At 67.3% G+C, this 57,671-nt stretch carries 43 protein-coding genes, 3 pseudogenes and 1 riboswitch (1 of these 47 running past the window's edge); of the genes and pseudogenes, 25 read left to right on the top strand and 21 right to left on the bottom strand.

Annotated features, from left to right (window positions below):
• Together BST15_RS10035 and BST15_RS10040 are read left to right on the top strand one after the other, a co-directional pair.
• On the top strand, positions 1–407 hold a 407-nt coding region (locus BST15_RS10035), incomplete at its 5' end, for a heavy metal-responsive transcriptional regulator (RefSeq protein WP_083070919.1).
• On the top strand, positions 404–1,195 hold the full coding sequence (locus tag BST15_RS10040) for a DUF2182 domain-containing protein (protein ID WP_046189029.1): 792 nt from the start codon (positions 404–406) through the stop codon (positions 1,193–1,195). The genes BST15_RS10035 and BST15_RS10040, both read left to right, overlap by 4 nt.
• Positions 1,196–1,304: 109 nt before the next feature.
• Here the strand turns inward: BST15_RS10040 and arsB are convergent.
• Positions 1,305–2,827: pseudogene (arsB, locus tag BST15_RS10050) on the bottom strand (ACR3 family arsenite efflux transporter).
• Positions 2,824–3,615: an arsenite methyltransferase gene (gene arsM / locus BST15_RS10055; RefSeq protein ID WP_046189027.1), complete on the bottom strand. Its 792-nt coding sequence runs from the start codon at positions 3,613–3,615 to the stop codon at positions 2,824–2,826. Before arsM ends, arsB begins: the two are co-directional and overlap by 4 nt.
• A gap of 89 nt (positions 3,616–3,704) precedes the next feature.
• On the opposite strand from arsM, the gene BST15_RS10060 reads away from it, so the two are divergent.
• A complete protein-coding gene (locus BST15_RS10060) occupies positions 3,705–4,079 on the top strand; it encodes an ArsR/SmtB family transcription factor (RefSeq protein ID WP_046189046.1) in 375 nt (124 codons plus the stop codon).
• 97 nt (positions 4,080–4,176) lie between these two features.
• On the opposite strand, the gene BST15_RS10065 is transcribed toward BST15_RS10060, so the two are convergent.
• Positions 4,177–5,445 (bottom strand): MFS transporter, encoded by a 1,269-nt coding sequence (locus tag BST15_RS10065; protein WP_234708281.1) that lies wholly within the window; start codon positions 5,443–5,445, stop codon positions 4,177–4,179.
• Between the two features lie 941 nt (positions 5,446–6,386).
• Here BST15_RS10065 and BST15_RS22640 point away from each other — a divergent pair.
• Positions 6,387–7,437: pseudogene (locus BST15_RS22640) on the top strand (IS3 family transposase); the annotation flags it as partial.
• Here BST15_RS22640 and BST15_RS21305 read toward each other — a convergent pair.
• Positions 7,436–7,999: pseudogene (locus BST15_RS21305) on the bottom strand (IS3 family transposase); the annotation flags it as partial. The pseudogenes BST15_RS22640 and BST15_RS21305 overlap by 2 nt on opposite strands.
• Before the next feature lie 178 nt (positions 8,000–8,177).
• Between BST15_RS21305 and BST15_RS10090 the strand changes: the two are divergent.
• The 3 genes from BST15_RS10090 to BST15_RS10100 all read left to right on the top strand — a co-directional run bounded on the left by BST15_RS10090 (position 8,178) and on the right by BST15_RS10100 (position 9,830).
• Positions 8,178–8,411, top strand: a complete 234-nt coding sequence (locus BST15_RS10090) for a type II toxin-antitoxin system Phd/YefM family antitoxin (protein WP_024443058.1) — start codon at positions 8,178–8,180, stop codon at positions 8,409–8,411.
• A complete protein-coding gene (locus BST15_RS10095; protein WP_024443059.1) occupies positions 8,408–8,797 on the top strand; it encodes a type II toxin-antitoxin system VapC family toxin in 390 nt (129 codons plus the stop codon). The genes BST15_RS10090 and BST15_RS10095 overlap by 4 nt, the downstream gene beginning before the upstream one ends.
• A 142-nt stretch (positions 8,798–8,939) precedes the next feature.
• The gene (locus BST15_RS10100) at positions 8,940–9,830 is read left to right on the top strand and encodes an alpha/beta fold hydrolase (protein WP_046189044.1); all 891 of its coding nucleotides are present in this window, start codon (positions 8,940–8,942) and stop codon (positions 9,828–9,830) included.
• Positions 9,831–9,855: 25 nt separating this feature from the next.
• Here the strand turns inward: BST15_RS10100 and BST15_RS10105 are convergent, their stop codons facing one another.
• The 4 genes from BST15_RS10105 to BST15_RS10120 form a co-directional block, all read right to left on the bottom strand.
• Entirely contained in the window at positions 9,856–10,884 is a 1,029-nt protein-coding gene (locus BST15_RS10105; RefSeq protein WP_046189024.1) for a CobW family GTP-binding protein, read from the bottom strand.
• 59 nt (positions 10,885–10,943) lie between these two features.
• Positions 10,944–12,461 carry a serine hydrolase domain-containing protein gene (locus BST15_RS10110; protein ID WP_234708280.1) on the bottom strand — a complete coding sequence of 506 codons (1,518 nt, stop codon included), beginning with the start codon at positions 12,459–12,461 and terminating at the stop codon, positions 10,944–10,946.
• Positions 12,462–12,504: 43 nt separating this feature from the next.
• Positions 12,505–13,485 (bottom strand): PE-PPE domain-containing protein, encoded by a 981-nt coding sequence (locus BST15_RS10115; protein WP_046189023.1) that lies wholly within the window; start codon positions 13,483–13,485, stop codon positions 12,505–12,507.
• 117 nt (positions 13,486–13,602) lie between these two features.
• Entirely contained in the window at positions 13,603–14,295 is a 693-nt protein-coding gene (locus BST15_RS10120) for a TetR/AcrR family transcriptional regulator (protein ID WP_046189022.1), read from the bottom strand.
• A 111-nt stretch (positions 14,296–14,406) separates the two neighbouring features.
• Here BST15_RS10120 and BST15_RS10125 point away from each other — a divergent pair, with 111 nt between their 5' ends.
• From BST15_RS10125 to BST15_RS10155, 7 genes are all read left to right on the top strand, one after another.
• The gene (locus BST15_RS10125) at positions 14,407–15,549 is read left to right on the top strand and encodes a VOC family protein (RefSeq protein ID WP_046189021.1); all 1,143 of its coding nucleotides are present in this window, start codon (positions 14,407–14,409) and stop codon (positions 15,547–15,549) included.
• Positions 15,546–16,484 carry a fumarylacetoacetate hydrolase family protein gene (locus tag BST15_RS10130; protein WP_024443066.1) on the top strand — a complete coding sequence of 313 codons (939 nt, stop codon included), beginning with the start codon at positions 15,546–15,548 and terminating at the stop codon, positions 16,482–16,484. The genes BST15_RS10125 and BST15_RS10130 overlap by 4 nt, the downstream gene beginning before the upstream one ends.
• 13 nt (positions 16,485–16,497) lie before the next feature.
• On the top strand, positions 16,498–18,054 hold the full coding sequence (mhpA, locus tag BST15_RS10135) for a bifunctional 3-(3-hydroxy-phenyl)propionate/3-hydroxycinnamic acid hydroxylase MhpA (protein ID WP_046189020.1): 1,557 nt from the start codon (positions 16,498–16,500) through the stop codon (positions 18,052–18,054).
• 10 nt (positions 18,055–18,064) lie between these two features.
• Entirely contained in the window at positions 18,065–19,255 is a 1,191-nt protein-coding gene (locus BST15_RS10140; RefSeq protein WP_024443068.1) for a cytochrome P450, read from the top strand.
• Between the two features lie 121 nt (positions 19,256–19,376).
• Entirely contained in the window at positions 19,377–20,360 is a 984-nt protein-coding gene (locus tag BST15_RS10145; protein ID WP_046189019.1) for a PE-PPE domain-containing protein, read from the top strand.
• A gap of 63 nt (positions 20,361–20,423) precedes the next feature.
• Positions 20,424–20,756, top strand: coding sequence for an ArsR/SmtB family transcription factor (locus tag BST15_RS10150; protein ID WP_036458234.1), 333 nt, complete (start codon positions 20,424–20,426; stop codon positions 20,754–20,756).
• Positions 20,757–20,768: 12 nt separating this feature from the next.
• Positions 20,769–21,260, top strand: a complete 492-nt coding sequence (locus tag BST15_RS10155; protein ID WP_046189018.1) for an SRPBCC family protein — start codon at positions 20,769–20,771, stop codon at positions 21,258–21,260.
• Positions 21,261–21,276: 16 nt separating this feature from the next.
• Here the strand turns inward: BST15_RS10155 and BST15_RS10160 are convergent, their stop codons facing one another.
• The 3 genes from BST15_RS10160 to BST15_RS10170 are packed head-to-tail and all read right to left on the bottom strand — an operon-like array spanning position 21,277 to position 24,321.
• On the bottom strand, positions 21,277–22,812 hold the full coding sequence (locus BST15_RS10160; protein ID WP_083070923.1) for a bifunctional phosphatase PAP2/diacylglycerol kinase family protein: 1,536 nt from the start codon (positions 22,810–22,812) through the stop codon (positions 21,277–21,279).
• Positions 22,813–22,856: 44 nt separating this feature from the next.
• Positions 22,857–23,417: a TetR/AcrR family transcriptional regulator gene (locus BST15_RS10165; RefSeq protein WP_046189017.1), complete on the bottom strand. Its 561-nt coding sequence runs from the start codon at positions 23,415–23,417 to the stop codon at positions 22,857–22,859.
• A 10-nt stretch (positions 23,418–23,427) separates the two neighbouring features.
• Positions 23,428–24,321 carry a lysophospholipid acyltransferase family protein gene (locus BST15_RS10170; protein ID WP_046189016.1) on the bottom strand — a complete coding sequence of 298 codons (894 nt, stop codon included), beginning with the start codon at positions 24,319–24,321 and terminating at the stop codon, positions 23,428–23,430.
• Positions 24,322–24,575: 254 nt separating this feature from the next.
• Here BST15_RS10170 and BST15_RS10175 point away from each other — a divergent pair, with 254 nt between their 5' ends.
• The 3 genes from BST15_RS10175 (at position 24,576) to BST15_RS10185 (ending at position 40,303) form a co-directional block, all read left to right on the top strand.
• Positions 24,576–26,228 (top strand): PfaD family polyunsaturated fatty acid/polyketide biosynthesis protein, encoded by a 1,653-nt coding sequence (locus BST15_RS10175; RefSeq protein ID WP_234708279.1) that lies wholly within the window; start codon positions 24,576–24,578, stop codon positions 26,226–26,228.
• 260 nt (positions 26,229–26,488) lie between these two features.
• Positions 26,489–32,986, top strand: coding sequence for a type I polyketide synthase (locus tag BST15_RS10180; RefSeq protein WP_083070925.1), 6,498 nt, complete (start codon positions 26,489–26,491; stop codon positions 32,984–32,986).
• A 21-nt stretch (positions 32,987–33,007) separates the two neighbouring features.
• Positions 33,008–40,303, top strand: a complete 7,296-nt coding sequence (locus tag BST15_RS10185) for a beta-ketoacyl synthase N-terminal-like domain-containing protein (RefSeq protein WP_052751413.1) — start codon at positions 33,008–33,010, stop codon at positions 40,301–40,303.
• Between the two features lie 255 nt (positions 40,304–40,558).
• Here the strand turns inward: BST15_RS10185 and BST15_RS10190 are convergent, their stop codons facing one another.
• Entirely contained in the window at positions 40,559–41,353 is a 795-nt protein-coding gene (locus tag BST15_RS10190; protein WP_046188851.1) for a DUF1906 domain-containing protein, read from the bottom strand.
• Positions 41,354–41,446: 93 nt separating this feature from the next.
• Between BST15_RS10190 and BST15_RS10195 the strand changes: the two genes are divergently transcribed.
• Complete coding sequence (locus BST15_RS10195) at positions 41,447–42,364, top strand: carotenoid biosynthesis protein (RefSeq protein WP_157861724.1); 918 nt, start codon at positions 41,447–41,449, stop codon at positions 42,362–42,364.
• On the opposite strand, the gene BST15_RS10200 is transcribed toward BST15_RS10195, so the two are convergent.
• Together BST15_RS10200 and BST15_RS10205 are read right to left on the bottom strand one after the other, a co-directional pair.
• Positions 42,361–43,569: a PPE family protein gene (locus BST15_RS10200; protein ID WP_046188853.1), complete on the bottom strand. Its 1,209-nt coding sequence runs from the start codon at positions 43,567–43,569 to the stop codon at positions 42,361–42,363. The two genes, BST15_RS10195 and BST15_RS10200, sit on opposite strands and share 4 nt — an antisense overlap.
• A gap of 14 nt (positions 43,570–43,583) precedes the next feature.
• Positions 43,584–43,883: a PE family protein gene (locus BST15_RS10205; protein ID WP_046188854.1), complete on the bottom strand. Its 300-nt coding sequence runs from the start codon at positions 43,881–43,883 to the stop codon at positions 43,584–43,586.
• A gap of 289 nt (positions 43,884–44,172) precedes the next feature.
• Positions 44,173–44,344: riboswitch (M-box (ykoK) riboswitch) on the bottom strand.
• A 458-nt stretch (positions 44,345–44,802) separates the two neighbouring features.
• Between BST15_RS10205 and BST15_RS10210 the strand changes: the two genes are divergently transcribed.
• Genes BST15_RS10210 through BST15_RS10220 form a run of 3 tightly spaced genes read left to right on the top strand, consistent with a single transcriptional unit; the run spans position 44,803 to position 47,336 of the window.
• Positions 44,803–45,768 carry an acyl-CoA thioesterase gene (locus BST15_RS10210; protein WP_234708248.1) on the top strand — a complete coding sequence of 322 codons (966 nt, stop codon included), beginning with the start codon at positions 44,803–44,805 and terminating at the stop codon, positions 45,766–45,768.
• A gap of 42 nt (positions 45,769–45,810) precedes the next feature.
• The gene (locus tag BST15_RS10215; protein WP_083070927.1) at positions 45,811–46,611 is read left to right on the top strand and encodes a DUF1906 domain-containing protein; all 801 of its coding nucleotides are present in this window, start codon (positions 45,811–45,813) and stop codon (positions 46,609–46,611) included.
• A complete protein-coding gene (locus BST15_RS10220) occupies positions 46,608–47,336 on the top strand; it encodes a hypothetical protein (protein WP_198528291.1) in 729 nt (242 codons plus the stop codon). Before BST15_RS10215 ends, BST15_RS10220 begins: the two co-directional genes overlap by 4 nt.
• Here the strand turns inward: BST15_RS10220 and BST15_RS10225 are convergent.
• A complete protein-coding gene (locus BST15_RS10225) occupies positions 47,289–47,903 on the bottom strand; it encodes a TetR/AcrR family transcriptional regulator (RefSeq protein WP_046188856.1) in 615 nt (204 codons plus the stop codon). The genes BST15_RS10220 and BST15_RS10225 overlap by 48 nt on opposite strands.
• The gene (locus BST15_RS10230; protein WP_411431640.1) at positions 47,884–48,672 is read right to left on the bottom strand and encodes an SDR family NAD(P)-dependent oxidoreductase; all 789 of its coding nucleotides are present in this window, start codon (positions 48,670–48,672) and stop codon (positions 47,884–47,886) included. Before BST15_RS10230 ends, BST15_RS10225 begins: the two co-directional genes overlap by 20 nt.
• 173 nt (positions 48,673–48,845) lie before the next feature.
• Here BST15_RS10230 and BST15_RS10235 point away from each other — a divergent pair, with 173 nt between their 5' ends.
• The 4 genes from BST15_RS10235 to BST15_RS10250 all read left to right on the top strand — a co-directional run bounded on the left by BST15_RS10235 (position 48,846) and on the right by BST15_RS10250 (position 52,662).
• Complete coding sequence (locus BST15_RS10235) at positions 48,846–49,712, top strand: LLM class F420-dependent oxidoreductase (protein ID WP_046188890.1); 867 nt, start codon at positions 48,846–48,848, stop codon at positions 49,710–49,712.
• A complete protein-coding gene (locus BST15_RS10240; RefSeq protein WP_046188858.1) occupies positions 49,709–50,224 on the top strand; it encodes a nuclear transport factor 2 family protein in 516 nt (171 codons plus the stop codon). Before BST15_RS10235 ends, BST15_RS10240 begins: the two co-directional genes overlap by 4 nt.
• An 81-nt stretch (positions 50,225–50,305) precedes the next feature.
• On the top strand, positions 50,306–51,538 hold the full coding sequence (locus BST15_RS10245) for an acyl-CoA dehydrogenase family protein (protein WP_046188859.1): 1,233 nt from the start codon (positions 50,306–50,308) through the stop codon (positions 51,536–51,538).
• The gene (locus BST15_RS10250; RefSeq protein WP_046188860.1) at positions 51,538–52,662 is read left to right on the top strand and encodes an acyl-CoA dehydrogenase family protein; all 1,125 of its coding nucleotides are present in this window, start codon (positions 51,538–51,540) and stop codon (positions 52,660–52,662) included. The genes BST15_RS10245 and BST15_RS10250 overlap by 1 nt, the downstream gene beginning before the upstream one ends.
• A gap of 9 nt (positions 52,663–52,671) precedes the next feature.
• Here BST15_RS10250 and BST15_RS10255 read toward each other — a convergent pair whose 3' ends face one another.
• The 5 genes from BST15_RS10255 to BST15_RS10275 all read right to left on the bottom strand — a co-directional run.
• Positions 52,672–53,004, bottom strand: coding sequence for a DUF732 domain-containing protein (locus BST15_RS10255; protein ID WP_234808416.1), 333 nt, complete (start codon positions 53,002–53,004; stop codon positions 52,672–52,674).
• 51 nt (positions 53,005–53,055) lie between these two features.
• Positions 53,056–54,228 (bottom strand): sodium-dependent bicarbonate transport family permease, encoded by a 1,173-nt coding sequence (locus tag BST15_RS10260; protein WP_046188861.1) that lies wholly within the window; start codon positions 54,226–54,228, stop codon positions 53,056–53,058.
• A gap of 55 nt (positions 54,229–54,283) precedes the next feature.
• Complete coding sequence (locus tag BST15_RS10265; protein ID WP_046188862.1) at positions 54,284–55,603, bottom strand: PPE family protein; 1,320 nt, start codon at positions 55,601–55,603, stop codon at positions 54,284–54,286.
• A 68-nt stretch (positions 55,604–55,671) separates the two neighbouring features.
• Positions 55,672–56,943 carry a PPE family protein gene (locus BST15_RS10270; protein ID WP_046188863.1) on the bottom strand — a complete coding sequence of 424 codons (1,272 nt, stop codon included), beginning with the start codon at positions 56,941–56,943 and terminating at the stop codon, positions 55,672–55,674.
• Between the two features lie 491 nt (positions 56,944–57,434).
• Positions 57,435–57,671 carry the final stretch of a fused (3R)-hydroxyacyl-ACP dehydratase subunits HadA/HadB gene (locus tag BST15_RS10275; RefSeq protein WP_046188864.1) on the bottom strand. It continues 792 nt past the right edge of the window, so only the last 237 of its 1,029 coding nucleotides appear in the window; the start codon falls outside the window, past its right edge; the stop codon is at positions 57,435–57,437.

The raw sequence follows: 57,671 nt of genomic DNA on the forward strand, positions 1-57,671 counted from the left end.
TTCGTTTCTACGAGGACTCGGGGCTACTACCGCCGCCGGCACGCACCCCGTCCGGGTACCGCGACTATGGACCGGAGGTCGTGGAGCGAATCCGGTTCATCCATCGGGGTCAAGCCGCCGGGCTGACCTTGCAGAAAGTGCGCCAGATCCTGGCGATCCACGACCGCGGCGAGGCACCGTGCGGGCACGTGCGACAGGTCCTGGGCACCCGCCTCGACCAAGTCCGCGCCCAGATCGCCGAACTGGTCGCCCTCGAAGGCCACCTGCAGACGCTTGTCGACCACGCATCGCACGCCGCGCCCACCGAACACGACCATTCCACGGTGTGCTGGATTTTAGAAGAAAACGACCTGGACGCCGAGGCCTCCGCCGAACTCAGCCACCCCGCGACTAGGACGAGACGATGAGCGATAGCGAAGTGCGTGGACGGTCATGGACTGATACCTGGTTGCCGGCAGCCCTGCTGGGTGTGGCGGGTGTGAGTTGGTGGTGGACAGTGGTCAGCGCCAGCGACATGGGCATGGGCATGGGCGGCGACGCGATGTCCATGGATACCCAGCCGGAAATGCCCATGGGCACCATGGCGCCGATGTCCTTTGCGGCGTTCCTCCTCGCGTGGGCGGCCATGATGGCCGCGATGATGCTTCCCCCGGTCCTACCCGTTGTGCGCCGCTATACCCGCGCCGCCGGCGGCGGCGCCGCGCCAGGGGTTATCTTCGTGGCCGCATACCTGGCCCTGTGGAGTGTTGCGGGAATCCCCGCGTTTCTGGCGTGGAGCCGCCTCAATGAACCACTGGCACACGCCGATCCGTGGGCCGGCAGGCTTGCCGGCGCCGTGGCGGTGGCCGCCGGGCTGTATCAGCTCACGCCGTTAAAAGCGACATGCCTGCGGCACTGTCACGCGCCGACTTCCTTATCTCTGCCGCAGGGGACGCATCGCGACGGTCTGGCCCGGGCGTTTGGTGCCGGTGGCCGCTACGGCACGTTTTGCCTCGGCTCCTGCTGGATGCTGTTCGTATTGCTGATCGCCCTGGGCACCATGCAACTGGCGTGGATGCTGGCGCTCTCGGTGCTGATCTGGCTGGAGAAAGTAACCCCTTTCGGTGATCGGCTCACCCGAGTGACAGCGGCCATGCTGATCGTCCTTGGTCTCGTGTTGCTGGCGCACCCCGCACTTGTCACCCACCTCGTCTAATTCAGACACGCCGTGGCGACGACGCAACAGCGAACCCGCGCGCTACCCCGTGGGGGGCCGCCATGCGTTCCGTGCGGTCTGCCCGGTTGTGGCAAGAGTTGCGGCGTCGTTACCTACCCGACCGACCGTTGCCTGTGGTGGGCAGGAGTTCGGCGATCAAGGCTTGGACGCGGTTGGCGATGTCGTCGCGGATGGAGCGGACGGTGTCGAGGGGTTGGCTGGCGGGGTCGAGCAGTTGCCAGTCGCGGTAGGCGACTCCCGGGAAGTAGGGGCAGGTGTCGCCGCAGCCCATGGTGATCACGACGTCGCTGGTCTGCACTTGATTGCCGGTGAGCACCTTGGGGGTGGCGGCGGTAATGTCGATGCCCAGCTCGGCCATCGCCGCCACGGCCACTGCGTTGAGCTGATCGGCGGGTTCGGTACCGGCGGAGCGGACCTCGATGCGGTCACCAGCCAGGTGGGTCAGCAGCGCGGCCGCCATTTGGGAGCGTCCAGCGTTATGAACGCAGACAAACAGCACGCTGGGTTTGTCGGCCATCAGCGGGCACCGCTTGGTTGCGACTCAGATCGGAAGAGGCGGGTGCGTAGCGCCAAGGAGACGTAAACCAGCCCGACCAGCACGGGTACTTCGATGAGCGGTCCGACAACCCCGGCAAGGGCCTGCCCGGATGTCACGCCGTAGGTGGCGATCGCCACCGCGATCGCCAGTTCGAAGTTGTTGCCGGCGGCGGTGAACGCCAACGTGGTGGTGCGCTCGTAGCCCATGTTCAGCACAACCCCGAGCAGGTAGCCGGCGGCCCACATGATCGCGAAGTACGCCAGCAGCGGCACTGCGATGCGGGCCACATCCCCTGGCCGGGAGGTGATTTGGTGCCCTTGTAGGGCGAACAGGATGACGATGGTGAACAGCAACCCATACAGTGCCCACGGGCCGATGCGCGGCAGGAACCGCGACTCATACCAATCGCGGCTCTTGGCGCGTTCGCCGAAGCGGCGCGACAGGTATCCGGCCAGCAAGGGGATACCCAGGAAGATCAGGACGGATTTGGCGATCTGCCACACCGAGACGTCGATTCCGCTCTGCGACAGGCCAAGCCAGCCAGGCAGCACCGACAGGTAGAACCAGCCCAGCGCGGCGAACATGACGACCTGGAAGGTCGAGTTTAAGGCGACCAGCACGGCGGCGGCTTCGCGGTCCCCGCACGCCAGGTCATTCCAGATGATGACCATGGCGATGCAGCGGGCCAACCCGACGATGATCAGGCCGGTGCGGTATTCGGGCAGATCGGGTAGCAGCGTCCACGCCAGTGCGAACATCAGCGCCGGCCCGATCAGCCAGTTCAGCAGCAGTGAGGACACCAGCAGTTTGCGGTCGGCGGTGACCTCGCCGAGTCGGTCGTAGCGGACCTTGGCCAACGGTGGGTACATCATCACCAGCAGACCAAGGGTGATCGGCAGCGAAATGCCATCGACCTCAATGGCACTGATCCCGGCTCCCAGGCCAGGTATCAGACGCCCAAAAAGCAGGCCGGCGGCCATCGCCACACCGATCCACACCGGCAAAAACCGGTCCAGTGTCGACATTTTGGCGGCCACTGCGGATGCAGCAGTCGTTACGGCGGTGTCGCTCATCCGCAGCACCCTGCGTCGGCTTTGGTGGCGCGAATGATCGCGCCGTGCATTCCTTCGGCGATTTCGTGGGTGAACTCGACGGTGGCGTCGGTGAATCCGACCGCGGCCAGTCCGTCGAGGTACTCCTGGCGTGACAGTGCCCCGGCGATGCAGCCGACGTAGGAGCCTCGCTCGGCGCGCTCGGCCACGCTGAGGTGGTCTTCGGCCACGACGTCGGAGATCCCGATCCGTCCACCGGGGACCAGGACGCGAAACATCTCGGCGAGCACGGCCGGTTTGTCGGCCGACAGGTTGATCACGCAGTTGGAGATCACCACGTCGACGGCGCAGTCCGGCAGCGGGATGTCCTCGATGGTGCCCTTGCGGAACTCGACGTTGGTGGCGCCGGCCTTGGCTTTGTTCTCCTCGGCCAAGGCGAGCATTTCGTCGGTCATGTCGACGCCGTACGCGTACCCCTGCGGGCCGACCCGCCGTGCCGAGAGAAGCACGTCGATACCGCCACCGGACCCCAGGTCGAGTACTCGTTCGCCCGGGCGCAGGTCGGCGACCGCGGTCGGGTTGCCGCAGCCCAGGCTGGCTTCAACGGCCATGATGGGCAGCTCGGAGTGCTCGTCGGAACCGTAGAGGCCGGCGCCGAAGATGACGCCGACATCGGCTGAATCGCTGGACCCGCAGCAGCTCGCTGCGCTCAGCACGTCGCTGTTGGTGTCGCCAGTGCGCACCGCGTCGGCGGCGGCACCGTAGCTCGCCTTGACCTGGTCACGCAGTGCGTCGTGTTCGGTGGTCATTCGTCTCACTTCCATTCATCGACAGCTGTCTATGCGTGCAGTCTGCACGACCCATCGATGACTGTCAATGCGGATGGCATACTGTGGTCATGTCCGTCATAAGCGCGTCCGCTACCGGTTCGCTGCTTGCGGCCGACGTGGCAGCGTGTTGCAGCCCGCTCACCGACGGCGTGCTGGACGTGGCGACCGCCGAGCGGCTGGCGGGCGTGCTCAAGGCGGTAGCTGAGCCGACCCGGCTGCGGCTGGTATCGCTGATCGCGGGCTATGAGGGTGCCGAGGCCTGCGTGTGCGACCTGACCGCACCGGTGGGACTGACCCAACCGACAGTGTCACACCACCTCAAAATTCTGGTCGAAGCTGGCTTGCTGGAACGAACACAACGCGGCAAATGGGCCTATTACCGGCTGGTGCCCGCCGCCCTGGAGGCGCTGGCTGGGGTATTCGCCCGCGCTGGTCGTCACTGACATACGGACCCGGCGCCGCAGACAGGTCCGTGCGGTAGTGTTGATCGTCCGCAGCAGGTTTGAAGCCCGTGCGTGGCGCACCCTGAACAACCGGCAGTCAGTGGGTCGGCTGTGAGGTGGCGGGCTTGGCGGCCCAGGCGAGACCGGCCAGTGCGGTGGCCATGCACGCGGCGACATAGCCGAACGCAACTGTCGGCGAAGCAACGGTGTAGAGCAGACCGGCGACGGCGCTGGCGAGCAGATTCCCGGCGGCCTGCACGGTGGCCAGCAGCCCGAACGCCGACCCGCGCACCTGCTCGGGTGCGAGCGCAGCCACCGCGGCGTGCTCGGCGGTTTCCGCGCAGCCGATGCCGATCCCGGCGGCGATGAACGCCACCGCCAGTACCACGATCACCGGGCCGGTGATTGCAAACAGCAGGTAGGCCACCAGGAACGCCACCACACCGCCGCCAACGACCAGCAGCGGACCCCGGGTGCCCAGCCGATCGACGAGGTGGCCGGCGGGAAAGGACACCACGGTGGCGGCGATGTTGTAGGCGGTGTACAGCGCAAGCGCAATCTGGGTGCCCGCTTGCGTGCCATGGTCAGGGGTCAGGAGGTCGATCGCGCGCAAGATGAGCAGGGTCGCGGCGAGGTTGCCGCACTCGAATAGAGCGAACGCCCCCAGTAGTCGCCCGAGCTGTCCGCGCAACACAGGCCGAATCTGCACGCGAAGCTTGCGGCGTTCCCGCACGGCGGGAAGCTTGGCCTGGCGAATCGCGTACACGATGGCAGCCGCAGCGAACAGGCCGGGGATCACCGAGAGCAGGATTGCGGTCCGTACCGAGAACATCGCCACCAGGCCCAGCGCGAGCAGCGGCCCCAAGATCGCGCCGAGGTTGTCCATCATGCGCTCAAACCCGTAGGCGCGCCCATAGGCGGCGGCCGGGACGACATCGGCGAGCAGCGCGTTGCGCGCTGGAACCCGCAGACCCCGGGCGGCCCAGGCCCCACCGCGCAGCAAGCCAGCGGTGACCACGCTGCCGGCCGTCCCGATCAGCGACGAGAGCACCGCGGTGGCGGTATAGCCACCGACCGCCACCCGGCGGCGACGGCCGACGTCATCGGCCAGCGGGCCACCCAGGAATCGGCCGGCCCCGGCGAGCCCATCGGAAATCCCCTCAATTAGCCCCAGCGCGGACGCGGGCGCACCGAGGGTGCCGGTGACCAGGCTGGCCATCAGCGCGGTCGGTACCTCATGTCCGACATCGGCCAGCAGACTCGCCATGCCGATCCCGCCGACCCCGCGCGTCATCCAGACCGGCCGCGACCCCGCGGTGTTCTGCATGGTCTGGATCGGATCGGGGTCCCCACCCTGTTGTGTCACCCGCTGCGCTCCTCTGATCACCGAATCCCTGCAGACAACAGGGCCAACTCGCCGAGCTCGCGAGAACCCCAGCCCCGCACGGCGTGCAGCGAGAATCCTCGCGAGCGTAACCCTCGGGCTGACGGCCGTTGGGGTCGACAACCACCCGGCATCGACGGTCCCCACCGACTAAATTCTGCTGATTTGAGCGTCGGTCCCTGTGGCCAGGCTGCGGCGATCTACGGGCAGTGCCCCAGATAGATTGTCAAAGACACGCCGATACCTCAGATTCCGTGACAATGCCCTACGTCAGATGTCAACGGACAGCTTCAACCCGACCACCTTGGTTGAGGCACCTAATTGATGGTTGCCACGCACACCGTCACTGTGACGAAAGCGGCCATACGGTCCATCCGTCGATGTTGTATCGGCGCGCATCCTTTCGTCGCCGCACCTAGGAAATGCAGAGGTTCGTGAGACAAAATTTGGTGCAGCCGTCGTGAGACACAACGGAAATACACAGGTCAGCGGGATGTACCGATGCACTCCAATTTGAGAACCTACACTACCAATTGTAGGGTCTCACGCCGCGTGTCATATTCTCAGCGGCGGTGTCATGTCCTTGTCATGTGTCTCACGAACGTGTCATGCGCGAGGACGCATGCTTCGGAGTGATTGCTGGGATGCCGTTGACGGCGCGGCGTCGAGGGTTGCTACCGGCTCGTCGCCGTGTTCTGGGAGCTGACCGCCGTTAATGTCGGCCGCTCTAGTTTTGTGGTGATGAGCTGTGCGATGAATCGACCGGTGCGCGGACCGTTAGCGGTCAAGCGGCGGTGCATCCAGCATCTGCACTGAGGTTCCATCGCAGTGGTAGCGAACGGTAGTCACCACCCCATCGCTACAGGCGCTACTGAATCCCCCCGGCGTGTCCGGAGACTCTGTTTCTTGGAAAGGATGGAGTCATGTCAGGGAGTACGTCGAAGAGGTACCCGGCCGAGTTGCGTGAGCGGGCGGTCCGGATGGTCGGCGAGATTAGAGCCGATCACGAGTCGGAGTGGGCGGCGATGTGCAAGGTCGCCGAGCTGCTCGGGATCGGGACGCCGGAGACCGTTCGCAAGTGGTGCCGGCAGGCCGAGGTCGACGCAGGCCAGCGGGCCGGTGTGACCACTGAGGAATCGGCGGAACTGAAGCTCCTCAAGCGCGAGAACGCCGAGCTTAAGCGGGCCAACGCGATCCTCAAGAGTGCGTCGGCTTTCTTCGCGGCCGAACTCGACCGGCCACTGCGCTGATCGTGCGCTACATCGACGAGCACGTCGGTGCCCGCCACGACGATGCCGACGGGCCAGGTCTGCGGTGGGGTGTCGAGTCGATCTGCGTCCAGCTCACCGAGCTGGGAGCCAAGATCGCCCCCGCGACCTACTACGAACACCGTGGGCGCAGCCCCAGCAAGCAGGAGGTTCGAGACGCCGAATTGAAGCCGAAGATCGCTGCCGCTCACGAGGCGAACTACGGCGTCTACGGTGCCCGGAAAGTATGGCTGACGCTGAACCGTGAACGGCCCAAAAAGGCCCCGCCGATCGCGCGCTGCACCGTGGAACGACTCATGGGCGAACTCGGACTGGCCGGCGCAGTTCGCGGCAAGATCAAGCGGACAACGATCAGTGACCCGCGCTCGGCGAAGCCGAATGACTTGGTAAACCGTAACTTTCGGCCGTTAGCACCAGATCTGCTGTGGGTTTCCACTTCACTTACGTCTCGACCTGGTCGGGCTGGTGCTACACCGCGTTCGTGATCGATGCGTATGCCCGGCGGATCCTGGGCTGGTCAGTGGCGACCACGATGACCAGCCAACTCGTCGTCGACGCCGTCGAGCAGGCTATCTGGACCCGCAAGCGGGCCGGCAAGGACTTGACCGGCTTGGTCGCCCATCACGATCACGGGGTCCAGTACCTGTCGGTGGCCTACTCTGAGCGACTCGCTGAGGCGGGGATCAAGCCCTCGACCGGGGCCGTCGCTCCTGGGAGCACAACCGCGCCACGCGGTTCTCTCCGGCGACGATCCCGCGGCCGGGCAACTCATCGGCGATAAATCGGTATCCGAAAGCCGGGTCATCGGCATGGATGTCGCGAGCAGCGTTGATCAGGTGAGCATCATCCCAATCACGCTGGGTTAGTGGTTCTTTGCGCCACTTGTAGAACGCTTGGGTGGAACCCCAGGACCCGGCAGGTCACCGTGACGGGAATCCCGTCGCCGGCAAGGTCAAGGACCAGCAGGTACATCATTCTGGGTTGGCGTCCCGCGACAGGTAGCCCACCGCACGGCGCATCATCTCGGCTTCCTGCTCAAGGAGCTTGATCCGCTTGTGCGCCTCGCGCAGCTGCACCGACAGATCCTTGTCGGCAGATGCATATCCTGGTCGGTCGACACCCTCGTCTCGGTCGGCGATCTTGAGCCAGCGATGCAGGCAGGCCTCGGAGATCCCGAAGTCCTTCGCGATCTGGCGCAACGGCGCCTCGCCCTTGCGGGCCACTGCGATCACGTCAGCACGGAACTCGGCAGGAAACGGCTTCGGCACGAGATTGATCCTTCCAGCAAGGACGAATCCTCACAGATCAGGAGTCAACCAAACCGGGGGCAGTCCCCCCACGGTCGGTTGTCAGCTTCAACCGATGTCCTACGGGCGAGGGTATGCGGAGGCGCAATCCCGCTAGTGACGCTAGCGCGACGCGCCTAACGCAGATACGATGCCTCCGATGGAGGCCATCAGTAGCACGGACGCGAAGAACCAGCTCAACCGGCTTTTGAATGACGTCAAAGCCGGCGCGTCGTTCACCATCACCAGCCACGGCCAACCCGTCGCGCGGCTCGTACCTATCAGCGCTGTACCGCGCAGATTTGGCCAGTTACCCAGCCTGGTTGTATCAAGCGACTTCGATGACGCACTACCGGAAGCGGAGCTCGCGGCCTGGGAAGATGCCGAGGCGTGAACGTCCTGCTCGATACCCATACTCTGCTGTGGCTGGTCAGCAAGCCTTCGAACGTAGACGCCGACACGCTCGCGATTTTGAGCGATCCGGGAACGTCGGTGTGGGTCAGCGCTGCCTCGGCATGGGAGATCGCGACCAAGACCAGGCTGGGCCGCCTCGACGGTGGAGCTCTGCTGTCGACCTGGACCGACGTCATAGCCGACATGAGCAGCACGGAACTAGCGATTGACTCCGCTGACGCGATCCTCGCCGGGCGACTTCCTTGGGAACACCGCGACCCGTTCGACCGCATCATCGTCGCCCAGGCGTTACGCCGCAATCTGACCATCGCCACCCGCGATATCAAGATCATCGATGCGGCGATCACACCAACCCTCAAGGCCTGAACCAGAACCAGCTCGATGGTGGCTCCAGGCCGCATCATCTCGCTAACCTCGATATGTGCCGGAGCCGCCGAACACCCCGCCCGCGCGAGAGGTCCTTCGCCCAGATCGAACCAGTTCCGACGGCGACGGTTCTCCCAGCCCGATCGTTCTCGACGTGGAGGGCTCCGGTGTCCAACCGCCGGTCACCCCTCGGGTGCGGAGGCTGTTCTGGCTACTGGAGCGATTCGCGCCCGCCATCGGGTCGCGCTGGGCGGTTGAACTGTGGTGCACTCCACCGGTCCTTGAGTCCAGCCTGCGCATGCCGCCCGGCGTCCCTCCTGGTCAACCGCTGGAAGCGCACTGGGACGGGCACCGGGTCGCGGGCGAATCCTGGGGCGAGGGGCCGCCGGTCTACCTTGTGCACGGCTGGGGCGGGCGGCGTCCGCACCTCGGCATGTTCATCAAACCCCTGGTCGAATCCGGGCACCGCGTTATCGCCTTCGACCTGCCCAGCCACAACGAGTCAGACCCGGGCGTACTGGCGCCCGGTCGCACCACAGCCATCGAGTGCGCCGAAGCGGTGGCAGCCATGATCCGGACACATGGGCCGGCCCGCGCGGTAGTCGCCCACTCCCTCGGGTGTAACGCGACCGCATTCGCGGCGTCGTGGGGCGCGACGGTCGGGAGGTTGGTGTTTCTCGCGCCGATGGGCGAGTTCCCGATCTACCTGGATCTGTTCGCCGCGCGCCACAACTTCGGCCGGCGGATACGCGCCGGTCTACATCGACGCCTGGAACGCCGTATCGGCATGCCGCTTGAGGACACCAATATGGTCCGGATCGCCGAGAACACCGATTACCCGCCGCTGCTGCTCATCCACGACCCCGATGACCCCGACACCCCCTATGTGACGAGCGAGAAGGTCGTCGCGTCCTGGCCAGGCGCACGCCTGATGACGACGGCGGGCCTCGGCCGGCTGGCACATTTCCGAATCTTGCGGCACCGACCGGCGATTCGCGCAGGAATCGAATTCATCGGTCCCGCATCGGAGTGAACAGCGCCTGACAGTAAGGCCACCCCTAGATGCTGTAGCGCCGCAACCGCTGCAACCGCCGCATGCCCGCGGCGGCCACTTTCTCGCCGGCGGGCCGCAGCGCTTCCTCGAGCCGCCCCCGAACCTCCGAGGTGTCCAGGTGCGTGCCAATCGCGACGAGGTGGCTGGCCCCGGAACTGGCAGGCGCGGTCACCACGTGCACCGACGTGCCGACGACGTTGACCAGGTAATGACGTTTGCCGATCGCGACGGTGCCCTTGATCCGGTAGACGCCCTGCGGCGGCTGCTCGAGCAGGTCGATGAGTGGCCCCGGGTCAACGGCGCCGTCGCCGACGACGGTGACCGAAGCGGCATGCACGTGGGCGTGGTGCTCGCCGGGAGCGTCGGCAGGCTCGTCGAGGAGCAACTCCCGAAACGACATCTGCCCGGACTCGCCGCCGTCGCTGATGTCATAGAGCAACCGGGGATCCACGCGTCCGGCCATCGCACCCACCACGTGAGCGTGGGGATTGAGTTCGCGCACACGGGCTTCAACCCGAGCAAGGGCCTCTTCGCGGGCGTCTTCGGCGATCCGATCCAGCTTGTTGACCACGACCAGGGAGGCCACGCCGTAGCGCTGCGGCGGGGCCGACTCGGTATCGACTGTGTCGAAGTGTTCCGCTGCGTCGATGACGTCGACAACACCGCCGTGGCGTACCCGCTCCACCCCGCTGAACCGAATCACCCGCGAGACGTCCGCCGGCTCGGCCACCCCGCTCGCCTCGATGATGATCGCATCGAGCGACAGCTTCGGGTCGGCGAGCTTCTCCAGCGCCTCGTCCAGCCCGCCCTCATCCGGCAGATGGCAGATGCACCCACCGGCGATCGACACCGGCTCGTCAACCTGGCCCGTCACCAGGCCGGCATCCACGTTCAGTTCGCCGAAGTCGTTGATAATGACTCCGATTCGTGCGCCCGGCGCCCGCAGCACGTGGTTGAGCAGCGTGGTCTTGCCCGCCCCGAGGTACCCCGTCAGCGCGATGACGGGGATAGCGGGAGCGTTGCGATCGGCCACCCGGCCATTATTGCCAGGTGCACGCGGCCGGGTGTGACCACTGGGTAGAAGTTGGCCCGTCAGCTGCCGTACAGCTGCAGCGCCCGGCCGGTCACGGTGGCCACGTCGCCGCTGAGCCCCGCGATGGGCGGACCGCCGCGCTGATGGATCACGTTGGCGAGCACGATCACGTAGGTGTCCGAACCCGGGTCGATCCACAGCGTCACTCCGGTGAAGCCGGTGTGCCCGAAGCTGCCGATCGGAAAAATCATCCCGCGCGGCCGGGAGTGCGGCGTATCGATATCCCAGCCGAGACCGCGAAGATCCTGTCCGTCGATCGCCGGATAGTTCACGGCGAGCAGCGGATCGGCCCGGTTGGGTGTCGCTGCATTCGTCTGTTGTGCGGCGGCGTTCGCGGCCACCAGCTGGGTGGCGTTGTGGCCGGGTTGCTGGGGCGTGGTCATCAATTCCAGGGTGGATTGCCGCAACGGAAACGGGCTCGGGCGCCCGGCGAGCCGATCAAGCAGGGCCTGGGCGTACCTGCCGATATCGGAGGCGGTCGAGAACACTCCGGCGCTGCCGGCCACCCCTCCCATGCGGCGTGCGGTCGGGTCGTTCACCGTGCCGCGCAGCAGTTGATCGAAGTCGGGGTTGAGCCCGGGGGTGTCTTCGTCATGCGCCGTCGGCGCGATGCGGGCCAGCAGGTCGGTGCGCCAGCTGCCCACCGGGCACTCGTCGTCCCGGGATGCGTTCGGGTCCAATGCAATGGCGGTACCGCGGATCTGGTGTGGGCCACAGGCTTTGGCGGCGGGCAGGTAGCGAGTGTCGGTCATGCCCAGCGGCGCAAAGACGTTGTTCTGCACGTAGGCGTCCAACGGTTGGCCGGTCATCGTCTCGACCAGCACACCCAGGATGATGAAGCCGATGTCCGAGTAGTGGAATAGCTCGCCGGGGCCGAACTCCAGCGGTGCGGTCAGTGCCCGATGAACACCGCCGGCCTTGTCGGCCTCGGTCAGGCCCCACGGGCCCTGGTGGCTCAGATCGCCCCCGATGCCCGAGGTGTGGGTGAGCAACATGCGCAACGTCACCTGGGCGCGTCGCGGGTCGTTGGTCTCGTTGAACTCCGGCAGGTAGGTCTGGATGGGTTCGTCGATTCCGACCCGGCCCTGCTCGTACAACTGCAGGACTGCGACGGTCGTCGCGAGGCACTTCGTCAACGACGCGATGTCGAAGATGGTGTCCTCGGTCATCGGCTCGGCCGGCGCGGGCAAGCCGTCGAGAGCGGGTTCGTCTGCGAGCCTGCGCGCGCCGAACGCCTGGCTGAAGGCGATCGTGCCGGCGTGCCCGATCCGGACTACCGCACCCGGCAGCCGGGGAACCGCGATCGCGTCGTTCAGCAGCGCAGAGATCGGCGCGACCAGCTCCCCGCGGGGCAGGTAGGGCGCATCGTCACGAGGTAGGGCAGGTGCCGCGGTGGAGGGGGTGCCGGCCGGCGGCGGCGGAGGCAGCGGGTGGCCGCACGACGGCGCGGCCGCAAGCACGAGCGCGACGCTTCCCACGGTGCAGGCCCGGGTGATGCGCGTTCGCGACAGTGGCACAGCATCGACGGTAACCAGCTGCCACGAGGGCGACGAGGGCCGGTTAGACCTCCGTCGGGAACCAGTAGTCGAGGGTCTGCTCCACTCCGCCCCAGTCGATACCCAGCCAGTCACCGAAGAAGTCCTCGATGTTGCCGAAGGCGCTGTAGAACGACGCCACCAGCGAGTAGAAGATGCCCTCCCACCAGCCGCTGTCCACCAGCCCGTGCGCCCAGGCGTTGAGCCAGGCGCCGAACTGATCGAAGTCTCCGGAGATGTCGATGTTGGTGATCAAGCCGTCGGTGCTGGCCACGTGGTTGCCCACCTGGTCGGGCGTGAGACCCAGGTACATCATGTGTTCGTACAGAAGCCCCAGCCCGGATGTCGAGGTGGGGTCGGTGACCGGGTCGCCGGGGATCGTGTAGTCGGTTACTGCGAACGCGTTGTTCGGGGTCTGAACGCCGGACAGCAGCGAGGTGTCGAAGAAGTCGGGGGACGACATCCCGCCCCCTCCCGGCGACGCGGTGTCGGCGCCCACCGGGTTGCCGATGAACACGAAGTGCAGCGCGTCGGGATCGACGCCGTCGTGGGCCAGCTGGGCCATCGCGATGGAACCGGCCGTGGCGCCCTGTGACCAGCCGAAAATCCAGAGCGGGTTGTCGGCGTCGTAGGCATCCGGATTGGCATCGAGTTCGGCGTGTACCGCCCGAACGATCTCGGCGGCACCGACGAAACTGCTGTGGCCCTGCTGGATCAGCGCCGGGGTGGACAAGACGCGCAGCGGCGCGTCACACACGCCGGTGCCGACCACACACGAGTCCAAGTCGTCGCCGCCGTCGAAACCCAGCGGCTGCAGGAACAAGTCGGCGGCGGTTTGGGCGAAGCTCGGCGAGGGCGTCGACAGCGTGGTGGGGCCGATGAAGAACGCGGTGCCCGCCAGCAGGTCCACATCGATATGCGCGGCGCGGGTCACCGGAGCGGCGAGCACGCCGCCCGCCACGGTGCTGGCGATCGCGATCGGGGCGAAGACCTTGGTCAATATCACTTGGCGTCCTTCCGCAACGGGCCACCCCGTAGCTAAAAATCACACGAGTAATTCCAAAGGCGAACCTGAGGGCCATCATCGCAGGGGCTGCCAGCCCCAGTCAATGGACGTGCGGTGTCAGCGCGGCGCACTGGATCCCGGCGAATCGCGCAGCGGTGACATATCGGGCAGCGGCCTGCTGCAGATCTGGTGGGCTTCCTCGGGGCTCATGCCGAAGGTGGTCAACAGGTGTTCGGTGGCCGCATCGACGGTGGCTTCGGGATCGCGGTCGGGCCGTTGGCTCAGCAGCGTCCCCAGTCCGACGAACACGCCCCCGGCCAGGGCCAGTCCCAATTCGGGGTCCGACAGCGTGAACCGGCCCTGCTCGATCGCCGCGGTGATATCGCGCAACGCCCGCGGCGACAGGCCGCGGTCGGACAGGATCATCGTGGAGCTGTTGGCCAGCAGCAGCGCGGCCTCCTGGGGGCGCAGCCGAAACAGTCGGCCGCTGAGGCGGTAGTTGGCGGCGAAGGCCTCGGCCGGGTCTGCGATATCGGAGGTGAAGGTGTCGAGCAGGGCCCCGATGCTGTCGAGCGCGTCGGTCACCGCGGCCGCGAACAGCTCTTCTTTGCTGTCGAAATGGTTGTAAAAGGAGCCCATGCCGACGTCGGCGGCCTGGGTGATCTCCAGGACGGGCACGGCGAGCCTGCCGTCTGCGATAAAGCCTTGAGCTGCGCGGATCAACGCGGTACGGGTCCGCAGTTTGCGTCGTTCGAGCCGGTTGGCCGGACCAGCCTCGGGCTGGTCACCGTTGCGCTCGGCCACATCCATGCCTGCAGATTATCAGCCAACTCAGTTCTGAGGAATTCGTCAAAACATTTGACTGAAGCTTTGGTCGTATGTGACGATTTCGTCAGTTGATCCGGAAGGCGGTGGCGCGACGTGCCGAAGACGGGCGAGCCGTGGGCCGACGGCCATAAAGATCTGCACAGCGAGCAGGGCTCGGTTCGCGGCGAGCATCCCGGTCGCGCCCGCGACCCGCTCATCCGGGTGGTCGACATCGCCTGGCTGGAATTCGACAAGCCGGACCTGGCCCGCGCCGAGGCGTTCGCCCGGGCCTTCGGGTTCGGCATCGCCCACCGCGACCCCGCACAGGTGCAGCTGCGCGGCACCAGTCCCGGCGCGCCCTGCGTATTCGTGCGCCGCGGGCCGCACACGCGCTTCGCCGGGTATGCACTGCGCGCCGCCGACGAAGCCGACGTCGCGCGGCTGGCTGACAAGACCGGTGCTCCGCTGCGGCAGCTGCCGGAATCCATCGGTGGCGTCGCGGTACAGCTGACCGACCCCAGCGGCACCGCCGTCAAGGTGGTGGCCGGCATGCACGTCCTCCCGGCTCAGCCCAGCCAAGATCCGCCGCTCGCCAACATCGGGAGCACCCAGAGGCGGATCAACGCCGGAGTGCGTCCGCTGCGTGTTCCTGCCCGGGTGCAGCGCCTGGGCCACATCGTCTTGCAGTCCACTACCTATCTGCGGACGCTGAACTGGTACCTGGAGACGCTGGGCATGATCGTCAGTGACTTCCAGTTCTTCCCGGGGCAGCGTGAGCGCGGGCCGGCCATGAGCTTCATCCGCTGCGACCGCGGCACCATCCCCGCCGACCACCACACCCTGGCCCTGGCGCTGGGTCCGGAGAATCGATACGTGCACTCGGCCTATGAAGTCGCCGACCTGGACGCGCTGGCCGCCGGCGGCGAATACCTGCGTGAGCGAGGCTATTTCCGGTCCTGGGGGATCGGCCGCCACATCCAGGGCAGCCAGATCTTCGACTACTGGCGCGACCCCGACGGGTTTCTGGTCGAGCACTACGCCGACGGCGACGTCTTCGACAACACCGTGGAACCGGGCTGGGCGCCCTTCACCGCATCCGGACTTGCCCAATGGGGGCCACCGGCCACCAAAGACTTTCTCGATGCGAGTCCCCGGGCGGCAGGCCGCCAGGCGACCGCCATGCTCACCGCCCTACGGCACGACAACGAATTCGACCTCAACCGCCTCATCGGCCTGCTGAAAGTAGCTGTCTCATGACCATTTCCGTCCTGCGTACCTCCGAGGCCTGGTGGGTGCAGACCCCTACGGGTGCTGCCAAGATCGCCACCACGGCCACAACCACCGCCGAGCTGCTCGCCGACCGGCCCGCCATCGACGCGGCCGCAGCATCCGGCGGCACCGTCGCGGTCGACGAACTGCAGCTGCTGGCGCCGGTGACGGCACCGTGCCGTGTGGTGGCCCAGATGACCAACTTCGAGTCGCACGTCACCGATGCGGGCATGGACCCCAAGACGGTGCCACTGACGTTCTTCCGGAAATCCTCTGCCTCACTGACCGATCCCTACGGTGAGATCGTGCGTCCGTCGCACGTGACACTGCTGGACTACGAGGTCGAGATCGGTCTGGTGATCGGCCGCGACATCCCAGTCGGAATCCAGATCACCGATGCCAACCTGGCCGACTACGTGGCCGGGCTGGTCATCACCAACGACGTCTCCGCGCGCGACATCCAGCTGCCGCAGACCCAGTTCTACGAAGCCAAGTCGTACCCGACCTTCACACCCGTGGGGCCGGCACTGGTCCTCGTCGACGCCGCCGAGCTGGCGCGCTTCGGTGACCTGCGCCTGCGGTTGAGCGTTAACGGTGACCAGCGCCAGAACGGATTGGTCGAAGGCGACATGCTGTACCGCCCCCTGCAGGCCCTGCAGTCGCTGACGCGCTTCCAAGACCTGGCCACCGGAGACCTCATCTTGACCGGCACCCCGGTGGGCACCGCGCTCAGTGCACCCCCCAAGCCGATCGAGATCATCGGCAACCTGCTGCCCCCGGCGGTCAAGTGGAAGGCCTTCTTCGCCCGGCAGGCCAAGAACCCCAAGTACCTGCAGCACGGTGATGTCGTCGAGGCCACCATCGCCACCGACGACGGCGCCATCGACCTGGGGGCGCAGCGTCTGACGGTGCGGCACACATGATCTGCGGGTTGCGATGACGCCTGGAGAACACGTGTCGGTCGCGGTTGTGGGCGGCGGGCCCACCGGGATCAGCGCTGCCACCCTGCTGGCGCAGTACGGCATAGATACCCTGGTGCTCGACCGATGGCCACAGGTCTACCCCCAGCCCCGGGCCGTACACCTTGACGACGAGGTCTACCGCATCCTGGCGCGGCTCGGCGTCGCTGACGCCTTCGCCGCCATCACCCGCCCGGCCATGGGCTTGCGACTCGTCGATCGCCACCAGTCGGTGCTGGCCGAGTTCCGCCGCGATACCACGCCGACTTGCAACGGCTTTCCGGCCGCCAACATGTTCGACCAGCCCGCGCTGGAAGAGCTGTTGCGGGACAACCTCACTCGCCTGCCGAAGGTGCGGTTGCGCGGCGAAACCGACGTATTTGCCGTCACCGGGGGCGCCGACGGCGTCGAACTGAGCGTCCGCGACCGGGTGACGGGCGGCGAGTCGCGGATCACCGCCGATTACGTGTTGGGCTGCGACGGCGCCAACAGCACCGTGCGCTCGGCCATCGGGACGACCATGCGCAGCCTGCGGTTCGCTCAACGGTGGCTGGTGATCGACGTCGGTTGCACGCGGGACCTGCGCCAGTGGGAAGGGGTGCACCAGGTCTGCGACAGCCGGCGTGCCGGCACCTACATGCGGATCGGCCCGAACCGGTATCGCTGGGAATTCGCGCTGGCCGAACAGGAATCGGTGGACGACTACGCCACGCTGGCGGCGCTGCGGCCGTTGATCGCGCCGTGGACGCGCGACATCGCCGACGCCGACCTGCAATTGCTGCGGGTCGCTGAATACACCTTTCGTGCCCAGATCGCCGACCGGTGGAGATTGGGGAGGGTGTTCTTGCTCGGCGACGCCGCGCATCTGACCCCACCGTTCATCGGTCAGGGGATGGGTGCTGGCCTGCGCGACGCCCTGAATCTGGCCTGGAAGATCGCAGGGCACCACCGTGCAGGTCTGCCGGCGAGCGTGTTGGACAGCTACGAAGCCGAACGCTCCCGCCACACAAGGCAGATGATCTCGCTGGCGCTCAACGTCGGACGCGCCATGACCGCCGGCGGCGAACTCGGAACCCTGGTGCGGCGACTGGTGGTGCCGAGGGTGCATCTGCTGCCCGGGCTGCGTGAGAAGATCACCGACTCCCAGACCCCGCCGCTGCCAGCTTCGGCGATGGTGCGACGGACCGTGCGCACCCGCCGCCTCGCCGGTCGGCTGTGCCCCAATCCGGTGCTTGCCACCGGGCGGCGCCTCGATGAGGAGCTGGGGCGGGGATTCGGTGTGCTGACCACCCAGCCGCTGGACCCGGATCAGCAGGGCATTGTCGACGGCCGGGGCGCGCGGGCGGTGCTCGCCGCGCCGGGCACGGAGCTGGCCTGCTGGCTGGGCCACCACCGCGTAACCGCCGCGTTGGTGCGTCCCGACGGCACCGTCATGATGGCCGGCCGCGATCTGTCAGCGCTGTGCCGGGCACTGCCGTGGTTCGTCTTCGACTCGCCGGCTCAGACTCCGGCGAATGCGGAGTGCCATGAGTAGGAACCGGACTGTGTTCGCTCGACCCACCGAGGTTCCGGTGTACCCGCGCAGCATCTACAGTCGGTCGGCGATCTTGGAGCCGTACAAGCATTACCGGGCGCTGCGCGATCTCGGCCCGGTGGTCTGGCTGGCGTGTCACCGGCTCTATGCCGTACCTCGGTATGTCCAGTGCAAGGCCGTCCTGCGCAACGACACCCTCTACCTGTCGGGCCACGGCGTCGCCGCCAACGCTCCCACCAACCGCTTCTCCAGGGGCACCACCCTTAACAGCGACGGCGCCGAGCATGACCGGCGCCGCAAACTCGTCGCCCACCAGATGATGCCCCGCGCCTTGCGTGCTCTCAGTGACAGCGTCGATCAGCGGGCGCAGAGGCTCGTCGAGGACGCGGTGAGACGCGGCAGTATCGACGCGGTCACCGATCTGGCCACCGCCCTGCCGCTCGCGTTGGTTCCCGATCTGGTGGGCTGGCCCACCGACCAACGCGAACATCTGCTCGATTGGGCCGCAGCTACCTTCGATGTGCTCGGGCCGCTTAACTGGCAAGGCGCCAAGGCGATTCCACGCAGCCTGCAGATGCTGCGCTTCGCACGCCGCATCGCTCGCAGCCGTGACGTGCTGCCGGGCAGCATGGCCGCCCACCTGCTCAGCGCGGTAGATGACGGTATCCTGAGCTTTGACGAGGTGCCGCCACTGCTCGTCGACTACATCGCACCGTCGCTGGACACCACAATCAGCGCCATCTCCAGTGCGGTCCACCTCCTGGCTACCCATCCTGACCAGTGGGCGCTGCTCAAAGCGGACCCGTCGTTGATCCCCCATGCGCTCAACGAGATAGTGCGCTTCGAATCACCGTTGCGGGCCTTCACCCGGAAAGTAGCCAGAAGTCACGAGATCGCCGACGTGACGATCCCGGCAGGTGCCCGGGTACTGGTGATGTACGCGTCGGCCAACCGCGATGAACGCGAATGGCGAAGCCCTGACGTCTTTGACATTCGGAACGACGCGGGCCGGCACGTCGGGTTCGGCAATGGCGCGCATGCGTGTGCCGGCCAAGGCCTTGCCCGGATGGAGGCCACGGCCCTGCTCAAGGCCCTGATCGACCAGGTCGACCGCATCGAGGCGACCGGCGAGCCGACTTGGGCGGTCAACAACATCATTCGTCGTCATCAGCATCTGCCGGTACGGCTCCTGCCGGCCTGAGGTGCCTCGCCTACCCGGTTCGCGCGCTGCGCGTTGACGGCCAGGCGCGATGCTGCCATGATCGCCGCGGCTGTCTTTCATGTTTTTATGAGGATTTACCTAGGTGTCTCAGGGAGCGCGGATGGACCCCAAGAAAGCTCTGGCGCCGCTTGCTGCCGCAAGCGTGATCGCGGCCGGTGTCGTCGGAACCCCGGTCGTCCAAACGGCGCACGCGCGCCAAGTAGCCCTGCTGGCGGACACCGCGATCTTCGTGGGCGGGACCATGTTGACCACGCCGTCGGCGCAGTTCGCCCACACCGCGGCCGATCTGTTCCTGCGGCCGCTGGGCTTCGACGCCGGCGACGACGCGAGCGTGTGCGTGATCGGCTCCGCCGGCTGCGATTCTGCGCTTCAGGTGCTGACCACCCCGCAACTCATCCTGCAGGGGCACAGCAGTTTCGCCGGGGCGGCACTGATCGTCCAGGCCGTGGAGGCCGAATTTGCCGCCAACCCCGGCGCCTACGACGAAGAGCACCCGCTGTGGGTCTTCGGCTACTCGCAGGGCGCCACCGCCGGCTCGATCGCGATGGCCCAATTGGCCCATAACGATGTCATCCCGTCGGGGGCGTTGCACTTCGTTTTCATCGGTGATCCGTCCAGTACGACCGGCGTGTGGTCGGATCCCTCCGGCGCCACCAACACCTCCGACCTGTACCCACTGCTGAACGGCTTCCATACCCCCAACGACGCCTTCACCACCACGATCTACGAGTTCCCCGGTGACCCCGTTGCCGACTACGCGTCGAACTCCATGCTCGGCTTGCTCTGGGAGCACGTCATGTACTTGGGCCTAACGCCGGAAGAGGTCGCCAACCACACCTTCAGCACCGACGGGTTGATCACCAACATCGACCTCTCCGGTGATATCGACGAGTTCAGCACCTGGATCAGTGCGCTGACAAGCGGCGGCTTGATCGAAAGTGGTGTGTTCGTAGGACTGTTCAACTCGATCGTGGAGATGATCTACAACGCTTTCGGCAAGATCGAGGAGTTCTTCACCGACTGGATGGGCATCGACTGGGGAGGTGTCGAGGAGACTCTCGACTACTGGTTCCCGTTGGTCTGATCCGATCCCGGCTTCGCTGGCTCCCCTTGACAATCTACAACCAATCGGTTGTACGATTATCGGGTGATCACGCTCGACGACGACCGGGTGGACGCCCTGTTCCACGCACTTGCCGACCGCACTCGGCGTGACATCATGCGCCGGGTGCTGGCCGGAGAGCACTCGGTCTCCGACCTCGCGGTGAAGTACCAGATGAGTTTCGCCGCGGTGCAGAAGCACGTCGCCGTGTTGGAGAAGTCCGGCCTGCTCACCAAGCGCCGCAGCGGCCGCGAGCAGTTGGCCCGCGGTGACGTCGCCGCGGTGCGGTCGGTGGCGGCCATGCTCACCGAGTTGGAACAGGTTTGGCGTGGTCGCATCGCCCGTATCGACGAACTCATCTCGTCCGAGGAGACCTAGGAGGTCCGCACCATGCCTGTGATCGACGTGCAACACGACATCAACGCCTTGACCTTGACCATCACCGCCGACTTCGCCGCGCCGGTGCAACGAATCTGGCAGATCTACGCCGACCCACGCCAGCTGGAAAAGGTCTGGGGTCCACCGACATTCCCCGCGACCGTGGTCGACCACGACCTCACCCCCGGCGGACGCACGAACTACTTCATGACCGGTCCCGACGGTGAGAAGTACGCCGGCTACTGGCAGATCATCGCCGTCGACGAGCCGCGGAGCTTCACCTTCGACGACGGCTTCGCCGATCTGGACTTCAACCCGGATCCCGGGCTGCCGACCTCCAGGAACGTCTACACCTTCACCGAACACGATGGCGGAACGCGTGCGACGTACTCAAGCGCCTTTGCCTCCGCCGAGGATCTCCAGAAGGTAGTGGACATGGGCGTCATCGAGGGTTCGACCTCGGCGCTGAACCAGATCGACAGCCTGGTTGCCTCGGTGAATTGACGCGGTACCGCCAGCCTTAGCGCAGCGGCCGAAACACCTGCAGCGCGCGGTAACACGCAGTGAATTCGGCTTCCGCGCAAGGGGAGTCAACTTCACCGTCGTGGGCGATGGGAATCGGTCCGTCGACGGCGCAGAACCGGAACTGCGGGACGCGCAGCTCGTGGTAGAGGCGGCTGCGCTGCAACCGGCCGGTCAGCAGGGCCGCCACGATCCGCAGCGTGGACCACGGCCGACCGGTCTGCAGGATCCGAACGTCCAACAGGCCATCGTCCATCCGGTGCCGCACTGCCGGCGCGAAACCGTCGGGCTGGTAGGCCGAGTTGCCCAAGAAGAACAGCGACGTCTGCAGGGTTTTGTTGTCGTAGACGATGCGCACCGGCTGCTCCCGGCGCAGCGTCATCACCATGGCGTAGGCGCTGGCCACCGGCTTGCCGAGCTTGCCCTGCAACCGCTCTCGGCGGCGCACAAAAGTCGGGTAGGCGCCGATGCTTGCCGTGTTGATCACCGTCGTCTCGTCGTTGAACCGCACCACGTCCACCCGCGACAGGGTGCCCTCGGCCAGCGCGCGGATGGCTTTGGCGGTCGTGTCGCAGCCGATGTCCTTGGCGAAGTGGTTCAACGTGCCGCCGGGAAACACCGCCAGCGGCAGATCGCGTTCCACCGCGACGTGCGCCGCCATCGCCACCGACCCGTCACCACCGGAGATCGCCAGTACCTCGGCGGAATCCGCGGCGCGGCGCAACGACTCGGCCAGATCATCGTCGGGGCCTAGTTCAATAACGGTGATGGCCGGCAGCGCCCTGCGCACCTGCGCCGCGACGTCGCCGGCGCGACCGTTGCCCGATGCGGGGTTGACCACCAGGGCCACGCCCGCGCCGTCGGGTCGGGCGGGGGTGGCAACGCGCAGCATCTCGGCGCGCTGTGGCGGCGGGGCTGGGATCGGTGGCACCAGTTTGGCTCCCAGCACCGCGATGGACGTTCCGATGCCCAGCCCGGCCAGCACATCCCCGGGGTAGTGCGCGCCGGTGGCGACCCGAGACAGCCCGACCAGGCCGGCCAGACCGGCCACCGGCAGACCCAGCAGCGGGCTTTCCAATCCGACGCCGGTGGCGAACGCCGCCGCACTGGCCGAGTGCCCGGAGGGCAGCGAATTCGACAGCGGCAACCGGTGCGCGCGGCGCAGCAGGGGAACCAAGAGGACATTGGGCCGTGCCCGAGGGCGGATCCGTTTGATCACCAGGTTGGTCACCAGGCTGGTGAGGGCCAGACTGGCCACCCCGCGTGCGGCGGCACGCTGGGTGGCGGGCCGGCCGGTCAGGGCGAAGACCGCCGCCAGAGCCAGCCACAGCCTGGAGTAGTCGGCGGCGCGGGTCAGCGCCGGCATGGTGGTGTCCAGAAGCCGGCTGGGTGAGTGCGCGACGGCCTCAAACAGCTCGGCGTCGAGCTCGCCAAGTCCCTGGGTGATCCGGCGTAACCCGGAACGTCGGCGCGGGAAAGGCGCCCTCGGTAGCTCGTCCACAGTCGCGATTCCTCCGTCCAGCGGTACCGCCATCGGCACCGTACCGCAGCCCTATACCCCGCAGCCGGCGGAGAAACTCACCGCGGGGTGATCAAGCGAGCAGCGGCTTCGACCGCGGCCGCGCGGCGGTGCGCGATGGTGGCGGCGTCCTCGGTGGCCGCTTCGGGGTCCGGCCAGGTGGCCCAGGCCATCCCGATGCCGAACAGCATGACCAAGAGCTCGCCGGGATCCCAAGAGGGATCGACGTGGCCGCCTTCTTGGGCCGCCGCCACGACATCGGGCCCGAGCGCCGGCATCATCTCGGCGTCGGGCGCTATGAGGTCGAGCTCTTCAAGGCGTGCCCAGGTGATCATCCGGATGTGTTCGGGATGTGCGCGGGCCAGATCGTAGATGTCGCCCACGAATTCGGGCAGCGCGTCCGGACGCGGGACGATGGCGCCGAGGAACTGCGCGGTGTCGGCGGCGACCACCTCGCGAAAGAGGTTCTCTTTGTCGCCGAAGTGGGCGTAGAGCCGTTCCTTGCTCGCCCGAGCGTGCTTGGCCACCCGGTCGATGCGGGCACCGGCGAGACCGTATCGGGCGAACTCCGCGCGAGCCGCGGACAGGATCTCGTCGCGGAGCTCGGCCTGTGTTCGCATCGCTGAAACCCTAGTGACGGGTGCCGGCCGACGTCGGGGTAGCCGCTGCCCGCCACGACAGGGGATTGAGCGCACGGTAGGGGTCGGTGTCGCGGACTTCTTGCAGTTCCTTGAGGTCAGCCTCCAGCCGAGCCTGGGTGTCGTTCTTGACCTGGTGAATCCAACCTTCCGCGGGGACGTCCGCCGGCGGGGTCGTGGTGATCGGCGGCCCGAAGCGCAGGTACATCCGCTGTGCGCGCGGCAGCAAGGTGGGGCCGACGCCGCGCAGGAGCGGCATGGCCATATCGGCGCGGCCGTCCAGTCGCCGGCTGAACCATTCGCTGGCCCTGCCGTAGAGCCCCGTGCGGGTGGTCACGCTGGTGTAGATGTCGTCGCCGCCGACGAGCGCGGCGGTCACGATCGGGTAGTGATGCTCGATGGCGAGGCGGGCGAAGCCATAGCGGTTCTCCCAGCGAAGCTGGTATTGCTCCCCCTTGAATTTGGAGATCTCCCGGCCCCCGCCGGGGAACACCAGGATCGGCTCGTTGGCGCGCATCAGCGTTGCAGCGGCCTCGGGAGATCCGATGACGGCACCGTAGGCCGCCACCAGCGCGGCCTGCAGCCCGCCGCCCTTCCCGAACTGGCGATCGGCGAGGGTGCGGACCTGCTTCCCCAGGGCCTGACGCACGAAGTAGGGGATCAGGATCACTTCGGCGGCCGCGACCTGGGTGTGGTTGCCGACGAGCAGAAAGCGGCCGTCGGCCGGCAGGTTCTCCACCCCCTCGACATAGGGCTGGTACAGATTCATCAGTGGTTCCAGGTTGTCGGCCGCGGTGGCCAGCGCAGTGCGCAGTATCCGTTCCGGGGCCGGCCGGGTTCGGTTGCCGAGCTCCCCAGGCGCAGGGATCGCCGCAGTGGTGGGCATGGCGTGCCGTCCTTTCCCGGCTCGATCCCGAGCCGCTGAAGTCAGGTTAGCAAGAAACGAACGAACTAGTTTGTCTGCTTCATGAGGACGGGGTCGCAAAGAGCCAAGAAAACGCCGGGGCCGGTACCGCCCGTCAACGCCCGCCTAGTGAGTCCGGCCGGTCCGTGAGAAACTCTCTTGGTTTTCCCCGGGCTACGCGTTTGGCCAGCTCCGCGCCAGGCACGCTCGGCACCGGTGATCGAGAGGAACCGATTGTGAACGAGCGACCTGGAGCCGTGCTGGAGCAGCAGACAGGGGTGGGCGTGGGCCTGTCCCTGGGGTGGCGCCCCACGAGCGCGCCGGCAGCGTTCGCTCCGAACGACATCGCCGACCTGATCGGCTACGTCCGCCACCCGCTGCACGTGGTGCGCGAGAAGGCCACCGGCATGCTGGGCCTTGCGCTGGGTGGTGAGGTGGTCGGCGCAGGCGAATCCGACGTGGCCCTGGTGGGCACGCTGCCGCCGATCTACCCCGAATGGCTGGGGGACCGGGAATTCTGCGAGGCGCACGGCGTGCGTTTCCCGTACGTCACCGGCGCGATGGCGAACGGTATCGCGACGCCGGCGTTGGTGATCGCCATGGCCGAGGCCGGAATGATGGGCTTCTTCGGCGCGGGTGGACTGTCCTACGAGGCCGTCGAGCGCGGTCTGGATGAGATCCAGACCGCCTTGGCGGGACGGCCGGGGCTGGCCTGGGGCGCCAACCTGATCCACTCGCCCAACGAGGTCTCCCTGGAGACGCGCGTCGCCGAGCTGTTCATTGCGCGCGGAGTCCCCGTCGTTGAGGCGTCGGCATTCATGAAGCTGACGCCTGCGGTGGTGCACTACGCGTTGGCAGGCCTGGACACGGACGCGGCCGGAAACGTCGTGCGTCGTCACCACGTGATGGCCAAGGTGTCGCGGCCGGAAGTGGCTCGCATGTTCATGGAGCCTGCGCCCGCGGCTCTGGTCGCCGGCCTGGTGGCCGCCGGAAAGCTGACCGAGCGCGAAGCCGAGCTGTCGCGCTACGTGCCGGTGGCCGAGGACATCACGGTGGAGTCCGACAGTGGCGGGCACACCGACAACCGCCCGTTGCCCGCACTTTTCTCGGAAATCGTCATGCTGCGCGACACGCTGGCCCAGCAGCATCCCCTGAACTGCCGGGTACGGGTGGGTGCCGCGGGCGGCCTGGGCGCACCGCAGGCGGTCGCCGGTGCCTTCGCGATGGGCGCGGCCTATGTGCTGACCGGGACGGTCAACCAGGCCTGCGTGGAGTCGGGCCTCTCAGAGGCCGGACGCGCGATGCTGGCCAAGGCCGGGATCGCGGATGTGATGATGGCCCCGGCGTCGGACATGTTCGAGATGGGCGTCAACCTGCAGGTGCTCAAGCGCGGCACGATGTTCGCCCCGCGCGGCAAAAAGCTCTACGAGTGGTACGCCGGCAATCCCGACCTGGCCTCCGTGGTGGCCAAGCATGGCCCAGAGCTGGAGAAGATTCTGGGGACCACCGTCGCCGAGGTGTGGGCGGACACCCAGCGGTACTGGCAACAGCGCGACCCCGCGGTGCTCGAGCTGGCCTCCCGCGACCCGAAGTATCAGATGGCGCTGGTGTTCCGCTGGTATCTCGGGCAGTCGAGCCGGTGGGCCATCAGCGGTGTGCCCGAGCGAGTCCTGGACTACCAGGTCTGGTGCGGCCCAGCGATGGGTGCATTCAACAGCTGGGTGGCCGACAGCTACCTCGAGCCCTGCGAAAACCGGCAAGCCGTCCAGGTGGCGCTTAACTTGCTCGAAGGCGCGGCGCACATCAGCCGCGCCGGCGCCGCGCGCTCGGCAGGGGTGCCGGTGCCGGCCAAGGCGTTCGCCTACAGCCCGCGACCGCTGGCGGTTTAGGGTCGCCGTCCCGATGCGGCCCGTCGGCGCGTTGCCGCTGCTGATGTGATCAAAAACGTGACATTTGGGCCGATGACTGTAATGCATGTGTGGGCCAGGGGCGGCCGTCTTCGATGTGTGATGGCTACAACACTCTGATAGTGTCCCGGCAACGTCTGGCCATCGGGATGAACAGCGAACCCCCAGCTTCGACTCACTGTCACCGATAGCGAAACTTAGGCTTTCGATGTTTTTCGTCAAGGCCGTTCTTAAGGAGACCCGTGGCAGCAAAACATCCACCTGTCGCAGTTGTCGGCGTCAGCGCACTGTTCCCCGGGTCGCCTGAGGCCGAGCGATTCTGGCGCAACATCGTCGAGGGTGCCGACCTGTTCTCCGACGTACCGGAGTCGCACTGGCGGATCGACGACTACTTCGACGCGGATCCTCGCACGCCCGACAAGGTATACGCCCGACGCGGCGGATTCCTGCCGACCGTTGATTTCTCGCCGATGGACTTCGGCATTCCGCCGAACGTGCTCCCCGCTACCGACACGGCCCAGCTGCTGGCGTTGAGGGTCGCCCAGCAGGTGCTCGAGGACTATGCCGGCGGCGACATCTCCGGTATCGATCGCGAACGCGTCAGTGTGGTGCTGGGCTCCTCCGGTGGCACCGAAATGTCGGGCTACATGAGCGGCCGCCTGCACCGGCCGATCTGGGAGCGTGGCTTGCGCGCCGCCGGACTCTCCGACGACGAGCTGACGGCGTTCAGCGACAGCGTTGCCGCGGGGTACACGCCCTGGCAGGAGAACACCTTCCCGGGTCTGCTCGGCAACGTGATCGCTGGCCGGATCGCCAACCGCTTTGATCTGGGCGGGACGAACTGCGTCGTGGACGCCGCGTGTGCCAGTTCGCTGGCCGCGATCGAGATCGCATTGCACGAGCTGTACCTGCGCGAGGCCGACATGGTGATCGCCGGCGGCGTCGACGCCTTCAACGACATCTTCATGTTCATGTGCTTCGCCAAGGTCACCGCGCTGTCGCGCACCGGTGACTGCCGCCCGTTCTCCGACCAGTCCGACGGCACCATGCTCGGCGAGGGCCTGTCGATGCTGGCGCTCAAACGGCTCGACGACGCCGAACGCGACGGCGACCGGATCTATGCGGTGATCCGCGGCATCGGCACCTCCTCGGACGGGCGGGCCAAGAGCATCTACGCCCCGAGCCCTGACGGCCAGGCCAAGGCCCTCCGCCGGGCCTATGAGGCCGCTGGTTACGGCCCGGAGACGGTCGGCCTGGTCGAGGCACACGGCACCGGCACCAAGGCCGGCGACGTCGCGGAGTTCACCTCCCTGCGGCGGGTGTTCGACGAGTCGGGCCGCGAAGACCGTCAATGGTGCGCCGTCGGCTCGGTCAAGTCCCAGGTCGGTCACACCAAGGGTGCGGCCGGGGCCTGCGGCCTGTTCAAGACCGTGATGGCGCTGCACCACAAGGTCCTGCCGCCGACCATCAAGATCGACCGGCCCAACCCCGGCCTGGAGATCGAATCCACGCCGTTCTACCTCTCGACCCAGTCCAAGCCCTGGATCGCCGACCAGGACGTCCCGCGCCGCGCGTCGGTCAGCGCCTTCGGCTTCGGTGGCACGAACTTCCACATCACGCTCGAGGAGTACACCGGCGCCGGAAAGCACGCACCGCGCTATCGGTCCTGGGAGTCCGAGCTCGTCGTCCTGGGCGCGGACTCGGCGGCAGCGTTGGCCGCTGCGGCGACGGAAATGGCCGCGTCGCTGGTCGACTCGCCCGACATGCTCGGCTACCTCGCCCACAGCACGCAGACGGCCTACGACGCGGCCCGGCCGCACCGGCTCGCCGTCGTGGCCAACAGCGTCGAGACGCTGCGCACGATGCTCGACGAAGCCGCAGCCAAACTCCAGACGCCGGGCGCAGACGCGTCCTTCAGCTCACCGAAGGGCTACTACTACTCGAGCCGGCAGGCCGGCCCCGTAGCGCTGCTGTTCCCCGGGCAGGGCAGCCAATACGTCGGCATGGGCGCCGACCTTCCGCAGCTCTTCGAACGTGCCTTGGCGCCGTGGGAGCTCGCCCGCGCCGGCATGCTCAACGCGGACCGCGACCTGCACCAGGTGGTCTGGCCCAAGACCGCGTTCACCGACGAGGACCGGGCGGCTCAGGCCGCGGAGCTGACCAAGACTGAGTGGGCGCAGCCCGGCATCGGCGCGCACAGCCTGAGCCTGTTGTCGGTGGTCCGTTCGCTGGGTATCGCGCCGGTCTCCGTCGGAGGCCACAGCTTCGGCGAGGTCAGCGCCCTGTGCGCGGCCGGAGTGATCAGTGACGACGTCGCCCTGCTGATCGCACGTGCACGCGGTGCGCTGATGGCCCAGGCGGCCGCCAGCAGCGACGGCGCGATGTGTGCGGTGACCGCGCCGGCCGAGCAGGTCAGCCGGTTGCTGGGCGAGTGGGGACTCTCGGTGGTGATCGCCAACCACAACGCCCCCAACCAGGTGGTGCTCTCCGGTGACAGCGCGGCTATCGCCGACGCCGCGCAGCGTTTCGGCGCGGCCGGAATGAATGCGCGGCTGCTCGATGTCGCCACCGCCTTCCACTCCGAGATCGTCAGCTCGGCGGCGTCTCCGTTCGGCGCCTACCTGGCGGGCATCCCGTTCGGAGTGCCGCACGTGCCCGTCTACGCCAATGCGACCGCGGCACCCTACGGCGGCAGTGCCGAGCAGATGCAGGCCACGCTGGCCAACCAGATCGCCCAGCCGGTGCGGTTCGTCGAGCAGGTCCAGGCCATGTGGTCCGCGGGCGCCCGCACCTTTGTCGAGGTGGGGCCCGGCAGCGTGCTCACCAACCTCGTCGGCAAGTGCCTGGCCGGTCAGGACCACGTCGCGGTGGCCCTCGACGCCAAGGGTCGCAATGGGATCCGGTCGCTGTGGATGGGCTTGGCCCAGCTCGTGGCGGCCGGCGTCCCGATGAACTTCCAGGCCCTGTGGGCTGACTACCGCCACGGGGACGATCCCCGGACGCGGCCGGCGCCGAAGCTGACGATCAAGCTCAACGGCACCAACTTCGGCCGACCCGAGATCAACGACGAGCCGGTGTCCCGGCCCGCTGAGAAATCGGAAAAATCTGAAAAGCCCACCCCCCGCAGTGACCACAACGGACACCCGACCGTATCGGAGCCCACGATGACAGCAGTTGATCCAATCGTTCCTGCGGCGAACGGCCTGCCGGCACACGTTCCGGCACACGTACCGGTTCCGGTTCAGGCAGCGCAGGTCCCCATGGTCACCTCGCCCCTGGTGTCCGGTCCAGGTGCTGAGATGGTGACGCACATGGTCGGTGCGCTGGGCAGTATGCAGCAGACCATCGCCCACCTGCAGGGCCTGCTGCAGACCCTCGTCTCCAGCGCCGGAATGACGCCTATGCCGGTCGCCCAGTTGGCGTTCCCCGCCGCGACCACGGTGGTGCCGCCGCAGCCGGTGGCCACCTATGGCGTAGCGGCCGCCCCGGCTCACCCGGTGGCTGCCCCGGCGCACAACGGTGCGGCCACCATGCCGCCGCCCGCGCCGCCCGCCGCGCCGCCTGCGCCGCCCGCGCCGCCCGCGCCCGTGGCAAACGGCACACAGGTGATGGCGCCGCCGCCGTCTGCACCGGCAGCGCCCTACAGCGCACCGGCCGCTCCGGCTCCGGCGGTTCCTTCTACTCCTGTCGCGACCATGCCGGCCCCGCCGGCCCCGGCGCCGGTGGCTGCTCCTGTTGCGGCTGCGGCTCCTGTCGCTCCGGCTCCTGCTGCGGCTGCTGCGCCCGCGGCGGCGGGGGTGGATTTGGTGGGGGACATGTTGGCGGTGGTTGCTGACAAGACGGGTTATCCGGTGGAGATGCTGGATCTGTCGATGGCTCTGGAGGCGGATCTGGGGATCGACTCGATCAAGCGGGTGGAGATCTTGTCGGCGGTGCAGGATCGTGTTCCGTCGTTGCCTGAGGTGGAGACGGCGACGATGGCGGCGTTGGTGACGTTGCAGGAGATCGTGGATTACCTGCAGTCGCTGATGGGTCCGGTGGCTGCTTCTGCTGCGCCGGCCCCGGCGCCGGTGGCTGCTCCTGTTGCGGCTGCGGCTCCTGTCGCTCCGGCTCCTGCTGCGGCTGCTGCGCCCGCGGCGGTGGGGGTGGATTTGGTGGGGGACATGTTGGCGGTGGTTGCTGACAAGACGGGTTATCCGGTGGAGATGCTGGATCTGTCGATGGCTCTGGAGGCGGATCTGGGGATCGACTCGATCAAGCGGGTGGAGATCTTGTCGGCGGTGCAGGATCGTGTTCCGTCGTTGCCTGAGGTGGAGACGGCGACGATGGCGGCGTTGGTGACGTTGCAGGAGATCGTGGACTATCTGCAGTCCTTGATGGGTTCACCACCGCCGGATCTGGTGGTGCCCAACGGATTATCGGCAGGTGATCGCGCCCCTTTTGAGTTGACCGGGGCGGAGGTGGCGCGCTACGCGGTACGCGCCACCACCGCTCCGGTGAGCGGGATGGGGATGCCCGGTCTGTACACCGCCAGGACCGTCGAGATCGTGACGGCACCGGCGGCCCAGGCCACATTGACTGAGACGGCCGAGGCCCTGGCTGCGATTCTGCGCACCCACGGCATCGGCGCGACTCTGGTCGCCGAGCCCAGCGCCGACACGGAGGCGGTCGTCCATCTCGGCGGCCTGCAGTCGGCCACCAGCCGCGAAGAGGCGCTCGCAGTCAACCGAGTGCTCTTCTCCGATGCGCAGCGCGTCGCCGCGCAGTTCGCCGAGCGCGGGGGCGTCTTCGTCACCGTCCAAGACACCGGCGGCACGTTCGGCTTTCTTACCGACCCCGGCCTGCGGGCCTGGTCGGGCGGGATCGGTGCGCTGACCAAGACCGCGGCCCAGGAATGGACCAGCGCGCAGGTCAAGGCGATCGACGTCGCTGTGGGAGCGCAGTCACCGGTAGGCGTCGCGGAGCGGATCGCCGACGAACTCCTTTCAGGGGGAGCGGAACTCGAAGTGGGCCTGGGCAGCTCACACGGCCGAATCACGGTGGTCGCCGGCGAGCAGCAGGTCTCCAGTCGCACACACCGCATCGGTCCGGACGACGTGATCGTGGTCTCCGGTGGTGCCCGTGGGGTGACCGCCGGGTCGGTGATCGCCCTGGCGCAGCAGACCCAGGCCGCTTTCGTCTTGATCGGGCGCACCGAACTCAGCGACGAACCGCCAGAGGTTGCCGGGCTCGCCACCGACGCGGAACTCAAGCGGGCACTGCTGGCCGGCGCGGCTGCGCAAGGACTTAAAGTCACGCCCAAGCAGCTGGAACAGCAGGCGCAACGCATCCTGGCCGACCGTGAGGTCCGGGCAACCCTGGCCGCGCTGACCGCGGCCGGATCCCGGGTCCGCTACACCGCAGCAGATGTCCGTGACGCCGCTCAGCTGGGCGCTCTGCTGGACAGTGTGCGCAACGAATTCGGCCCGATCACCGGCCTGGTACATGGGGCCGGCGTGCTCGCCGATGCACCGTTGCACAAGAAGACCCTCGACGGTTTCGACCGCGTCTTCGAGACCAAAGTCGGTGGCGCCTGCGCGCTGCTGGACGCGACGGCGGGCGACGCGCTCAAGGTCATCTGCCTGTTCTCCTCAGTAGCTGCGCGCAGCGGAAACGTCGGCCAAAGCGACTACGCCATGGCCAACGAAATCCTCAACAAGGTGGCCCTGGCCGAACAGGCACGCCGCGGCCCCGCCTGCCTGGTCCGCGCCTTGGGCTGGGGCCCTTGGGATTCCGGCATGGTGACCCCCGGCCTCAAGGCGATGTTCGAGTCGCGCGGCATCTCGTTGATCCCGCTTGCCGAAGGTGCCCGCGCCTTTGTCGCCGAAGTGCTCGACGGTGACACCGCGAGCCCCGAGGTGACACTGGGCGACGGCGTGTTGGCCGGCCTTCCCACGCATCCGATTCCGCCGGAGGGACGAGTCGCAAGGGTGCTTGCACACGTGGCGCGGCAGCCCTACCTGCTGGATCACCGCGTCCAGGGCAACGTGGTGTTGCCCGTCGTTCAGGCGCTGGAATGGTTCATCCGGATGGCCGAGGCGTTGCGGCCCGGCCACCACGTGGACCGGGTGGTGGACCTCAAGGTGCTGCGGGGAGTGACACTCTACGAGTTCGAGAAGCACGGGACGCCCCTGCTGGTGCGCTGCGTTCCCACCGAAGACCGGCCCGAGCTGCTGACCCTGACGCTGTCCGACATCGAGGATTCGACCGCGTATTACTCGGCCACCATCGAAATGCGTTCCAGCGCAACGGCGGTTCCCACCGTTGCGGTGCCGGCTTCGGGCAACCGCGGAGTGGACCGCGCGGCCTGCTACACCGGTGGGGCACTGTTCCACGGGCCGGCATTCCAGGTGCTCAACGGAATGGACTGTGCCGAGACCACCGCAATCGCCGACCTGTCCGGCCTGATGTCGGTGGGCTGGGTCGGGGAAGGCTGGGCAACCGACCCGGCCGCTCTCGACGGTTGCCTTCAGGCCGCGCTGGTCTGGAGCTACGAGCGGCTGGGCCGCAACGTCCTTCCGCTGCGGATCGGCGAGATCGTGCGGTACCGGTCCGGCGCGCTGGGCGCGGGACTGCGGTGCGTACTCACCGGCGGGGACGCCAAGACCAGCCGGGCCGTGTGCGACCTCGATCTGATCGACGCGGACAACCAGCTGGTGGCCAGTCTCAAGCGACTCGAGTTGTATCCGTACGGCGGCTGATTCGACGGTGGCTGATTCGAAGTGAAGTTTGAGCCCATCGCGATCGTCGGGCAGGGCTGCGTCCTGCCCGGGGGACTGAACGCGGATGAACTGTGGACCACGGTGCGCGACGGCCGGGATGTGCTGGGCTCGCCTGGCCCGGACCACTGGGGCGTATCGGCGGCACGCGTCCTGTGCGCCCCATCCGAGGTGCCCGAACTCGACCACACCTGGTCGGATCGCGGCGGCTACGTCCGCGGATTCGACGACGCGTTCAACCCCGGCGGGCTGTTCCTGGACGCCGACGCCCTCGTCGGCCTGGACCCGCTCTACCGGTGGGGCGTCGAGGCCGCCAGGCAGGCCCTCGACAGCGCTGGATGGCGGGCGGGCGAGGTGCCGGGCTCGGCCGGCATCGCGCTGGGCAATCTGAGTTATCCCACCAAGAAGATGACAGACCTCGCCGAAAGCGTCTGGCGGGAAGGCCTCACCGGCTCCGAGTCCGGGGTGGACTGGCGCAATCGGTTCATGTCGGGGCTCCCGGCGCACCTGATCGCCCAGGCCCTGGGCCTGACCGGGGGAGCCACCGCCCTGGACGCCGCCTGCGCGTCATCGCTGTACGCGATCAAGCTGGCCTGCGACCGGTTGCACGACCGCACCGCGGACGTCATGTTCGCCGGGGGCATCAACGGTGCGAGTGATCTGCTGCTGCATGTGGGCTTCACCGCCTTGCAGGCCCTGAGCCGCACGGGGCGCTCCCGCCCGTTCAACAACGGTGCCGACGGTCTGGTGCCCGCCGAAGGCGCGGCCATCCTGGTGTTGCGGCGTCTCGATGATGCCATCGCCCACGGCGACCCGATCCTGGGCGTGATCCGCGGTGTCGGACTGAGCAACGACGGCCGCGGCCACGGCTTTCTGGTGCCCTCTCAGGACGGGCAGGAACGTGCGATGCGGCTGGCCTATGAGATGGCCGGACTGCAGCCGCGGGACATTTCGCTCATCGAATGCCATGCCACCGGAACCTCGCGCGGCGACCTGACCGAACTGATGAGCATGGCCCGCATCTTCACCGGCATGTCCGGCGTGCCCATCGGATCGTTGAAATCCAATCTCGGCCACTCGATCACGGCGTCCGGGGCGGCGGGCGCCATCAAAGTGCTGGCGGCGATGCGTGCCGGGGTGCGGCCCCCGACACTGCACGCCGACGATCCGCTGCCTTTCCTCACCGACTCGCCCTTCCGTCTGCTCACCCAAGCCGAGCCCTGGGACTGCGACGGCCCGCGCCGTGCCGCGGTCAACAACTTCGGGTTCGGCGGCAACAACGCCCACCTGCTCCTCGAAGAATGGGTCGATGGACGCGGCGTCGCACCGGCGCCGCCTGTCCAGCCGGCGCCCCAGCCAGACCCCGAGATCGCGATCATCGGGCTGAGCCTGCTGCTCGGCGACGGCCACGACACCGCCTCGGTGGCAGAGCACGTCACGACCTGCCAGCCGCTACCCGCCGGCTCGGGCGAGGCGAGGCGCGGTGCCCGGATGACGGAGATCTGTCTGGACCTGACCCAGACCCGCTTCCCGCCCGCGGACTTGAAACAGACCCAGCCCCAACAGCTTGCTCTGCTGGGTGCGGCCCTGAACATCGGCGAGATCATCAAGGGCCTGCCGCCGGACACCACCAGCGTGGTCGTCGGCATGGGCTGCGACGCCGAAGTCACCCGGTTCGGACTGCGCTGGCGGTTGGCGGACGACGTCGAAGACGCCGATCAGCTTGCCGCGGCGCGAGACGGCGTCGTGCAGGGCTGGACGGCCGCTGGAGTTGTGGGTGCCATGCCCAACATTGTGGCCAATCGCCTCAACAGCCAATTCGACCTGCGTGGACCGAGTTTCACGGTCTCACGGGAACAACTCTCGGGTACCACGGCGCTGGAGATGGCGGCGCGCGCGCTGCGACGCGGCGAGATCGATGCCGCCGTGGTGGGTGCGGTCGACCTGAGTTGTGAGGCCGTGCACGAGGCGGCCGCGCGTGCACTGTTGCACGCCGAGGAACAGATTCCGGGTGACGCCGCTGTCATCGTCATCCTCAAGCGGGCGGCCGACGCCCGGCGAGACGGCGACACCGTCTACGCAACCCTGCTCGCCGATGAACGGCCCGACGCCGAATGCCTGCACCTGGGCACCGCCCCGGGCGCAGTGAACCTGTCGGCGCTGTTGGGTCACGCGCACGCCGCCTCGGGGCTGCTGCACGTCGCCGCCGGTGTGCTCTACAGCGCCCTGGGCGTATGGCCCGACGGTGAGCCCTGGACATCCGAGCAGCGTTGCGTGGCCGTCGAACTCGCCGGCATGGCCGACCAGCGGCAACAGGTCATGCTGAAGTCGTCGGTGCCGCAGGCGCAGGCCGCGACCCTGACCGCTCCGGCGCCGGCCGACACGGGCAAGAAACCGATTCGACTCAACTTCCCGGCGCACCTGCCCCCGGTGGTACTGCCACCTCCCGCAGCGGCCCCGGGCATCAACCCCCCTCACCCACTGGAGCAATTCATGCCGACACAACTCCCGATGCCCCCGGCGCTGGCCACCGTCGCGGAGTCGCTAGCCCGGCTGCCGCTGGAGGTGGGCGCAGCCGCGTCGCCCCGACCGGAGGCACCGCCGGCAGCGGCGAGCGGGGCCCGAACACAGTCCGATGACGTCACACGGCCCGGCGCCGGGACACCGTCTGCCGGTGCCAGCAGGGCGCTTCAGCCCGTCAGGCCCGCGGACAAGGTGGTCCCTGCGCCGACGATCAAACGCGAGCCGGTCGGGCTCACGCTCGACAAAGACGGCCTGCGGGTGCACTCCTCGGGCAACATCTCCGAGATCTTCGGCCCGGCCTTTGCCGAGCAGGACCAGTACTCAAGGCAGGTTCGGATGCCCGAACCGCCACTGCTGCTGGCGGATCGGCTGCTGGGCATCGACGCAGAACCCGCCAAGCACGGCACCGGCACCTTGTGGACCGAAACCGATGTCACCGCCGACTCGTGGTGGCTGCAGCAGGGCCGGATGCCCGCGGGGATCATGATCGAAAGCGGGCAGGCCGACCTGATGCTCATCTCCTGGATGGGCGCGGATCTGCTGAACAAGAGCGAGCGGGTGTACCGCCTGCTCGGATGCGAGGTCACCTACCTGGGCGGCCTGCCCGAGATCGGTGACACCCTGCGCTTTGACATCCACGTGGACGGCCACGCCCGGCAAGGTGACATCCGGCTGTTCTTCTTCCACTACGACTGCACCATCGACGGCGTCGAGCGGATGTCGATGCGCAACGGCCAGGCAGGTTTCTTCACCGACGAAGAGCTGGCCGCGTCCGGAGGCGTGCTGTGGCGTCCCGAAGACCAGACCGTCAGCGGACCGATGGAGATCACCCCCGCCCAGACGGCGCGCACCTCGCTGCAGCGCGCCGACCTGGAGGCCATGGCGGGCGGCGAGATCTGGCAGACGTTCGGTGCGGGCTTCGAGAAGGCCGGCAGCCACACCCGCACGCCCAGCATCCACGGCGGCGACATGCTCTTCGTCGATGAGGTGACCGACCTCGACTTCACCGGCGGGCCCTGGGGCCGTGGCTATCTGCGCGCCGTCGCCCCCGTGACGGCCGAGAACTGCTTCTTCGCAGGCCATTTCAAGAACGACCCCTGCATGCCCGGCACGCTCATGTATGAGGCGACCATGCAGACCATGGCGATCTACATGACCGCGCTGGGCATGACGATCGACTGCGACGGCTGGCGCTTCGAGCCCGTTCCCTTCGAGACCTACAAGCTGCGCTGCCGCGGCCAGGTCACCCCGCAGTCCCGCGAAGTCGTCTATGAGGTGTTCGTCCGCGAGGTGATCGCCGGTCCCGAGCCGACCCTGTTCGCCGACCTGCTCTGCACCGTGGACGGGCTGCCCGCCTTCCACTGCGAGCGGATGGGCCTGAAGCTGTCACCGGGATGGCCGATGGACACCGGCGCCGCCGAGCTCGAAGGCTACGTCGAACCCAAACCGGTCGCCGAGGTCAACGGGTTCCGCTACGACTACCAAGCGATGTTGGCCAGCGCGATCGCCAAGCCGTCCCTGGCGTTCGGGCCACTGTTCGAAAAGTTCGACTCTCCCCGTAAGGCCGCCCGGCTGCCCGGCCCGCCCTACCACTTCATGTCCCGGGTCACCGAACTGGTGGGCGAGACCGGCGTGATGAAGGCCGGCGCCGAGGTGGTCGTGGAGTACGACGTCCCCGCAGACGCCTGGTACTTCGCCGAGAACGGTGCGGCCAACGGACACGAGACCATGCCCAACGCGGTGCTGATGGAGGTCGCGCTGCAGCCGTGCGGCTGGCTGGCCAGCTATGTGGGCTGCCCGTTGGACGGTGAGGCGGACCTGTTCTTCCGCAACCTCGACGGCACCGGAACCCAGCACCGTGAAGTCACCCCGGCCACCGGAACCCTGCGCATCAAGGTGAAGCTGAAGAGCCTCGCCAAGGCAGCCGGAACCATCATCGTCGCATTCGACGGGGAGATCCTCGCCGACGACGGACCGGTCTACACCTTCGACACCGTGTTCGGTTACTTCAAACGCGAAGCGCTGCAGAACCAGGTGGGCCTGCCGGTCAGCGACTCCCAGCGTGCCGCCTTGGCTCAGGCCAGCGAAGCTGCCGAAGTCGACCTGACCACGCAGCCCGCCGAGTTCTTCGGTGTCGGAGCCCGACTGGCCGAACCCATGTTGTTGATGGTGGACCGGGTGACGGGGCGCTGGCCCACCGGCGGTGCGGCCGGACTGGGCCAATGGCGAGGGGTCAAAGACGTCAACCCCGCCGAGTGGTATTTCAAGGCGCACTTCTTCCAGGACCCGGTCCAGCCCGGATCGCTGGGCATCGAAATGCTCTTGCAGATCCTGCAGTTCGGGATGCTTGACCTGGGCCTGGGCAAGGAGGCGGGACCGGCGGCGCGCTTCGAGCCGGCCGCCTTGCATGACGCCATGACGTGGCGTTATCGCGGCCAGATCATCCCCACCAACAAACAGATCACGGGGCAGGTCGAGATCACTCGGATTGTTCGGGAGGACGCGGGGATCCTCGCGGTCGCCGAAGCGTCGCTGTGGGTGGACAACAAGCGCATCTACACCGCCAGCAACCTGGGCATGCGGATCGTCGCGGGCAGCGGTGAGCCGGGGACGCCGGCCCAGGCCGCTGCCATCCCGGCGTCCGCGGTGGCGCCCGAGGCCGCGAGCGTGGCCACGACCACCACGATGGAAGTGGCGCTGGATCCGGCCAGGGACGCCTGGGTGATCGACCACTGCCCCACCTATGTCATTCCCTCGCTGCCGATGATGTCGGTCATGGACCTGTTCGCGCAGGCGGCGGTCCGGACCACCGGTGGGGCCAAGGTTGTCGAGGTCACCGATGTCCAGATGGTGCGGTGGGTCGTCGTCGACGCTCCTAAGCAACTGCGGGTGGTGCTCGAGCAGATGCCCGAGCGCGGACAATTCCGTGGCCGGCTGGAGGTGTGGCGGGACGCTCCCCGAGCTGAGCTGTCCCGCTGGGAGATTCACGCGCACGCCAACGTCGTGACCGCCGCTGTGTACAGCGGTACGCCGGAGCCGCCGGCCCCGCTGGACGGCGCGGTGCCCTACGCCGACCCCTATGACGGAACCGTCTTTCACGGTCCGGCGTTCGCGACCCTGACCGACGGCGCCCGCATCGGGCGCAACGGTTCCAGCGGGACCCTCGCCATCGACCGCTGCGCGGTTCCGGTCGGGGAGTTGCAGCCGGGACTGCTCGACGGTGCACTGCACGTCGTACCGCATACGGCCATGAGCGTGTGGACCAGTGCCGCCGCCGACCCCGCCTCCTACGCCGATGCGCTCGACCCCGATGTGGGGTTCCCGCGCCACATCCTGTCGGCCCGGTTCTACGCCGAGACCCCCGTAACGGGAACCGTTGACGTGGAAGCCCGATTCGTCGGCTTTGCTGACACCGAGGGCCGCATGCCGACCTTCGACCTGTGGCTCAGTGCCGGGGGACGGCCGTGGGCGCGCATCAGGATGGCCGAGTTCCTGCTGAGCAAGGGGCCCCTGGCCGAGGTCGGCGGGCCGGAGCGGCGCGCGTTCATGGGCGAACGGCGGGCGGTCCCGGGGCTGTCGCTGAGCGAGCGACTGGGCCGCGGAGTGCTGGAGCTCGACGCCACGAGGATGGCAACGTTGGACTGGTTCAAAGGCACCCTGCAGGCGGTGTACGGCTCGGACGCTCAAGGCGATGCGCTGATGGTCGAGATCGCGACCAAGGAGGCGGTGGCCGATGCCGTGCACAACGCCATCCACCCCTGCCAGGTTCTGGTCGTCGACGGCCAGGTGAGCTGCCCGACGCTGCCGCTGGAGCGGATCACCGCCGAGGTCGAAAATCTCGGTTCGGGTGCGTGCCGTGCCCGCGCGACGTCGGTGACCGACTGGGAGCCCGTGCGGGCCTGGTGGACCCAGAGCGCGGGCATGCCCGACGGATGGTTCGGAGAGCTTGCCCTGGGCGCGGTGCTGGCACGTTATGTGCGCCACGTCGTGGTGACCGACCCCGCTGCGATGGCGGCGGTCTACGGCCGGCCGGTGTTGGTGTTGGCCAATCACCAGGTGCAGGTCGAATCGTTGCTCGGCACCACCATCGGAAGCTGGCTCACTGGCACCAAGGTGGTCACCATCGGCCACGCCAAGCACGAGACGGGCTGGGTGGGCAACCTGCTGCGGATGATCGACGCCGCCGCGGGCAAGGAACTGGGACACCTCCGCTACTTCGATCAGCAGCAGCCCCAGGAATTCTTCGCCCTGGTGGACGAACTCAAGCGGGAGTCGGCTTCCCTCGGCATTTCGGTCATGGTGCATGCCGACGGGACACGCAGTGTGAGCTCGGGGCAGCGGGTCGAGAGGCTGACATCCACCTTGCTGGACATGGCGCTGGAGATGTCGATGCCGATCGTGCCGTTGTACTTCGCGGGAGGACTGCCCGAGGAGCCGTTGCCGCACAAGCTTGAGGTGCCCTACGGCCACGCCGCGCAGGACTACATCTTCGGCCGCCCGATCCTGCCCGACGAGCTGCGCGGAATGCCCTACGCCGAGCTGCGGCGTTACGTGATGGACGCGATCAACGGGCTCGCGCCCTTCAGCGACGCACCGCACCCGCCGAACTACGACGTGGAGAGCCGGATCACCGCCGCGGCACCGGGAGCCTCGCCGCTGGAATCGGTCTGGTTCTGCATCGAAGACGCGCTGGATGCCCTACCGGTCGACTGGAGAAATCTGGTCTCCGACGGGGAATGGGAGATGGTGCGGACGGGCCATCTCAGCCCGTCCTGAGCTCGCCCCAGGCCTCGGCGTCTTGTTGACGACGGCCGAGGCAGGCGGCTAGCTTAGTGGCGATCACGGCACGGCCGTCTCGCTGCGCAGCTGGACGTGGAGCGGCCGTCAACGTATTTCGACCGACCAAGTCTTCGCAGACAGGAGCCTTCTCATGGCCTCAGCGTCCCTGGGCGTCTACACGTCCCTCGCCTGTGTTGTGGCGCTCACCCTCGCGCTGTTTGTGTCCAGCAAGTCCTGAGCTGTCGCACGACCTCACGGATGTAGGTTCCACTGGCCGCAGTCTTGGGCCAAGACGTCGTTGACGTCGACTTCGATTCCGCCGACGATCGGACCCGGCGTCGACGCGGTACTCACGATCCGCTGATAGAGCACCGCAGCGGGGTCGACCTGGCCACGTGACCAGGACCGTGTCTGCCATGCCCATCGCTTGCCCGGGGTTCGAGAGACCCCGATGACACCGTCCTCGGCCGCCCACTGGCAGACGTTCACGCCCCCGTAGACGCCGGTGCGCTGGACTCCCAGCACCGAGTTGATGCCCCGAAACCATGGCAGGGCCACGGCATTCCAGGTGTTGCGATCGATGTCGTCGTCGACGCTGAAGAACACCGGTGCACTCTGGCCGCCGCCGGCCGCGCTGTGCAGTTGCCAGGCGGTGCGGGCGTCGGCGACACCGCCGGGATACCCCCGGGTGAAGTCCGACGGCGCGGTGCCACCGGGTTTGCCGTACTGATAATTGCTCACGATCACCAGCCCCGCCGCGGTGAGTGATTCGGCGTAGGGCCGGGTGATCGGCTTGGCGCCGAAGTTCGAGCCCGGCCGTGACGTCGACACGTAGTTGATGACGCCGGCGTGGCCGGCGGCCCGGATGTCCGCCGCTGGGATCTGGCGCATGGCGTAGTCGATGAGAGTGGGCGCCGCAGCCCTAGCGGTCGGCGATCCGACGGAAGCAGCGCCCAGCCCGGTGAGAGCCGCGGCGGACGCGTACCGCAGTGCGTCACGTCGGGAAACGTGGTTGCGAGGAAGTGCAGTCCGTGGAGAGTCAGACACGCGCCGATGTTAACAATGTGACTGCTGTAAACGGTGCTGCCCGCGCCGAGAGCATCCGTACGCCCTTGCATCGCGCACGGATACGATTCGTGCGTGTCCACGCCCGCCAGCATTGCCTCGCCGACGGCTCCACGCGCGCCCAAGAGCCCGTCGGTGCTCGCAGGGTGGTGCGTTGTCGCGATCTGCTTCGCTGCAACGGTAACGACGGCTTTGAGCAACGGGTCGATATCTGCTGTCGCCGAAGCTATCTCGGGTGCCACCTTGGCGACGTTCGTGTTGCTCCATGCGTTGACGCTCTACCGGCCCGCCGGGGCCATCGCCTACTTCGCTGTCGCCGTGACCGTGGGTCTGGGTCTTGAGGCATGCAGTATCGCGACCGGCTTCCCGTTCGGCTACTTCGTCCACTACGCGGACGGGCCCCGTGCGTTCGGCGTGCCGTTCGTGGTTGTGGCGGCCTGGGTGATTCTGGCCTGGTTGGCGTGGATTCTCGCCAGGGTGATCGTGGGCGAAGTTCAGAGTCGATGGCTGTCGGTAGTGGTGACACCCGTCGTCGCCACTCTCGTCGTCGGCGGTTATGACCTGGTGATCGATCCGATCGGCGCCTACGTGCGCCACATGTTCGCCTATCGGGAACCGAGTGGCGTTCTGGGCGTCCCGTTGAGCAACTACGCCGGATGGCTGATCACCGGGTGGGTGCTGTTTCAGACTTTTGCGCTGATCGAACGACGGTGGCGACGGGAACCCACGTCCTCGACCCGGTCGGCGTTGTTGATGCCGTCGGTCATCTGGTTCGGCATGGGCCTGCAAGTCAACCTCGGGCTGCTGCGTGCCGGCGATGCCACCACGACTATCCAGGGCGCGCCCGTTGCATTGTCCGACATCTACGAGACGTGCTCTGAGATGACGTGGTTCATGATGGGCCTGGTCGTGGTCGTCAGCGTGATACGGCTCTATCAGGAAGCGCCGGCAGCATCTCCAGCGATCGACGACTCGAGTACACACGCCGGCTAGCCGACCCCAACGGGCCGCGGCATCACGGTGAGCTTGACGCCATAGCGCGGCGTGCCCAGCCCGTGACCGCCGTTGCGGCCGGCGCCACCGGGAGGAATCGGGGGCGGCAGGGCTGTCATCGACCTGCTCTCCGGGGCCACGGACCAGCCGCTACCCGCCGCAGCCAGGGGAGCCCCGCTCGGGCTCGCCGCTCCCCAGCTGGCCGGCGCGGACAACGAACCGACCAGGGTGGCCCGTCCCATGCCAGCAGCCACCGGGGAGCCGGCGCCGACTAAGGGGCGGGCGGCGGTCTCTAGTCCGGCGGCGGCCGTAGACGCCAGTGTCATGCCGGGGGTGGGCCCGATCCCGCCGTGGGTCAGTGCGGCCGCGCCACCGTCTATGCCGCGTGCGAGAAACCCGAGCGTGGCCAGCCCGGTAAAGCCTTCGATGTTGCCGCCGGGGTCGAAAATGCCGGTCGCGGCGATGGTGTTCCACAACTGGGCGTTGATGTTCAGGCCCGACCCGTCATCGTGGCCCCACGTTCCGTCGAAGAGGCCGTCGAAGAACTTCGTCCAGTGCCAGTCCGGATCCGTGGGACGCGTGCCCACAGCCGGTGAGGCCATGTTCCGCAACGCATCGGGCAGCTGGGCGTGGGCATTTGTGGGGTCTACACCGCCGGCATTCGGCGCGCCTTCGTCTTGATGAGTGGTTTCGGGAGCATCGGCGAAGGGGATCAACTGCGTAGCGGTGGCTGACGCAGCGGCGTAGCCGTACATAGCCACCGCGTCTTGTGCCCACATCTGGCCGTAGCGAGCTTCGGTCGCTGCGATAGCCGGGGTGTTCTGTCCTAGGGCATTGGTCTTGACCAACGACGCCAACAAGACGCGGTTGGTCTCGACGGCAGCGGGCGGGACCGTCATGGCGTGGGCAGCAGCGTACGCCTCGGCCGCGGCGTACGCCTGCGCCGCGGTCTGCTCGGCTTGCTCGGCGGTAACGCTCAACCACACAAAGTAGGGCTCCGCCGCCGCAGTCATTGCCGATGCGGACGGCCCCCACCAGCTCTGGCTGGCCAGGCTGGCTACCAGCCACTCGAAAGCAGTTGCAGCCGAGCGTAGTTCTGCGGCCAGTAGATTCCAGGAGGCCGCGGCGGCCAACATCGGGCCCGATCCCGGACCGGCGTACATGCGCGCCGAATTGATCTCTGGCGGCATTGATCCGTAGTCCATTGTTCAAAAACCTTTCAGGAGAACGAGGTAACGTTCGCGGCGTCGGTAGCTGCGTAGGCTCGTGCGTTGCGTTGCAGAGTGTCCACGAACAACTCATGAACAACCGCAGCTCGCCTGCTGATCGCTTGGTACATCTGCGCGTGCCGTGCGAACTGGGCTGCGGTCAGTGCCGAGACTTCATCGGCGGCGGCGGGAAGCACCCCCGTAGTCGAGGCTGCGGCAGCAGCGCTCTGTGCGGCCACGGAATCGCCGACGCCGCGCAGGTCGACCGCGGTAGCCATCAGCTCTTCGGGCAGTGCGGATACAAAAGACATGGGGACTCTCCTTCAGGATTGCACGACGAAGTACGCTGCACTACAAGGAAAAACGCACGCAAAATCAGCGCGCTCTCTCGATGCAGACAGCGTTGACGCGGTGGGACGTGAACCGACTCAGTGGGTGACGGCAGTGCCGGGGCAGGATTGGAACGAAAGGGTCATCGGTCTCGGATAAGGACTATCGCTCGGACTCAATGTCGCTCCCACCTCCTCACGGCCAGGGCACACGGGGATGCCGTTGTGACTTACACAGCGGGACAAACCGAACCAGCGCAGCGTCGGCCGGACGGCACCCTCTCGACAGAGTTTTGGCACTGCACGCCGTATCCGGCACTAAGCCGAAAGCCACTTGGGCCCAACCCTTAATTCGGGAAGAGCTGTCCTGACCCGGGGCGTCTCTCGACGTTTGGGGTCAGTGGCCTGTATCCGTGCAGACGCCTCACCTAGCGAGGTGCGTCGCGGCCATGGTGGCATCAACGTTGGGGCGAGTCAACTCGAATGGGCGGCTTCGAACCACGAGACGTGTTGCCCACTGGCGGCCGTGGATGTCCAACTGCCTTGTATACGAGCCATTTTCGCTAGCCCCAGAAATTTGCTCATCGCGATCTATGTGGTGTTGGTAAGAACGTCGATGTGACCCCCGAGTTGAATTAGGGCAAATACCAATACATTCCGAGGTGGCCCTGCCCGGCCGACAGCAAGTCGGGCTCGTAGAAGGGTGATTCGGTGAACCACACGGCTACCTTCGGTAGTGTCCGCGGCGTTTCTGAAGTCCCGTGGTCGCCTAAGCGCGGTCAGCCCCACGCCCTTGACCTATGTCGCTCGCATTTACTTGAATGGACCAGCAGTCACATCACCGGCTACCCGTGTCGGCAGTCCGCCGCGAACGGGCCACAGCGGGTGAGGAGGAAATTCTGTGCAGACATCGGTGTCCGAGGTCTCCGCGCGCCCCGACTACCGCGGCCCCCTGCTGGGGTCGGGAAGTCGCCTTGAACGCGCCACGCTCGACGCGCTCGACAGGCTGGAGCAGGTCCTGGCCCTGCAGTCACTGGGCCACGACCGATTCCAGGCAGGCAACGAGGCCGGCCGGTTCGGCCGGGTCTTCGGGGGCCAGCTCTTCGCTCAGGCGATGGCCGCGGCCGCGGCCACGGTCCCCGAGCTCACCGCCCATTCCATCCACGCCTCGTTTCTGCGGCCCGGCGATCCCGCGTTACCGGTCGACATCACCGTCGAGCGCACCCGTGACGGCCGGACGATGTCGGCGCGTCAAGTCACCGTGCAGCAGGACGGCCGCACCCGGATGATCGCCACGGTGTCGTTCGACACCAGCTCCGCCACCGACGACGGTGCCCCCGAGCCGCTGCCGGGGCCCGCTCCCGAGGACCTTCCGTTGCTCCAGCACTGGGTGCAGAACGCCCCGCCGCACCTGGCGGGCCGGGGCACCGCCTGGATCGAACAGCCCCCGCCGCTGGAGATGCGCACCGCCGAAGCGCCGGTCTTCCTCGGCGGCCGCCAGGCGCCGGGCCCGAGAACCCACTGGATGCGCCTGCCGCGCGCTGCCGCCGGTGACTCGCAGCTCAATGCGGTGCTGCTGGCCTATGCCAGCGATTACCTCCTGGTGGACACCGCGTTTCGTAGCCATCCGCAGCGTGTCGACCATGCCACCCACACCGGGCTCACCCTGGACCACACGGTCTGGGTGCACCGCCCGGTGCACTTCGACCGTTGGCACCGGTACACCCAGCAGACGGTCGCCACTGCCGGACACCGTGCCCTGGTGCGCGGCACCCTGGTCGATGCCACCGGACGGCATGTGGCCAGCACCGCGCAGGAGGTCCTGGTGCGCGCGGGCACTGCTCCGGCCCCCACCGAACGCAGCTGATCGGAACGCTCTGGAAACCTGCGGCCGGTACCCTTCTCGGTTGTGACGCGTACCGCTTCGCGGCGCGACGTGCTCAGGTATGCCGCGTTGCTCGGCCCAGCACTGGCCCTGCCCGGCGCCTTCGGGGCGACGGTCGGCGTCGCGCGCGCCAGTGCCAGCGGACTGCAGGTCATCGACTTCGCCGACCGCCTCGTCCAGCCCGAACAGATCAAGGCCGCGGGATTCGATGGGGCGCTGGTCTACGTCTCCGAACTACGGCCGGGCGCCACCTTCGATTTCAAGCCGGTCACCCGCGACTACGCCGACGGGCTGCGGGCGGCGGGACTGCAGGTGGCCAGCTGCTACCAGTACGGCAAGCCGGGCTGGACGCACTCCCCGTCGGACTTCACCCGGGGCTACGACGGCGGCGTGGCGGACGCCCGCACGGCTGCGCGTCTCCACTCCGACGCCGGGGGCCCACCCACCGCGCCGATCTTCTTCAGTGTGGACGAGGACATCGACGCGGCGACGTGGAAAAAGCTTGCTGTCCAATGGTTTCGCGGGATCAACTCGGTGCTCGGTGTCGAGCGCACGGGAATCTACGGCGGTGCCCGGCAGTGCACCTGGGCCATCGCCGACGAGGTGATCGGAAAATCGACCAGCGCCGGCTACCGGTGGGCGTGGCAGACCCGCGCCTGGTCACACGGGGAACGTGAACCCGCAGCCGTACTCTTCCAGCGCGAGATCGTCACCGCGACCGAGCCGGGCTACGTCATCGACGGCGTGCATGTGGACGTCAACGACGTCTTCGCTGCGGACTTCGGCCAGTGGGACCTCACCCGAGAACAGGGGGGACAGTCATGATCGACAGATCTTGGGACGCAGCACGGGTGGCGCGCTGGTCCGGAATCCTCGGTGTCGTTTTACCGGCACTTACCCTGCTGGTGTATCCGATCTGGACATTCCCGGAGACCCGGACGCAATCGGTCGATGTGGCGCGGTGGGCCTTGGCGCACCACGACCGGCTGGTGCTGACCATGACGCTCAACACCATCGGCGTCACGCTGTGGCTTGTTTTCGGCGCCGCGGTCTGGGCCTACCTGCGCGACCGGGTTCCGGTGAAGTCGATACTGCCGACCTGTTTCGCCGGTGGCTACATCGTGAGCGTGACCTTGCTGCTGAGCGGGTTCACCGCCTTCGATCTGTTGTTGTACCGGCGCCGCAGCGCGGATGCGGCTTCCCTGCTCTACGACCTGACGTTCGGCCTGCTGGCCATGTCGGGCATGCCTATCGTGGTCGCCCTGGTGGCGTTTGCAATCGCGGTCTATGTGCGCGGCGTGCTGCCGGCCTACACCGGGCACCTTGCGGTCGTGGCCGCGGTGGCCCATCCGGTGCTCATCCTCAGTTTCATCTTCCGGGCCGGTCCGCTGTCGCTGGAAGGCCCCACGATCACCGCGATGCCGGCGTTCCTGTTCGCCTGGATCCTGGGGACGGCATTGGCCATGCCCCACCCGGGGCGCGGCTCGAACACCGGCCCCCTGTCAGGCCAGCGCCGCGGTGACACGCGGGTCGACTCGCCAGGGCGCTAACAGCAGTTCGCAGGCCCGCCGCATATCGCCTTCGGCCTGATCCGGGGCCGTCGCACCCATCACCGCCCACGACAGGATCCCGTACGCGCACTGCTCCACCAGCAACGCCAGCTGACGATCCGCCGGCGTGGGTTGCGCGATCCCGGCAACGGACAAGATGCCGTCGCGCAGGCCGAAGTCTTCGGCGGCGCTGGACTCGGACCTGCGGGCATTGACCGAGGCGATCATGGCGCGGGCCAGACGTGGCCGCGCGAGCATCGATCGGCAGATGCCCATCATCAGATCGGTGACATCTTCTGCCGGACATCCCGTCGGCGGGTGCCCAGGACCGGCATTGCGGGCGTAGTGCAACAACAGTGCGCTGAACAGGTGATGCTTGGTGGGGTAGTAGCGATACACGGTCGCGATCGACACCGCGGACTGATCGGCCACGTCCTGCATCCGGACCGCCTCCAGCCCGTCCCTCGCACCGAGGCGGGCTGCGGTGGCAAGGATTCGGTCGCAGCGTTGACGCTGCGCGGCGGTGCTGGGGATGGCGGCCTGACGCTCAACCGGCGGGCGGGGCATCGGACTCGTGGGGGGTCGAATTGAGCAGCAGTTGCATCGTCCGATGCGCGGCGAGAACCGCCGCGGACCGATCCGAGGTAGCCCGGAGCGCGGGGTTGCCGGCGTGCGCCGTGATCACGTGCACCGGCCCGTGGGGCAGCGCCTCGAGTCCCTCGCGGGCGACGTCGGCTGGATCGGACACCCGCATCCCAGGGATGTCGAAATTGAGCCCGGCCCGCCGCATGGCAGGCGTTCTGGTCACCCCGAGAACCAGCTCCAGGACATGGACGTTGGCGGCACGCAGTTCCAGCCACAGGCCCTCGGCGTAGATCCGGGAGAACGCCTTGGCGCCGCCGTAGACGCTCTGGCGTGCCGACCCGAGATACCCGGCCAGCGACCCGACCAGCAGCAGGCCGCCCCGGCGGCGCAGGCGCATAGGCGAGCCGAAGTGATGGACCAGCCCCAGCGGAGTCCGCACATTCAGATCCAGCACGCGCTCGAACGCCGCCAGATCGCCGTCGAGGAACTCGGCGCTGTGCGTGTTGGCGCCGGCGTTGTAAATCAGCAGCCCGACTTCACGTTCCGACGTCGCCGCAGCGACGTGCGCTGCGGCGTCTGGCCGGGCCAGGTCCATGGCGAGTTCTTGGACTTGTACCCCCAGTGCGCGGCAACGATCGGCGGTGTGGCGCAGCGGAGCCGGTGCACGCGCGATCAAGACCAGGTTTACGCCCGCAGTTGCCAAGAGCTGCGCGAACTCGGCTCCCACACCTTCGGAGCCACCCGCCACCACGGCCCACGGACCGTACTGTGATGCCCACCCGGATTGATCACCGCTAGACAACCCAGCCTCCCATAACTAAAATGAATTCTAGTTTCGCCCCTGGCGAGGTTACCCCACTCTCGCGACGCAGCGGAAGGCCCAGAGTCATTGCGGTACAACGGTCGCTCCGAATGGGCCCGCTGATGCGACTTGGCCTGGCCACGCCCATGGTGATCCAGATTCCCGGGGTTGCGTCCAGCTGGGAAGCCGACGCCGCGGTCAGCGACCTCGTCCAGATCGCCGCACTCGCCGACCAACTGGGATTCGCCCACCTCACCTGCTCTGAGCACGTCGCCGTTCCCGCCGACGCCGCCGGCGGCCGCGGGGCCACCTACTGGGATCCTCTGGCCACGTTGGCTTTTCTGGCCGGCCACACCAGTCAGATCCGGCTGGTCACCTCCGTTGTGGTGCTGGGCTATCACCATCCGCTGGAGATCGCCAAGCGTTATGGGACCCTCGACCGCCTCAGTGCAGGACGGCTGACCCTGGGCGTCGGAGTCGGCTCGCTGCGTGAGGAGTTCGATCTGCTCGGCTGTGCCTGGGACGACCGTGGCGCGCGCGCCGACGACTCACTGGCCGCATTGCGCGCGGCGTTGTCGCAGACCCGCCCCGCCTATCACGGCACCTACTACAGCTTCGAGGGCATGCTCGTGGAGCCCTGCGCCGTCCAAGCGCGGGTGCCGATCTGGGTGGGTGGGCACACCCGCCGCTCACTACGGCGCGCGGTGCAGCTGGGCGACGGTTGGACACCGTTCGGCCTCAGCGCCGCCACATTGACCGAATATCTTGGCGGGGTGGACCTGCCGGAGGGTTTCACGGTGGCCTTGTCCACGCCGCCCCTGGACCCGATCGGCGCCCCACAGCAGACCCTGGATCGCATCGGCAGGCTGGTTGATCTCGGTGCCACCGACGTCAACGCCGCCCTCGCGGCACATTCCGCGGCCCACTATCTGGACCAGCTCCGCGCACTGGCAGACCTGGCAGAGCTGCATTGTCGGGAGGGCCGATGATCGAGCACCGGCTGGCTGATCTGCAGCGGAGGCTAGAGCAGATCGAGGACGAGCGCGCGATCGAACGGCTGATCGCCTCCTACGGTCCTCTGGTCGATGCCGGTGACGCCGACTCCGCGGCCGCGCTGTGGCGCCAGGACGGCGTGTACGACGTCGAGAACTGGCTGATGAACGGGCGCGAGGAGATCGCGGCGATGGTCCGTTCAGCCGGACACCAAGGCCTGATCACCCATGGGTGCGCCCATGTCCTGGGCCCAGCGGTGGTCACCATCGACGGTGACGAGGCGGTCGCGGTCTGCGAGTCCACGCTGCTGGTCAAACAGGACAGCGGGTTTCGCATCGCACGCGGCGCGGCGAACTACTTTCACCTTGCGCGAGTGCCCGGCGCGCCCCGGCAGTGGCAGATCCGTCGGCGCGTCACTCGGGTACTCGACGGCGCCGCAGAGAGCCGGACCCTGCTGTTTGACGGCATCGCGGGACGCATCCGTGCGGACGGTCCATCCAGCGGCTGAGACGGCCCGCCTCGGTCCGGGCCGAGGCGACGGCTAGACTCCCGCGGACAACGCCTAACGCCGGCACGGCAGGGGAGATTAATGGATCTGCGGTGGTCGGAGGAAGACCGGGCATTTCAAGCCGAGGTTCGGGAGGTTCTCGATCAGAAACTGACCCCGGAACTGCGCCGCGCGGGAAGGCTCATGACCAGCGTCTACGCCGATCATGAGGCCAGCATGGCGTGGCAGGCCATCCTGCATGAGCGGGGCTGGGCGGCGCCGGCGTGGCCGGTCGAGCACGGCGGGTGCGACTGGACCCTGACCCAGCACTACATCTTCAGTCGCGAATCGACCCTTGCCGGCGCCCCGGCCCTGTCGCCGATGGGTATCAGGATGGTGGCTCACGCGATCGTCCGATACGGGACGGACGCGCAGAAGCAGTACTTCCTGCCCCGGATCCTCACCGGCGAGGTGTTCTTCTGCCAGGGCTACTCCGAGCCGGAGGCCGGCTCAGACCTGGCAGCCTTGACGATGGCTGCCAAAGACGACGGCGACGACCTGGTCTGCACCGGCAGCAAGATCTGGACCACACATGCCGGTGAGGCGAACTGGATGTTCGCGCTGGTGCGCACATCGCGCGGCGGCAAGAAACAGCAGGGCATCACCTTCGTCCTGATCGATATGACATCGCCCGGCATCGAGATCCGCCCGCTGGTGATGACCTCCGGTGAAGAGATCCAGAACCAGGTGTTCTTCGACGAGGTCCGGGTTCCCAAATCCAACGTGATCGGGGAGATCGACGCCGGCTGGACCGTGGCGAAATACCTCCTGGAATTCGAGCGAGGCGGTGGCGCGGTGGCGCCCGGCCTACAGGTGATGGCCGAAGAGGTCGCCACCGTGGCCAAGGGGCAGCCCGGGCCCAGCGGTGGCAGCCTGGCCGACGACGACGCCTTCGTGCGCAAGCTGGCCGACGCGCGCATCCGCGCCGAAGTGCTGGAGATCCTCGAATACCAGGTGCTCACCGCGGTGGCCGAGGGCCGCAACCCGGGGGCGTCCTCGTCGATGCTCAAGATCTTGGGCACCGAACTCAGCCAGGAACTGACCGCATTGGCGCTGGAGGCGGCCGGACCGCGTGGGCGGATTTATCAGCCGCACGTCACCGCGCCCGGCGGACCGATCGCCGACTACCAGCCCCCCGCCGACGGGTACTCGTCCGGCGAACCCTGGCAGGCGGTGGCTCCGCTGCGTTACTTCAACGACCGCGCCGGTTCGATCTACGCCGGCAGCAACGAAATTCAGCGCAACATTCTGGCCAAGGCGGCATTGGGGCTCTAATGGACTTCAACCTGAACAACGAGCAGCAGATGCTGCGTGACGGCATCACCAAATTCCTTGCCGCGCGCTACGAACTGGAGACAAGCCGTGCCGCCGCCAAGACCGGCGCCGGCTGGCAGCCCGACATCTGGAACGCCTTCGCCGGTGAACTGGGCATTCTGGGCGCGACCTTCCCCGAAGAGTTCGACGGAATCGGCGGCGGCGCAGTAGAACTCATGGTTATCGCCGAGGCGCTGGGCCACGCGCTGGTGATCGAACCCTACGTCGATGCCGTCGTCGTCGCCGGCGGACTGCTGCAGCGTTCGGGCAGTCCGGTGGCCGCTGACGTGCTCAGGGACCTGGTGGCCGGGACTGCGGTCACGGCGTTGGCTGCCGCCGAACCGGATTCGGCCGACCGTTGGCAGGACGTGGCCACGCTCGCGCGCCCCGACGGTGACGGCTGGGTGCTCAACGGCGCGAAGATCATGGTGCTGGCGGGACCCCTGGCCACGCATCTGCTGGTCACCGCGCGTATCGACGGCGACGACGGAATTTCGTTGTTCCTCACCGAGGCCGATGCCGCGGGCATCGAGCTGCACCCCTACCGCACCATCGATGACCGCAGTGCGGCAGACATCGTGTTCACCGACCTGCGGCTGCCCGCCGAGGCATTGCTGGGTGAGCGGGGCCAGGCATGGCCTTCGTTGGCGCAGGCCCGCGACGAGGGCGCCGCGGCGATCTGCGCCGAAGCCGTCGGCTGTATGCGCAAGGTGTTGGCCGACACCGTCGAATACTGCAAGCAGCGCCAGCAGTTCGGACAGCCGATCGGCAGCTTCCAAGTTTTGCAGCACCGAATGGTGGACATGCTCATGGAGGTCGAGCAGTCTGCCGCCGCGGTCTACTTGGCGATCCTCAACCTCGAAGCCGACGAGCAGACCCGCGCGCGTGCGGTGTCGGCGGGCAAGGCCACCATCGGCCGCGCGGCCCGCTTCGTGGGGCAGGAAGCGGTCCAGCTGCACGGTGGCATGGGCATGACCGAAGAGTTGGCGATCGGCCATTACTTCAAGCGGCTCACCGCGATCCAGTACGAGTTCGGAACCACCGACCATCACCTGGCTCGCTACGCGGAGCTGACCAAGGCGTAGCCGGGCCGCCTACTTCTGCAGGTGCTGCGGGCAGTAAGCCTTGGCCGCCGCCGCCGCGAACTTCGAGGCGTCTTCCATGCTCAGCCCCGGATTGTCGGCCGTGAGTCGTTTGACGACCGCCAAGCCAGACTCTCCGTTATTGGCCATGCTGCAGACGGCATGGCCGGCCACAATGGCCTGACCTTCACTGGCGAACGTAAGCCCGGAAGCCTTGATGGCCGCCAAGAAGGCGGCATCGTTGGCGGCGCTGTCGCCGCCGCCGTCGGGGTCCGCGCCCGCCGGCGCGGCCCCAACGATGGCGACGGCAACACCCCATGCCAAAAACATGCCACGCAGGCTCATCCTGCTCCCACCTACGCGCCTGCCTGATGTCGTCATGGTGCGCAATCCCCCTTACTGACCCGTGATGACGTGGGCGAGCTCGATGTAGAGCGGGATGCCGATCGTCACGTTGTAGGAGAACGTCAGGCCCAACGATGCGGCCAGCGGAAGGCTGGGGCTGGCCTCCGGAATCGCGATGCGCTGGATCGCCGGCACCGCGATGTAGGACGCCGCACCGCACAGCACGGCGAACAGAATGTAGGTGCCCAGCTGGAAATGGATGCCGGTCAGCTGCGAGTAGGTGTGCGCCACAAACAGACCCAGCGTGGCGAACAGGTTGGGAGCCAGCAAGCCGAAGAAGATGAAGCCCCGGCCGGCGGCGCGCAGGTCCTTCAGCTTGCGTGCGGCAGTCAGCCCCATCTCCAGCAGGAACAGGCACAGCACCCCTTGGAAGGCGGTGACGAAGACCGGGTCGTCGACGCTGGTGACCTTGGAGCCCTGCAGGCCGCTCACGAAGCCGATGATGATGCCACCGAGCAGCAGGCAGATACCGGGGTTGAGGAAGACCTCGCGCACCAACTCCTTGTTGATCAGGCGGCCATTGGGGGTTCCCTCTGCCTCCGCGCGACGCTCGGGGGTCATCTCCAGGGACAGTCCGCCCGTCGGGTCGGCGCCATGGGCCGCGACCACCGCCGGGCGGGCGCCCGCCGGCACCGTGTAGTCCGGCTCGTTGGGCATGTTCCCGGCGGCGTCCATCCCCTTGTGCCGCAACCGGGCGACCAGGAACAGCGCAACCAAGCAGCCGGGGATCTCCATGATGGCCAACATCACCGGCATGTAGGCGTCGAAGGCCATCCCGACGGTGGCCAGTACGCCCATACAGGTGGCGAAGGTGCCGGCGGAGTCGGAGCCGTAATACCCGGCGACCGTTGCTCGGTCGATCTCCCGCATTCGGGTCATGTACTTCAGGAGCAGATAGGCAATTGTGCCGATCAGGAAGTTCAAGGCGAATCCGACCACCATGAAGCCGAGGATTCCGCCGATCTGCGAGACGTCGATCTCGGCGAGTTCCTCGCCGCCGTGCCAGCCGATGGCCAGCAGCAGGTACATCGTCAGTCCCTGATACAGCGCGTTCGGGAATTCGAAGGGCACCTTCGCCATGGCGATCAGGAAGCCGAAGTAGAAGAACAACAGCAGCGGCTTGAACAGGTTGTGCGTGAAGTTGTGCCAGAACTCGAGAAGCATGACTCTCTCTTTCAGGGGAAGGTGCGGGGCGGGGTGGGGCGCGGCCCGGTGGGCGTCAGCTCAGCGGCGCTGCTGCCTTCTTGGCGCCCTTGAGGTGTACGGCGTGCACGCCGGGCTTCCTCGAGAGTTCGTCGAGCAATTCATCGAGTCCGGCCTGGTCGACGTTCCAGTGCTGGACCGCTTCGGGTTGGCTCTGCAGCTTGGCGATCACCGCGTCGAGCTTGACGGGAGTCTTGGCCTTACCGCCCTGGATACGAATGCGTCCGCCGCCCGCGGCGGTGCGGGGGCTGGCGCTGCCCAGGGCGCCTCCGGCCATACTGCCCAGCGCCGCCTGGTTGAGCAGGCCACCGGCCATCCCCGAAGCGGGGGCGGCGGCCAGGCCGGCGGCGGGAATGCCGGTGGCCGCCAGCCGGATCGCGGGACTCGCCGAGGCCCAGCTCGGTGGCACGGACAGGTTACCCACCAGGTTCGCCTCGGCCATCCCGGCCGACACCGACGAGGTGAGACCGGCTGAGCCTGCGTGAAGCCCGGCGCCCAGACCGGTGAGCGGCAAGCCTTCGAAAACGCGGCCGAGCGGAGTACCGAACTTGGTGAAGGCCGCGATCGGCCAGTTGACCAGCAGCGAGGTGTCGTTGAACTGGGTGGTCAGACCGATGGGTGCCTTGAGTGCGGCGAACATCGCGGAAAAGGTCGCGCCGGCAGTCGGATTTCCGGTCAGTGAGGCCAGCGCGTTGTTGATGAAGGTGTTGTACTGAGTCGCGATGTCGGCGAAGAACTGCAGGATCTGGCTGCTGCCCGCGGTGGTCGCCGCCGAACCGACGCTGCTCGCCGACGTCGCCGCGGCGATCCCGGTGGTGGTCTGCGGCGGTTCGGTGAACGCGGTGATCTTGGTGGCAGCAGTGGCCGACGCGGCGTAGGTCTCCATGGCCGCGGCATCCTGGGCCCACATCTCCATGTACTGCGCTTCATTGGCCGCGATGGCCGCGAGGTTCTGTCCCAGGAAGTTGGTGGCGTAGAGCATCTGGTTCTGCGTGCGGTTGGCGGCCACGACTTCCGGCGGAATGGTGGCGGCGTGAGCGGCTTCGTAGGCGGTCGCCGCCGCCTGCGCCTGGGCGGCGGCCTGGGCCGCGATGGCCGCGGTGGACGACATCCAGGCGGTGTAGGGCTCAGCGGCTGCGGTCATCGCCGCTGCCGACGGACCGGTCCATGACTCGCTCGCGAGCGAGGCCAGCACCGCGTTGTATTCGGCTGCGGCAGAGCCCAATTCGCTGGACAGGCGCCCCCATGCGGTTGCGGCTGCGGTCAGCGACGCAGAGCCGGCTCCCGCGTACATGTTGCCGGAGTTGATCTCTGGTGGAAGCAACGAGAAGTACATTTCGACACCCTTATCTGGTCGCGTGCGACTGGGTCAGCGGGCAGGGATCGCGTCTGGTCATCGCTGTCTCACTCATCCAGCGCCGGGATCACGATGATGGTGGCGGCCGCCGGGTCGGCCTCGCCGGGCGGAATGGGACCGAAGGCGTCGGCCCCGCCGCCGTTGCGCAGCGACCGGGTGGCTGCGCCGACACCCTGGGTGGCCGTGGTCCCCACGCCGCGGCCCAACAGGCTGGACAGCGCCATCTCACCGAACATGGCGTCCTGGCCGGCGACGGCGGCCAACGGAGCGGCCTCCAGCGTCGCAGGCAAGGACGACGCCATGCTGACCAGTTTCGTGGCAGGCGCCGCGACCGCCCAGGAAGCGGGCACCGACAACTTGCCGACCGTCGCCGCATTGCCCAGCGCGCCCGTGGCACTGCTGATGGCAGAGGCCGGCAGTGCGGTATTCGCCAGAGGTGCCAGCGGGACAAGTGCCCCGGTGATGGCTTTGGGGCCGGCCAGGTAGGACGACACGGCCATCGCGTTGATCGGCCACGAGTAGATCTGGCCGGCGGACAGGAAGGGACCACCGATCAGGGAGGTCCAGCCCAGCAGCGGGCTGTACGGGCCCGTCAGCGTGCTCCAGATCGTGTTCCAGTTGGTCAGGTTGGTGGAGAACCACGGCGGGACCGTGGCTGCGGAAGGGTTAGACACCAGCGACTGCAGGGCCTGGGGCATCGCATTGACCAGCTGGGAAAGCTGCTGCGCGATGTTCGACGCCGCCGAGTTCCCGGTGGCCTCCGCCGACGCCGCCGCTTGGTTGGCCGCACCGGTGGGGTTGGTGGTCTCCGGGGGCTGGCCGAAGGGACTGAGCTGGGTGGCTGCCGCGGCCGAGCCGGCGTAGCCGTACATGGCACCCGCGTCCTGGGCCCACATCTCGGCGTAGTGCAGCTCGGTGGCCGCGATCGCCGGGGTGTTCTGCCCGAGAAAATTGGTCGCGATCAGCGTGGCCAGCTGTGTCCGATTGGCCGCGACCACCGGGGGCGGCACGGTGGCAGCGAAGGCCGCCTCATAGGCCGCGGCCGCAGCGCGGGCCTGATTGGCGGAGAGTTCGGCCTGTGCGGCCGTGGTGCTCATCCAGGTCACGTAGGGCTCGGCGGCAGCGGACATCGAGGTCGATGAGGGGCCCGACCATTCCCCGGCAAGGCTCGAAACCACGGATTCGTAGGACGACGCCGTGGAACCGAGTTCGGCGGCGAGGGCGTCCCAGGCGGAGGCGGCCGCGAGCAGGGGCCCGGAGCCCGCACCCGCATACATCCTGCCGGAGTTGACCTCCGGCGGCAGTGCAGCAAAATCCATTTCGAGTGACTCCTTACGTCACGCGCTCTGACTGCCGACGCCTGAATCGCGTGAGAAACCGAAACCTTAGACGGCCGTTGTCTATTCAAGGTCCCTGCGATGTAAACAGCGTGCGACTTTTTTCAGTTGATATTCGTACCAGTCAACCTTTGAAAACTGTTGTGAGACAGCTGTCATCAAGCTAGCCGTGGCGGCAGCCCGCTCACATAGGCCTTTTGACGGGACGTTTGCTCGCTGATTATCAAAGAGGAGAATTCGCAACCGTTTCAGGTTTTCCGGTTGTGTCATCGGCCGGCTTATCGGTACCGGTCAACGCCTCTTCACCGTCGAGGCCTCTTTGCCGTCGAGCGGAATCACCTTCGCAAACGCCGTCTCAGTGGACTGATACTAGCGACGCTTTGCTGGAAACTGGCTGTCAGCGAACTGGATCTTCGCTGTAGCTGTACTGCCGAAGGCCTGTCAGGCCTGCGAAGGGTTGTGCGGGCGCCGGCTCAGCGGAACCGGACGTGCAGGGTGGCAAGGCCGAAAATCTTGCGGTTCTCGGACTTCGCGGCGACCAGGATGACACCCGTGCGAGTGGCCGGGTCCAGCGACTTGATCTTGCCGCTGAACTCGATATCGGCGCCTTCCTTAGCCGAGACGATCGCCGGAGCGGACAGGCGCACCGCGTACCGGGTGACGGCGCCCGGGTCACCGGTCCAGGCGGAGGCGAATCCGGCCCCCAGGCC

Origin of the sequence: Mycolicibacter arupensis (assembly GCF_002086515.1) — a bacterium.
GTDB lineage: Bacteria > Actinomycetota > Actinomycetes > Mycobacteriales > Mycobacteriaceae > Mycobacterium > Mycobacterium arupense.

Excerpts from the sequence above, each read along its gene's own strand:
- BST15_RS10240 (WP_046188858.1), top strand. The coding sequence starts at position 49,709 with ATGATCGAGCACCGGCTGGCTGATCTGCAGCGGAGGCTAGAGCAGATC.
- BST15_RS10120 (WP_046189022.1), bottom strand. The coding sequence starts at position 14,295 with ATGGATGTGGCCGAGCGCAACGGTGACCAGCCCGAGGCTGGTCCGGCC.
- BST15_RS10060 (WP_046189046.1), top strand. The coding sequence starts at position 3,705 with ATGTCCGTCATAAGCGCGTCCGCTACCGGTTCGCTGCTTGCGGCCGAC.
- BST15_RS10255 (WP_234808416.1), bottom strand. The coding sequence starts at position 53,004 with ATGAGCCTGCGTGGCATGTTTTTGGCATGGGGTGTTGCCGTCGCCATC.
- BST15_RS10130 (WP_024443066.1), top strand. The coding sequence starts at position 15,546 with ATGACCATTTCCGTCCTGCGTACCTCCGAGGCCTGGTGGGTGCAGACC.
- BST15_RS10040 (WP_046189029.1), top strand. The coding sequence starts at position 404 with ATGAGCGATAGCGAAGTGCGTGGACGGTCATGGACTGATACCTGGTTG.
- BST15_RS10270 (WP_046188863.1), bottom strand. The coding sequence starts at position 56,943 with ATGGATTTTGCTGCACTGCCGCCGGAGGTCAACTCCGGCAGGATGTAT.
- mhpA (WP_046189020.1), top strand. The coding sequence starts at position 16,498 with ATGACGCCTGGAGAACACGTGTCGGTCGCGGTTGTGGGCGGCGGGCCC.
- BST15_RS10170 (WP_046189016.1), bottom strand. The coding sequence starts at position 24,321 with ATGCCCACCACTGCGGCGATCCCTGCGCCTGGGGAGCTCGGCAACCGA.
- BST15_RS10260 (WP_046188861.1), bottom strand. The coding sequence starts at position 54,228 with ATGCTTCTCGAGTTCTGGCACAACTTCACGCACAACCTGTTCAAGCCG.
- BST15_RS10090 (WP_024443058.1), top strand. The coding sequence starts at position 8,178 with ATGGAGGCCATCAGTAGCACGGACGCGAAGAACCAGCTCAACCGGCTT.
- BST15_RS10200 (WP_046188853.1), bottom strand. The coding sequence starts at position 43,569 with ATGGACTACGGATCAATGCCGCCAGAGATCAATTCGGCGCGCATGTAC.
- BST15_RS10235 (WP_046188890.1), top strand. The coding sequence starts at position 48,846 with ATGCGACTTGGCCTGGCCACGCCCATGGTGATCCAGATTCCCGGGGTT.
- BST15_RS10220 (WP_198528291.1), top strand. The coding sequence starts at position 46,608 with ATGATCGACAGATCTTGGGACGCAGCACGGGTGGCGCGCTGGTCCGGA.
- BST15_RS10155 (WP_046189018.1), top strand. The coding sequence starts at position 20,769 with ATGCCTGTGATCGACGTGCAACACGACATCAACGCCTTGACCTTGACC.
- BST15_RS10225 (WP_046188856.1), bottom strand. The coding sequence starts at position 47,903 with ATGCCCCGCCCGCCGGTTGAGCGTCAGGCCGCCATCCCCAGCACCGCC.
- BST15_RS10160 (WP_083070923.1), bottom strand. The coding sequence starts at position 22,812 with ATGGCGGTACCGCTGGACGGAGGAATCGCGACTGTGGACGAGCTACCG.
- BST15_RS10145 (WP_046189019.1), top strand. The coding sequence starts at position 19,377 with ATGGACCCCAAGAAAGCTCTGGCGCCGCTTGCTGCCGCAAGCGTGATC.
- BST15_RS10265 (WP_046188862.1), bottom strand. The coding sequence starts at position 55,603 with ATGTACTTCTCGTTGCTTCCACCAGAGATCAACTCCGGCAACATGTAC.
- arsM (WP_046189027.1), bottom strand. The coding sequence starts at position 3,615 with ATGACCACCGAACACGACGCACTGCGTGACCAGGTCAAGGCGAGCTAC.
- BST15_RS10245 (WP_046188859.1), top strand. The coding sequence starts at position 50,306 with ATGGATCTGCGGTGGTCGGAGGAAGACCGGGCATTTCAAGCCGAGGTT.
- BST15_RS10165 (WP_046189017.1), bottom strand. The coding sequence starts at position 23,417 with ATGCGAACACAGGCCGAGCTCCGCGACGAGATCCTGTCCGCGGCTCGC.
- BST15_RS10250 (WP_046188860.1), top strand. The coding sequence starts at position 51,538 with ATGGACTTCAACCTGAACAACGAGCAGCAGATGCTGCGTGACGGCATC.
- BST15_RS10205 (WP_046188854.1), bottom strand. The coding sequence starts at position 43,883 with ATGTCTTTTGTATCCGCACTGCCCGAAGAGCTGATGGCTACCGCGGTC.